The organism is Candidatus Methylomirabilota bacterium (assembly GCA_027293415.1).
Taxonomy (GTDB): Bacteria; Methylomirabilota; Methylomirabilia; order Methylomirabilales; family CSP1-5; genus CSP1-5.
Genome location: JAPUFX010000135.1, coordinates 1 through 49012, shown reverse-complemented (window position 1 = coordinate 49012; position 49012 = coordinate 1). Strand labels below are relative to the sequence as shown.

Genomic DNA, 49012 nt, shown 5'->3' with positions numbered 1-49012 from the left:
TGGACGGGGGTGAGTACCGAAGTCACTGGCACACTCACCACCCTGGTTTATAATGTTCAGTATTCCAAGTATGACGCCACGGAGCAGCTCGTCTTCTAGGGAACGAATCCAGCAAAACTCGTTGGGCATCATTTCAATTCCAAGGGGTTGCTGTTAGACTGATGTACTAGTGCCCCTCCAACTAACTCCTCCTAAGCAACCCAGGGTTCCGCCAGGGGCACTGAGGGGTTGTAGGGGAGAGGCTCCCTACGCCTGGGGGGTGCTCAGCGAGGCGAACGCCGAGCGCCGAAGGGGGGCCTGCCCCCCTAGCGGAAGTGCCGCACCAGCGCGGAATGCTAGTGAAAAATAGTTGGTGCGGCACTACACCTAAGCCCCACCATGGCTGCTCTACTACATCATCGTCAGACGGAACCACACCCCCAGATCTTTCCTACCCCCCTGCCGATGCACCGAGCAACGTTAGTCATCACGCTAATGGTCGTTGCAGCAATTAATACTGTCTCAGCCGAGGAGCAAACAGACGGAGGAAGATCGAGGGAATCACGCATCATTCACCTGCAGCCCAGTGCATTTGCTCAACTCCCGACTCAGATTCTTCGGGCGTTGCAAGATCAAGGCTGCACTATCCCACAAAGCTTCGCAGATCCACAACCTCACAATGTTGTGCGGGGAGAGCTTCGAAGAAAGGGTCAGATGGATTGGGCGGTTCTTTGCTCAAGAGATGGTCATTCCTCTATTCTCGTGTTTGGGAATACTTCCCCGACCAGCATTACTGAAATATCCAGACAATCAGATCGGATCTTTCTGCAAGGCATCGGCGGTAGGAAGCTTGGATATTCTCGGCGCATCGGGATTGTCGGGAAGCAGTTTATCATTGAACACTATAGGGCCTACGGGGTTCCTGAACCCCCCAGAATTGATCATCAGGGTATCGACGATGCCTTCCTAGAGAAGGCGTCGGTGGTCCACTACTGCCACGCGGGTCGGTGGCTTGAATTGACCGGTGCGGACTAATCGCACGCCATGACAGGCGGAGGTGAAAATGCCCCACCAGAGAATTCCAAAGAACACCACAACAAAAAAGAACCACGGCGCCCTGCGTCTGCCGACAACCTATGCCAATCGTAAGAATGACAACGAAATATTTGCGGCGTGGCACAGCTACGTCGGACGATGGATTTCCCGTGACGAATTCGGTCAGGAAATAATCTCAGTCGCTTTTACACCCCGCCTCCCGCGTCCGGGCAAGGATAAGCCCCATGGCACGCTCGCGGGATTTATCGCCGACGGGGAATACGAAGGTGTGCTTTTCTTCAAGAGCCCCGCTGATAAGACCCGTCGGGGGAAACCCGTTCTTCTCAATGGTAATCTTCATAGGGCAGACAGGAATCTGACGCGCCTGCAAGCAACGCTTCGCCTGGTGCCTCCTCACCACACACGCGGCAAGAAGCCTGGCAAAAAGCGCCTTGTCCTCCAACTCAAGAAAAAACGCAAAACCAAGAAATATGTGCTTCAGTGGGTAGGAGCCGTGTCCGACACCGAACTGTCGAGCGTGTGTATCATTGGCCACCGTGGCCTTGGTTTCGCCGGGCTAGACAATAGGCCAAAAGCGCTATCCCGCGCCTGGTACTTTGGCGCCAGTGGCATCGAGTTCGATATCACGGTTCCCTATCAATACTCCTGGACAACCAATGGTGAGCAATCTCGAATCCCGCTCCTGAATAGATTGATGGTCTACCATCCCCCGCTGCTGAACCAGACGTGCGACATAGACTCGATACCTGCAGAATTTTCACCACTCAAAGATATTTTTGAAGAACTCCAGACGTATTCGGTGCCGTTCGTCTATGTTGATCCGAAGCTCACATGGCTTTCTACGAACAACGTAAAGCAGGTGCTGAAAAACATCACCCGGTTTGCTCATTTGCTCTTACGCCGGGGCAGCAGCGTGATCGTCAGCATTGCCGCATCTGATGATAGGTCAGGCAAATTTCTTAGCAGGTCGGAAGCGTTTCAATCATCACCGTATTTTGCAACGTCTCAGCTTTCCTGGACATTAGAATGGACGGAGGTGGACAAGGCCAGGGACATTCTCGCTCGCGCCAAGAAACATCCAACTGCCCTGTCGTTCAACCTCACCAAAATTGATGGGAGCCTCAAATGGCCACTCATCGAATGGTTATTTAAAGATGTTTCCAAAAGGGACGAAAAAGCTATTCAGAAAAAATCCCAAATTCTGGTCTTTTGGACAGCAAACGGCGATGATCACTTCAGAGGTTCACTGGGTGTGGCAAAAGACCGAGAACGTATGGGGAGGTCTGGGGAGCCTGGTGAAATTGGAATCATGACGGATGCTCCCCACCGATTGGCTTATTGGTTGGCAACGCAGAGAAAACACAAGTAGGCACCGCACTGTCGCCCTCTCATCAGCTACCTCGACTCCAGTACTCTCCCCCTTCCGTTCAACCCGAGACTCCTTGCTTTGCATAGGTGCGTGTGGTATGAGAAATGGAAGACCTGTTAGCGCTTCCACAATTGTGGCCGGTGATCAGGAGCAAAACAACACGTAAGGGCCGGAAGGAGGAGATATAAAACATGGCACTCTTTGGTATATATGCAAGTCATACAACTGAGTCGTGTCCGTTGAATAACATCAATACGGCGAAAGGTTTTTTACAACTCACAGCATCCAACGTCGATTCACTGACAAAAAAGTACAAAATCAACACAATTCTTGGCCAATACCATTCAGCGCTCGAACACACATTTATCTGGATCGTTGATGCCGAAAACCCTCATTTAATCCAACAATTTTGTCTCGCCGCAAAGATCGCATCCTTCAACACAATTACAATCGTCCCCTTGATAACATTCAACGAGGCGCTTGAGGAAGTCAAAAGAATCCATTCACTCTAGAAATTCTTCCTCCTTTCTCAGCATCCTGCTGCCTCACATGTAATGGTATTCCCGGACGTCCTTCGTGCGAGGGTCACTTTCCCTCACGAGAACGGCAACCGGCCACCCCCTAATGCGGAGGAAACTTGTGATGCGAACATATCGGATGCACATTATGACAGGTGCGCTGACCGCTGTGCTGCTGGTGCTTGCGACGGGTGCCACACTTGCCCAGGCGTTCGAATTACAGTGGTTCGGACACGCTGCCTACAAGATCACTTCGCCAGGCGGCAAGGTGATCCTCGTGGACCCTTTCATTACCAAGAATCCGAAGACACCCCAAGCACTCAAGGACCTAAACAAGCTTGACAAGGTGGACCTTATCCTCGTCACCCACGGGCACGGTGACCATGTGGGCGATACGGCTGCGATCGCAAAGATGAAGGGAGCCAGGGTGGGCATGAATGCCGACATGGGACACACCTTTGCGTCCCTCGGCTGGGTACCGTATACACAACTGCTTCGATTCAACAAAGGCGGACCGGTCTCGCCGCTCGGCCCCGGGATCAAGATCACCATGGTGCGGGCCGAGCACAGCTCGGAAATCCGTCACGTGGACCCCGCCACCAAAAAAATAACGATGTACCCGGGGGGAGAGCCCTGCGGTTACATCATCGAGCTAGAGAATGGCTTCAAGATCTACCATGCAGGCGACACCGGCATCTTCGCCGACATGAAATTCATCGGCGAGTATTACAGGCCGGATCTGGCCCTACTTCCCATCGGGGGGCATTTCACCATGGATCCGGCCGACGCCGCATACGCAGTCCGAAATCTCCTGAAAACAAAAACAGTCATTCCCATGCATTACGGAACCACCAAACTCCTCAAGGGAACACCTACTGCATTCAAAGAAGCACTCGCGGGCTCCTCAACGCGGGTCATCGTCATGAGGCCGGGAGAAACACGGACGTTTTGACGTCGGTCCCTCGCGGGCGATGTAATCCTTACATTCCTACTATGTAAGCCTTACCTTTCAGCTGGTTAGAAAGACTGTGCATCTCTAAACCCGCCCGAGGATGTTGCAAGGAAAACATGTGAAATTAGGGCCATTGCCACCATGGGCTCTGGGCCTTCCCTGATTTGGCATGGAGTCTGCCTTGTCTTGTGCTCACCGATAGACTTCGCCGTGAATCAGAAACGAAATCCCTTATCGATACCAACGGGGCTGAGGAGGATCTCGCTATGGCACTTTGGAAGGAATACCCGCGGAAAGAACAACTTTCGGTGGAGACCGACCAGTCCGAGGAGACCCCGTCGCGTCCCGAGCTCCGCTACCGCGTGGAGGAACGCTCGCAGTCAACGGAATCCTTCATTGGTGCCGGGCTGACCTTCGAGGGGAAAATCCAGGGAGCAGGCCATTTACGGCTTGCCGGCCGCTTCGAGGGAACCGTTCAGGTGGATGGTGATTTGAACATCGAGCCTGGCGCTCACATCTCCGGAGAGCTGCAGGCCGACACCGTCCGCGTGGGAGGGGAGATCCACGGGAACATCCACGCGTCATCCCAGGTGCAGCTCATGCAGTCCGGGACGCTGATCGGAGATCTCCAAGCCGGGTCCTTGACGGTGGCAGCGGGGTCGCGCATGCGGGGAAAGGTCGAATTCGGGTGGGATGAGCGAGGACCGAGCCAGTATGGCATCAGCGAGGAAGGCGAGGCCGGGTGATGACCGCAACATGGCGCTCCCCGCCCGGGGAGACCCGGACCTGCCCCCACTGTGAGGCGAAGATCCTCAGCAGTGCACCGATATGTCCTGCCTGCCACCGCCACCTGCACTTCAACGCGGTCAGAACCGATCGTCCGGTCGCCCCCACCTTTTGCCCACTGCACGTTGAGGGCACCATCCAGCATCCGGGTACTGGTGAGCCGTGGGAATATGCCATCGTCGTCCAGATCCACGACGACCAAGGGGAGATGATCTCCCGCCACGTGATGGGCGCCGGGGCCCTCCCCCCCGCAGCAAGCCGAACCTTCACCGTGCGGGTGGAGGTCTTTGCCCCCCAGAAGTCCGCCGTCTGACAGGTGGGGTGACATTCGACCCTCGCGTTACTATATTCTTAGTGGAGGATTGGTGTTCCTCCTCGCCTCTCGTTTCCCCCTCCTGCGTCACAGAGCGAGGAGACGAACACGGACCTCGGAGGCCTTTCATGGTAGTTTCTGTCAAGGACGATCCCTTTGTCCAAACCCGCAAGGGAATGGTGGAGCAGCAGCTCAAGGCTGAGGGGATCACTGACCCGCTGGTGTTAACGGCGATGGAGCAGATCCCTCGCCATCTCTTCATCCCCGAGCCTTGGCGTTATGAGGCCTATGACAATTGTGCGGTCCCCATTGGAGAAGGCCAGACCATCTCACAACCATTCATGGTGGCCGTGATGACGCAGGCCCTCAATCTTCGGGTGGGCGAGAAGATCCTGGAGATCGGGACAGGTTCGGGCTACCAGGCGGCTATACTCGGGTGGCTCGCTAAGGAGGTCTATACCGTCGAGCGGATCGAACCCCTGGTCGAGAGAGCGAGGATTATCCTTCATACCCTGGGCTTCGACAATGTCCACGTGAGACTTGGAGACGGGACCCTGGGGCTGCCCGAGGAGGCCCCCTTTGATCGGATCCTCATTACCGCCGGCGCTCCCGCTATCCCCCCTGCATTGATGGAACAACTTGCCTGGGGAGGAATCTTAGTGGCCCCCATCGGCGACCATTGGATGCAGGAGCTCACGATCGTTGCCAAGGAAGAGGGGGGACCTAGAGTGAAACGGGGGGTGGCCTGTGTTTTTGTCCCCTTGATCGGCCAAGGCGGTTGGAGGCCGGAACCCCCGACCGGTCAAGAGGGTCCCTAGCCCGCATCCGGCACAATCCACGACGCACCAAGTAGTCGGCCGCCTTTCCGGGCGGAACGCCGTCCGGGAGGGCGTGCTGCTTTCTTTGACCTGCTCGCTAGCAGGCGGACCATCCGCCTTATCTCCGAGCCATCCGATTTCGGTTGCAGGGATCGAATTCTTCCTCATAATGAGGGAGCCGCTTGGATTCCCAGGAGGTTTTCCTTACCGCAAAGTCCGGGGGAGAATATATATTTCACGTCGAGCAGACCGACCGCCATATCCATAGAGCTAGACGAGGCCGTCATTTCCACAACGGAGATGAAACACCGTGGGTAACACAGCACAAGGTTTCAGGTTCCTGTTGATTGCAGCCTCCCTCGTCGTGGTCATAGCAGGTCTGCGGGCCGCAGCCCCAATAGCGCTTCCCTTCGCGCTCTCCTTATTATTAGCCATTCTGAGCCTGCCGCTGCTGCTTTGGCTGCAGGACAAGCGGATCCCCACGACCCTGGCTGTTTTGCTGACGGTACTGGCCAACATCGTATGCCTAGGGACCATCGTGCTCATCGTGGGTGGCTCGGTGGAGAGCTTCACCCGGGAAGCCCCGAAATATGCAGACCGCCTTCAGCAGATGAATGCCGCACTGCTTGCTTGGTTGCAAAGCAAGGGGATCGAAGTCTCTCCTGAGATAGCACGTGACGTCATTAACCCTGGTAGGGCGATGGCTTTCGTTGGTCAGATGTTCAACAGTCTGGCTTCGGTGCTGTCAAACTTCATCCTGGTTATCATTACCACGATCTTTATCCTCTTTGAGATTACGCAATTTCCGCAAAAACTCCGTCTCGTGTTCGGCAGCCAGGATAGTGATTCCGACACTTTTACCAAGATTGTCGTGGATGTGCAGCGTTATCTTGGGATCAAGACCCTTATCAGTTTGGCCACGGGCATCTTGATCGGTGTCTGGGTGGCCATCCTTGGTGTCGACTTTCCGATTCTGTGGGGATTCCTCGCCTTCCTCTTCAACTACATTCCAAACCTGGGCTCGATTTTAGCTGCTGTCCCGACGCTGTTGCTGGCCCTCGTCCAGCTCGGGCCCGGTGCGGCGGCCCTGGTAGGGCTCGGTTATCTGGCGGTGAACATGGTCTTGGGAACCTTCGTTGAACCCTATTTCATGGGACGCAAACTTGGCCTCTCAACGCTGGTGATCTTTCTCTCGTTGGTCTTTTGGGGCTGGGTTTGGGGGCCCGTAGGGATGCTGCTCTCGGTTCCCTTGACCATGGTCGTCAAAATTCTCTTGGAAAACAGCGAGAACTTTCGGTGGGTGGCCGTGCTGTTAGCTCCCACACCGGCACAGGACGGTTGACGACCTCGCTTCCGTCCCCTCGCCTCACCTCCACAAACCCAGGTGGGCGCCAGTGGAGAAATCGCACGCCATCGACCCAGGTGTCCAGTAAGAAGAAGATGATATCTCGGATGAGCATTGCCTGTTGACGAAATGCACGTCTATTAGGTACCCTCCGTCAAGGCCCAGACGGGCATCGGCCTGCTGCCAGGCTCTCGTAACTTAGTTCCGGAGATATCAAGAATATCCCAGCCCATTCTCGGTGGGCTGGAGCAACCCACCGTGAGGCGAATCTTTCCATGGCGTACAAGGACTTCGTAAACGCCAACTTGGTCTGGACCCCCGATCAGCTCCGCGAGCGGATCGGAGACCAGAAGGATGACGATCTCATCATCGTCGATACGCGCCCCGCGCCGGACTTTTGCGCCGGTCACATCGAAGGGGCGGCCCATTTCGACATCTACGGTTACTCCCTGAACGATACGCGGCCCGAGGCGCTCGCCGCCTTTATCTGGACACTGGCATACCTCATGGAGATACGAGGAGCCGACTTCGGCAAAACGGTGATCTTCTACGAGCACAACAGCGGTTTTCGGGCGGCACGCGGCTTCTGGTTCCTCGAGTATCTGGGCCACGAGGATGTCCATATCCTCGACGGGGGGGTTACCGCCTGGAAAGGGGCGGGGTTTCCTTTCACGCGCGAGGCCTGGCCCATGTTCGGAAGTGCGCAGGATCTCGGACCCAAGGGGGGGAGGCGTATCGTCCGCACCGGCTTTTCCAAGCATCTCAAAGACCCGTTGGAAGACCGCCTTGCCACCGCGCAACACATCGTCGATCATCTACAAGATCCCGACGTGAGGATCCATGACACGCGCACCGATCGCGAGTATTACGGCGAGCATGTACGGGCAGCTCGGGGCGGGACTGTCCCTGGCTCCGTCCACCTGGAATGGGTGAACTTCATTGGCCCGGACGGCGCGCTGAAGCCGGCTGCCGAGCTCAGGGAGATGCTCGAGGGGCGTGGCTTGACACCAGACAAAGAGGTCATCCCTCTCTGCCAAGGCGGCTACCGATCAGCCCACGCGTATATGGTTTACCGCCTGTTGAACTATCCCCGCGTGCGGAACTACCTCGGCTCTTGGAAAGAATGGGGAGACCGGGTGGACCTTCCGATCGAGGTTCCGAGGCGCCGAGACACCTGACCTCGGACCCTGATCGGGGAGGAAAGTCATACATTGACACCATCGTTACCGTCCTGCACCCGGCGGAGCACATCGGTAACCGACGCCATCCATCGCCAACCCTGCGGCTGTAGTAGCACCACGAGAAACGCCAATGCAAATAGTGGCACCACAAAAGAGATCACATCAAACAGAACGGCGGCAAGGGCTACCCAATACTCCCAGTATATGAAACGTCTGGTATAGGTGCCTGAGGCCCTGCTCATCCCCCCTCCTCCTTATATGTTCATTGGAAACCACAAGAAGATCGACGCTAAGATATAATGTATTGATTGGATTCACCTCCTGCGACCCCATACAAGCGCCACCCAGACTTCTGGACCAGAGATAAGTTCTTCCAGCTTGTGGAGACGGCTCCAGCACTCCACCATTCGCCACTCGACTTTCTCCAGGCCCCACGCCAGTTCCGCCCACAGCCTTCGCGAAACCCCGAGGAGTTTCTCGGCCACGGTCAAGCGGTCCGATTTCGGCTCCAGGGTGGGCAGCCCTATGGCGCCGCAGGGGCATCGGAGGAACGAACTCTCCTGGCCGGGCCCGGGGAACGGCTGTCGAGGCACGGGCACGGCGGTCCCGCACCACGGGCAGAGGGTGACTTCCCCTTCACCGGCATTCATAGTTCACTCCACCGGAAGTCCCCGCGGGCGAAGTGCGAGAGCCGTATCTCTCCTTGGATATCTTCCTTGGGCCTGAAGCGGACAAGAATCACAACCTCACAGAGCCCCTGCGGGCCGATGGATTCCCGACACACCTGCCTCCTCCCAGGCCTGGCTTGCCGATGTGTTGACACCCGTGCCGGCGGGCCGATAATATCGCCTGATGGCGAGGTCCTTGGCCCGCGACTTGCAACATAACTAGCAACATATACCATTTTCTGACCAGGTTTGATCCACTCGATAGTCTACAATATAGCGATTGGGGCGCAAATGCCCGCAATAGTTTTGCCGAATTTCACGACACCTGTACCTACCTCCTCCGCACGTAGCCAGGGTATATGCAAATGAATTCGCGCCAGGCATTGTTAATATTCACCCTGCTCGCCGCGATTGTCGGATGTCAACCCGCGACTGAGAAAACCATTCCGGACGATCTCTTGGGAGTGTGGAAGACCTCGGAACCGAAGTACGCCGATCGTTTTTTTGAATTCAAGAAAGACGCAATTATCTTTGCAACTAGAGAAAATAACACCGACACGTATTCTGTCGCGAGCATCGAACAAACCCATGATGAGGGAGGGGTCCTCTACAATATTCACTACCTCAATCTTGAGGGACAGCAATACACGTTTTCCATCTACTATGCCCCAACCAATCATGGCGTCATCCGATTCAAAAATCAAAAGCACTTCACCTGGACGAGAGAGAGACGTTAGATGGCCAAGCGCCCATACAAAAGAAGACACATCCTCATAGACCGTTTCCAGTACCAGCTTTTATTAATCAACCTCCTCTATTTCTTCGCCATTCTTTTGATCTTTTCCGCCACCCTCTTCGTCCCCCTGATTATCCAGCTCGAAAGCAAAACGCTTTCTTTCTCCGAACAGGAAGCCGTGGCAAGCCAATTTTTGTCCCTCCACGCCCGGGTCTGGCCAGCCCTGCTCATCGCTTTTCTGCTCTTTGCCATTCACTCGATTTTTGTTTCCCACAGAATTGCGGGACCACTCATGCGTTTCCGGAACACCTTCAAGTCGATCGCGGCAGGCGATCTCTCCGGGCGGGTGACGCTTCGCAAGCACGACTATCTGGGAAACGAAGCCGATCATCTCAACGAGATGATCGTAGGCCTGCGGACGAAGATCAAAGGTATTGAGACACAGCATCGGGAAGTGCGGGCGGTGTTGAGCGACCTCAAGGGAGGTATCGAGAACGGATCCGCCGAAGACATCAATCAGACAATCGCGGCTCTCGGGGTCCAGATGCAAAAGTTAAGGGAATGCATCGACCAATTCCGTATGCCCGCAGAGGAGACACGCGGGGAGGGTGAAGGCGGGACCGCTGTTGTCTCTGGAACGACTTCGGAGCAATCCTCACGGGTCACCCATCATTAGCAGATGACTATGCCCCCACCGGGCATCAGTCTTCGCGGATCACACATATGCCTACCCAGATATCCAGCACATATGATACAAAGATATTTGTCTACGCGGGAATAGTCCCATGGCACGATCCTATTCGCTTATCATGGGCGGAAAAGGAATCGTCGTGTTTTTACGCCCATCGAAGTGCTTGCCGTCCTGGCGATATTGGCGACGCTTGCCGCTCTTGCTGTTCCCATGTACTTTGAAGCCCTCGACAAGGCGAAAGTCGCGAAGGCCATCGCGGACATTCGTACATTGAGTAGCGAGATCGGTACGTATCAGTTGTTCAACGGGAGCGCGCCGCTCAGCCTTGCCGACGTAGGGCGGGCAAATTTCGAAGACCCCTATGGAAATCCCTATGAGTATCTGGATTTCGCCACTGTAAAGGGACTGGGACAGGTGCGGAAGGACCAGTTTCTGGTCCCACTCAATTCCGACTATGATCTGTACAGTAAAGGCGAAGATGGACAAAGTCAGCCCCCTCTGACGGCCATGGTGAGCCGGGACGACATCGTCCGTGCCAATGACGGGGGATTCGTGGGGCTAGCGTCAGAGTACTGATCCGAGCACAGATTGTGAAAATCGATACGACATTTCTCCGCAGTAAGGTAGCGCGCCGAATCTTCATCCTGTTCATTCTTTGCGCCCTCCTCCCCATTGCAGCACTGGCACTCATCTCATTCGGCCAAGTAACAAACCAGCTGAATACGCAGAGCCATAGACGACTCCACCAGGCGAGCAAGGCCGTGGGGCTTAGCATCTTCGAGCGGCTGCAGTTTTTGGACGCTGAGATGGAGATGGTGGCTTCCAAGCTCGCCCTAGGCACCGGGGGACCCATCATGACGGTGCCTGCAGGGTTTGGGAAAGATCTCCAACACCGGTTCAAGGGGGTGGCACGAATCACCGATGGCGGCAGGTACACGGCCATCCTCGGTCGTGTGCCGAATCTCCCCGAATTCAGCTTTGCGCAAAAACAAATCCTCAACGACGGCCATACCCTTGTGGCCACTCAACATCCTCCAGGCATGCCGCCCCGGATTTTTATGGGCAGGCTGCTTGATCCTCAACAGCCGACGAAGGGCCTCCTGGTGGGAGAAATCAATCCCATGTACCTCTGGGGTATAGGCGATTACCAGAATACATTGCCCCCCATGACCGAACTGTGCGTGCTGGATCACTCAAACACGCTGATCTTCTGTTCACTTCCCGGCACGGTGTCTTTTCCGAAGCGGGTGGCGGATGAAATGGCACGCGGCGCGTCGGGTCGATTCGAATGGAGACACGAAGGAACGGAATACCTGGCAGGCTACTGGTCCATTCCCTTAAAGTTCAGCTTTCGCGTTCCAAAGTGGACGGTGGTATTGAGCGAGTCGAAAACCGACGTGCTCGCCCCCATGGCCAATTTCAGAAGAATTTTCCCCCTCGTCGTCCTCATGTCCCTCTGGGTGGTCCTCCTCCTGAGCACCAGCCAGATTCGAAGGAATCTCGTCCCCCTCGAAAAGCTGCGGGAAGGGACCCGGCGCATCGCCATGAGGGACTTCGAGAGTCGGGTAACGGTCACGAGCGGCGACGAGTTTGAAGAACTCGCCGGATCCTTCAATGCTATGGCCAGCCGATTAGGCAGACAGTTCTACGCCTTGGCCACCATAGCTGAGATCGACCGAGCCATTCTCTCGGCGTTGGAAACCGAGACAATCGTGGATACGGTGCTCACCCGTATGCGCGACGTTTTTCCCTGTGACCGCATCGGCGTGACCCTTGTCGACCCCGATTCGAGCGATAGGGCGCGGACATATATTGCGAACGACAACCCCAAAAGCGAAGCATGGGTCGAGGCCACGCAGCTCACAGCAGCAGAAATCCAAGAACTGCGCGACAATCCGGAAAGCCTCATCGCCAACGCCGACGAAGGTGGCCCCCACTATCTTGCGCCCCTGGCCCGACGGGGCAGCAAATCATTTTGGGTCCTCCCGATCTTCCTCAAAGAAAAGTTATCGGGCATCATTACCCTGGGGTACGCTGATCCACCTGAACACAGCCACGAAGACCTGGCCCAGGCCCGTCAATTGGCCGATCAGGTGGCGGTGGCCCTGTCAAATGCCCGCCTGATCGAGGAGCTGGACCAACTGAACTGGGGCACGCTGATCGCCCTGGCCCGGGCCATCGATGCGAAATCTTCTTGGACGGCGGGCCATTCCGAGCGGGTGACGGAACTCGCGTTAAAGATCGGGCGTGTGATGGGACTCCCCTCGAAAGAACTGGACATCCTGCATCGAGGGGGGCTGCTTCACGACATCGGCAAGATTGGCATCCCCGCCGCGGTTCTCGATAAGCCCGGGAAATTGACGGACGAAGAATTTTTGCTCATGCGCGAGCACCCACGCAAGGGAGCCCGGATTTTGGAACCCATCGCCGCGTATGCCGAAGTCGTTCCCATCGTATTACAGCATCACGAGTGGCTCGATGGGAATGGCTATCCCGATGGTCTCGCCGGAGAAGATATAAGCTTGGGTGGGCGCATTTTTGCGGTGGCCGATGTCTTTGACGCGCTCAGCTCAAATCGGCCCTACCGAGTCGGACTGGACCGCGCGGAGGCCGTTGAGCGAATCAAGCAAGGGACCGGCCGCCAGTTCGATCCAAAGGTGGTGGAGGCCTTTTTGGAAGTTATGGCTCAGGAGGATAAAGAGTCACAAGACCAGGCAGCACAGTCACCTTCATTACATCGGCCTTAACCAACTGCTGTCGCACCGATCCACCACTCATCACCGGACGTCGCCGACCCGGTGCAACTTGATAGCATTGACGGTCCCAGGCTTCCACATCGGAGTCCCCGAAAGAACAACCAAGTTGTCGCCGGCCTTAACCCAGCCCTCCGTGAGAAGGAGGCCCTCCATTTCTTGGACCATCTCTTCGAGCGTCTCCCGCCGCTGAATGAGGAGCGGAACGATTCCCCAGTACAGAGCCATGCGTCGTCGCGACCCTTCTGAAGGGGTCAGGGCCAGAATTGGGACCTCGGGACGGTCCTGTGAGATCAGCCGGGCGGTCAAGCCAGACTCGGTGAAGACGACGACGGCCTTGGCATGGAGGCTCCGGGCGGCCCGACAGGCAGCATCGCTGGCGACCACCGGAAAACTCCCCTCCTCCCGATGTGGTAACGGGGGCTGCCGCACGTGCAGCTCTGCTTTGAGCGTAATTCGGGCCATAATCTCCACCGCCCCGACCGGGTAACCTCCGGTCGCGGTCTCCGCCGAGAGCATCACCGCATCGGTCCCGTCGAGGATGGCATTGGCGACATCAGAGGCCTCCGCCCTAGTCGGCCTCGGATGTTCCACCATGGATTCCAGCATCTGGGTCGCGATAATCACGGGGACCTTGTACCGGCGGGCCTGGCGGAGAATGATCTTTTGGAGGACCGGGACCTCCTCAATGGACATCTCCACCGCCAGATCTCCCCGGGCCACCATAACCCCCGACGCCGTCTTCAGGATATCGTCGAGGTTTCGAACGGCCTCAGGCTTCTCGAGCTTGGCGACAATCGGAATCTTAGCCCCCGAGGCCCCCAGAAAGTTTCTGACGTCCATGAGATCGGCTGCGTTCCGCACAAATGACGTGGCAACAAAGTCCACCCCATGGGCAATCCCGAACTGCAGATCCGCCATGTCTTTCTTGGTCAATGCAGTCCTGTGCAGCCGTCCGCTGGGCAGACTGATTCCCTTATGGTTTCGGAGAATCCCGCCCGTCACGACCCGACACCGCACGTCCGCGCCATCAGACGTCAATACTTCGAACTCAATCAAACCGTCATCAGCGAGGATCCGATCCCCGGTCCGAACTTCTCGGAAGAATTCGGGGGAAGGGGCATGAGCGCACTCACCGGTCCCCATGACGGCCCGGCTGGTAATGGTAAACTCTGCTCCCGTCCGGAGCAGAGCCGCCCCCCCTTCGAAATCCCCCAAGCGAATCTTTGGTCCGGGAAGGTCCTGAAGGATGGCTATCGGTTTTCCCAACTTCACCTCGAGGGTTCGGATCCGCTGGATGATCCGAGCATGTTCCTCATGGGTGCCATGGGCGAAGTTGAGACGGGCAACATCCATCCCGGCGAGGATGAGACGCTCGAGAACCTCTTCGGACTCGCTGGAGGGACCGATCGTACACACGATCTTTGTCCGCCGTATCTGCCGGCTTATCCCTGCGGTCATTATCCCCCTACCTTTTTCGTGGCTATCTTTACATGAATTACCATAGTTGAACCTCGCTCACAACCCATCCCTCCTCACTCGGCTTCTTGCTTTCGCCATATGGAAACCATCGTGGGAAGCGGATTCCCCGCCTCGTCGTACGCAGATGCAACCGCGGTCCGATACCCTTCACTCTGGAGCCGCGCCTTCACCGCTTCCGCCTCCTTTGCCCGTACCCCTTTCGGTGCGGCGCCGCGGCGGAAGGCATTGGTGACGAACTCATACCCTTGCGTCACTAATTTCTGAACGGCGGGATCCTTGGCAGCCATCACGTTCACGTACTCTCCTCGCCCATAATCCCTCGGCATAATCCAGTCACCCCCCCTATCTCTTTCGGCGCAGGTGGGGAAGCCACCGCGGGACACGTTCTTTGTAGACGACGTACGTATCAGTAAAGCGGATCTCCAGTCCTTTCTCTTCAATGGCGACGACGTACCAACACACCACGCTCACCACCAAACCTAGATAGAGCAAAATTGCCAGTGACTCTGCCAACACTGCTTCACCGAACACGGTTGCAAAGACGCCGAGCATCATGGGGTTCCGAACATACTGATATGGACCGGCCATGATGAACCTCTGGGGCGGATCCCAGGGGGCTGGCGTGCCCCCCCCCCGGGTGAACAAGAGAGCGGCTGACCACACCACCAGGATGACGCCAAGACTTATCGGGACAAGGCCGACCCATCGGAAAGGACCGAGAGAGACTTCGACCAGGTGCCGGTCCCACTTCGTCACCAGGAGGGGAAAAAGAATTGAGACGGTCACCGCGAGCACCAGCCCCACGACGATGGTCCACCGCCGGAGGGTAGCTTGCTCGTCGGCGTTCACGACTTCCTGCTCCCCTCACTCCTTTCTTGCTCGAAAGAGGTGTGGAGGATATTCACCGCTTGACCACAACGTTGGTCGTGGTCTTCACGACAGGAGGCAGAGCCTGAATCCTGTCGACCAGCTCCCAGAGGGCTCCGAGCTCCTCCACCTCGACCATAGCAATGACGTCGAACCGTCCCGTAACCACATCGGCCTGCTTCACGCCGGGTAACGTGACGATCTCTTCCTCTACTTTGAGATCTCTTGCCTTGGTTGCCTCGATAAATATATAGGCCCGGATCATGTTTATTCCTCACTTTCCAGACTTCGCCGGCTTGATCTTGCGGAGCTTCGGAACCTCTTTCAAGATCTTTCGCCGGTCTTTCACCCGAAGACTCCGTGGCTTGAGTTTGACTACCTTTCCTCGAGGCATCGCTATCCGCAATGAAAAAACCCCGCGGATTTTAGACCGCGGGGCCATTTCCCCTTTCCATTATCACCACGTCCCCCGTTCGGACGGACCGGCAACCCCGCTACAATTCAGCCTATCACCTGACGGACGAGGGGTCAACCCTCCTCATCTCGGAGATCCAGTCGGCGATGAAGACATTGAACTCTCGGGGCCCCTTAGCGAGGCGATCCGAACTAAAGACAAGCTTTTTCCCATCGGGAGAGAAAAAGGGAAAGCTATTGAAGCCGCCGAACGAGATTTGCTCCAGGCCGGTGCCGTCAATATTGATGAGATAGAGATCAAAACTCCGCGTCCCAGGGTCACGGAGATTTGACGAGAAGATGATTTGCCGCCCGTTCGGATGAAATGCGGGGGCCCAGTTAGCTGCCCCATTGTGGGTCAACCGCCGTTTATCTGCTCCGTTCGCACCCATGACGAAGATCTCAGCGCGCGTGGGCCGCAACAGGCTTTTGGAGAGAAGACGCTCGTAGTCGGCCATTTCTTGGGGCGTATCGGGATGGTAAGCTCGGTAGACGATCTTTGTCCCGTCCCAGGAGAAGAAAGCTCCCCCGTCAAAACCTTTCTCGAAGGTGAGTCGCCGGAGGTTCCGCCCCTTGGTATTCATGGTATAGATGTCCAGATCCCCCGCTCGCAACGAGGTGAAGATAATCTTCTTGCCGTCCGGAGAGAGTGCCCCCTCGGCATCGTATCCGGGATGATGGGTGAGGCGCGTCAGGCCGGTCCCATCGGCATTGGCGATGTAGATATCGTAGTCGTAGAGTGCCCAGACATACCCCTGAGAGCGGTCCGGTCTGGGCGGGCAGGCGGCGTCTCGCATATGGGTTGAGGCGTAGATCATCTGCTGGTTCCCGGGAAGGAAAAAGGAGCAGGTCGTCCGTCCGAGACCCGTGCTCACCAGGCGGACGTCGCTTCCGTCCGTGTTCATAATGAAGATCTGGTCACAGCCGTATCCGCCACGCGTTGATTGAAAGATCAACACCCTCCCGTCCCAGGAAAAGTAGGCCTCGGCGTTCGACCCTCCGAAGGTCAGCTGCCGGAGATCAGCCAGATGCTTTCCTTCCCCGGGGTTGAGCAGGGTGCTTTCAGCCGAGACAATGCCCGCCCCAAAGGCCAGGAGAATCAGAATCAAAACAATCAACCTCGCCCGGTGGACGGAAAGAAGCTTCCGACGGTCATCAAAGATGACTACCGAGACCGAGGGATACATCGACTGCACCTTGGAGAGATCTCGGTCAATGCACATGAGATCCTCCCAGAAAGACGAGCCAGCCTACGCCCAAACTTGCAGCCGTCACCAAGGTCGCGGCGATAAGGACACCGAGCGTGATCAGAAAAAAACCCCGTCCGAGAGAAAGCCCGAAAAGAAATGACGCCACGGACCCCGTCCAGGCCCCAGTAATGGGGAGAGGAATGGCAACGAACAGGACAAGTCCCATCTCTTTATAGACCTGAAAATAGCGCTCCCCCTTTCGGCGGGTCCGGGTGAAAAGCCAGTTGAAAAATCTATCCCAGATACGCCAGCGTTCACGCAGAAATTTCGAAACCGGCTCCAGGAGTTTCAGGATAAAGGGGATGGGTGCTAAATTGCCCAGGACTGCCCAGAGCACGGCAGACCAGACGGGAAGTTTGTAGACACCGAGGGCTACCGGGATTGCCCCCCTGAGTTCCGAGATCGGAAGGGTGGCCATAATAAAGGTGGCCATCTCCGGAGGAAGTCCCTGCATCCACTGCACCAGATTCAATGTCCTGCTCCTGAGCGGCAGATTTCACACGGGCAGAGGCTCCGCAGGAAATCGAAAGAGTATATTCCTGTACTGTGACCGTCGCTCCACGTGAAATTCAACGCATAGCGGCCCACCGGCGCCATCTGCACGATCCGAATCTCCCCCCGACCGATCACCGGGCCGGTCAGGACCTGAAGCCCCCCCTGTGGTCTCTCGGCCGGTCTCTCGGCCGTATGACAATCGGCGCAGGGGCACACCTTCCGTAAATCGTCCAGCGGATAACGGCTCTCATGGCCATCACGCCAGCGGACATAGACCTGGCGTCGATCCTCCTCGAGGCCATAGTCCACTGGATCCGAAACGAATCCCATCCGACTCCTCCTTCCAGAACAGGTCTCGGCAGTCCTCAGGCGATACCGGGGACGCCGGGGTGACGCGCAGGTTCTCCTCCTCGTGGCAGCGCTCGTCCAAGCCGACGAGGAGAGGTGTGATCCGGTGGCGAATACGGGTACATGACCCTAGCACCAATTTGCACGAAGGACAAGGTTCTGACCCTTCACATTGACACCGGAAGCCCGCTATGGTACTATACTTGTGCATCTTGGATGCTCAGGGAGGGTCGCACAGGGAGCACACCGTGTACGAGGATATCCCCCATTACAACAGAAAAACCAAAAAAAAGAGGCGACCGCGCCTCATGGCCGTCGTCAACGACTCTTGCACCGGGTGTGAGGCGTGTATTCCCTTTTGTCCGGTAGATTGTATCGACCACGAACCATCCGGGACGTACACCGGGGCGGTCATTCCCCCCGTCCGGATCCGTTGGCACGAGTGCATTGGGTGCCTGATCTGCGCCCGGGTCTGTGATGGCATGGCTTGGGAGGCCATTGATATGATCCCCATCGACGATTTTGAGGATCAGTTCCGGGTTCCGATCGGGGATCAGGCCCATCCCCCCGAGGAAGCCCCTCAAGAAGCAGTGACCGCCGGAACTGCTGACTAGTGCCGTTCCAACTTGATAAGTGGTTCGACAGGCTCACCACCCCGAGGAAGATCGAGGGGCCGATTTGAGCAGCCTGCCTTGTTGCAAGGGCCGTGATCGAGTGCAGCGAGAAAGTTGGCACAAATAGTTGGAACGGCGCTAGACCTCTCGGGCTTCCCTCACCTCAAAACGGGTAAAACCTACCGATTGCAGCATTTCCGCCATTACCGCACTGGCCTGTTCCGGCGAGGCGGTATCAATCCCGAAAAAATCGACTGTCACCGCATACGTCATCACGCTTCCTCGTTCCCTCTCCCAGATGCCAGCAGTTGGGTTTCGGATATTTGAACCCTGGTTTCGTAAATGCCTTGACGACAGGCAACCAGAGGGGTAACGTAGATCCGGATCCTGCCACGGTTAGCGCCGAGGAGTGAGTGTGTCTGAATCATCCTCCCCGGAACCCCACATCTCCGCGGTCGAGCCCTCGGTAAGTGTCGAGGGAGGAACTGTCGTCGTTGTGGGGACGGGCTTTCTCAGCGGCGGGACACCACCCCTCGTCTTTCTCGGCGAGGCCGAGGCCCGGCCATCGATCGCCTCCGATATCCGTCTGGTCCTCCCCATCCCCCCCAACGCGACCGCTGGCCCCCTCACCCTCATGATCGATACAGAGCCTATCAGCACTCCTTTCACCATCGGGACCAAGCTGGCCACCGGAGTTCACCCGGTGGCCAATCCCGTGGTGGATGCAGAGGGGGTCATTTACACCACCATCAGCGGCCGGCGTGGACAGAAGGTTCCAACCCCACTGGTGCGCATCACCCCCGCCGGGGCCGTGGAGCACATTGCTGCTCTCCCTATCAATCCCACTGGGCTGGCGCTCCAGCCCGATGGGGCCCTCTTGACCTCGAGCCGATTCGATGGGTCCGTATATCGTCTTCTTCTTCCTGAAGGGGACGCCCAGGTGATCGCGAAAAACTTGGGCATTGCCACGGGTCTCTGTCTCGACGAGGCCGGCGTCCTATACATCGGAGATCGAACCGGAACCGTCTACCGTCTGCCGCCAGAGGGCCAGGCCGAGCCCTTCGCCTCCCTGCCGCCCAGCGTGGCCGCCTTCCATCTGACCGCCGGGCCGGACGGAAATCTCTACGCCACGGCCCCGACACTCTCCAACCAAGATGTCATTTACCAGATCAACAGCTTCGGTGATGCCGAACCCTACTGGGGACCCCTGGAAAGACCTCAAGGCCTTGCGTTTGACCGGCAGGGTCGGCTCTGGGTGACTGCCGGGGTCAGGGGACACCGCGGGGTCTACATGTTCTCGAACCGACAAGCCCCCCGGCTTATGATATCCGGAGCCAACTTGGTCGGCCTCGCCTTCGCGCCCGACCAGTATTTGATCCTGGCCAGCACATCGGCGATCTTCCGTATTCCGCCTTTCGCCTAAGCATCCTGACCCGCCCAGCACCGCGGCTCATTCATGCAACGCTACGTCTTCGACGTTGGCGTGACCCCTTCTACCTGCAGGAGGCGACACTTCCACGTCAGACCCCAGGCAAAGCCACCCAGGGACCCGTCAGACGCCACAACCCGGTGGCAGGGGATGAGAAGGGGGATCGCATTCGCTCCTACAGCCTGCCCGACTGCCCGCGCCGCCCGAGGCATCCCGATCGTCCTCGCTACCTCTTGGTAGCCCTGCGTTGCCCCGTGCGGAATTCCCCGCAGGACCGCCCACACCTTCTGTTGAAAAGGAGTAGCTGCCGTAAGATCCAGCGGATAGTCGAATGAGACCGCCTCTCCTCGGAAGTAACAATCGAGGTCCCGAGCCAGCTTTTCGTATCCCTGTCCCCGAGCCAAGGGGAAAGCAAACTTTCCCTGCAAGGCCTCGAAGGCCCTCTCTAGGGTCTCGACCGGGAGCGTGAGGGCCAGGATCCCTCGCTCGGTATAGGCAACGGCCACCCAGCCACGGGTGGTTTTAAGCAACTGGTATAAGCTGGCCCTCTCACGCATCAGTCCTTCTCCACGAGGGCCACCAATTCGATCTCTACCAATGCCCCCAAAGGGAGCCGGGCGACACCGACGGTGGAACGGGCTGGGCTGGGTCCTGAAAAGTACGTGGCGTAGATCTGGTTCATGGCCTGAAAGTGGCCAAGATCGGTGAGAAAGACCGTCGTCTTCACCACCTGTGTGAAGGAACTCCCTGCAGCCTCGACAACGGCCTTGAGACTCTCCAACACCCGACGGGTCTCGGTCTCAATCCCTCCCTCCACGAGTTTGCCCGTGGCCGGGTCCAGCCCGATCTGTCCCGCGGTGAAGAGAAACCCATGTGCCTTTACCCCCTGCACATAGGGCCCCACCGCCTTCGGGGCCTTTTCCGTCGCCACGACCTCGAGCTCCATCGACTCCCCGCGCTCTACCACGCCATCTACCCTTCTCTCGTTCCCGCCCCTCAAAAAAAGTGGGCCGCGATCGTCTCGGTCAAAAACCACGGCCCAGGGAATCTCTCACGCACGGCGCTGGCAAGCCTATGTGCTCCCCCGCTTCCTGGGGCCCCGTTCGATCTCGGTCACCATCCGACCCCCCTCGAAAATCCGAACCGTTCCCGTGGACTCGGAGAGAGTCACGATAACCGCATCAGTGCTTGCACTCATTGAGGCTGCTACCGCGTGCCGGGCCCCGAGACCGGGGGGTAACTCGTCCCCCGGAACGGGAGGACGGAGGTAGGCCCCACCGGTGACGATCACGCCGTCCGATCGGATGACGAAGGCGCCATCGATGGCGCAAAACTCCTTTACCGACTCCATGATTTGTGGATCCAGGATGTTTCGTCGCTCCTCTGGATGGCCCTGGAAGGGATTCAAGACGAGTTGATCGACGTACTTCATGACTTCTTCGGTGTCCCCGAGTACGAAGATGGCTCCGAGTGACTTCCCCTCCCGGCCCTCGTGGGCCAATTCCACTGCCAGGTCCACCACCCGGGCAAACACTTCGGGATTCACAACCGTCATAAACGAGCCCCCCTCCTTTAGCGAGAAGAGCTCAAACTCCTCCCCCACCTCCATGATCATCATGGTATCCAGAGCTCCAAGATGCTGGATCCCGGACAGAAACAGGATGAGATCCCCTAGCTGGAGATATCCTTTGGAGAGGGCCAAGAGAGCAGCCAATTTGATCTGCGCGATCCGATTCAAGGCCACCGGCGGGAGGTGGATAATCCTATCGGCTACCCCCTGTAGCCGCGGTGCCCGGAGCCGCTTCCGGGTGAAGAAGACCACCTCCGTCTCGCCAAAAACCCCCTTGAGCTGGGCGGGGTCAGATACCAGGTCGGCGTTCAGAAACACAGCCCGGACACCCGCGTCTTTGGCGACGCTGCGCGCCGCCTCGATCATCGCCCTCGTAAGCTCTCCTGGCTTCATGGCGTCACTCTACCATATGTCGAGAGAACGGGCAACGAAGCGGCCGAGGTCCCACGCGGTGAAAAAAGACACGTTTATCTGCGAATCCACGGCATCATCTCGGGCCGGCACGTGAAGGGGGTAGCCAGAAAGGAGTGCAGCACTACTCGGCAAGGGCCTGCAGAAAATCGTGGACGGCAGCCGCAACATGGGAGGGCAGTCCCCCCACTCTTCGAATTTCCTCAATAGTGGCCTGCTGCATGGCCTTGAGAGAACCAAAGCCCCTGAGGAGGGCCTGCCTCCGTTTCTCTCCTACTCCAGGGATCTCCTCCAGGATCGAGGAGAGGCTCTGCTTCCCACGGAGCTTCTTGTGGTACGTGATGGCAAAACGATGGGCTTCATCCCGAATCTGCAGAAGCAGGTGCCTGGCCCGGGAGCCTTCGGGGAGTGCAATCGGCGTGTGCCGGAACGGATGGTGAACGACCTCTTCCTCTTTCGCCAACGAAATGATGGGCAGCTCCCGCTGCCCTAGTCCCCGAGCCACCTTGAGCGCCACGTTCAGTTGTCCACGTCCCCCGTCGATGAGGATCAGATCGGGCAGGGGCCACTGCGCCACTCTGGCGAACCGCCGCCGCAGGACCTCCTCCAGCATGGCATAATCATCCGCCCCACTCACCGTTTTAATCCGGTATCGTTTGTAGTCTGAGCGGCGGGGTAAGGCATCCTCATACACCACCTGGGACCCGACTGCTAGCATCCCCTGGATGTTGGAGATGTCATAGGCCTCTATTCGGTGGGGGACTTGGGAGATGCCCAGCACCCTCCGCAGATCTTCGAGTGCCGCGTCCCGGCCTGCTGTCGATTTCAAGCTCGCCATCAGGACAATCTCGGCGTTCTTTACCGCCAATTCGACCAGGCGGGCCTTGCGGCCGCGCTGGGGATGGCGAACCTCCACGCGGTGTTGGGCGCGCTCCGAAAGCCACCGCGCGATCATGTCCGCATCCTCCATTGGATGCGACGTGAGAACCTCGGGCGGGATGGTCCGCCGTCGGAGATAGAACTGCCGGATGAAAGCATCCAGGAGGTCTCCAGGCGTGCGGGCAAGCCCTTCGCCACAGGTGAAAGACTCCCGGCCGACAAGGCGTCCCCGGCGGATCAGGAGGATTTGAATATTGGCCTCCGCTCCTTGGATACTGATCCCAAAGGCATCCTGCTCTTCGCCACCCGCTGAGAGGACCTTCTGCCCGGCCAGGGCTTCCCGTAAAGTGAGGAGTTGGTCCCGGAACTTGGCCGCCCGCTCGAACTCCAGCCTTCCTGCCGCCTGATGCATGCTCTCCCCAAGCTGCTTGGCCAACTCGCGGTCCCGTCCCTCCAGGACGAGACGGACCCGCTCCACCACCTGATCGTATTCCGCCTTACCCACCGACTGCTCACAGGGACCGAGGCAACGGCCGAGATGATAGTCCAGGCAGTGCCGGCGCCCCCGAATATCGGGACATTTCCGGAGGGGGAAGGTTCTGTTGATCAGGTGGAGGAGCTTCCACATGGTGGTGGCGGGCACATACGGACCAAAGTATAGGGCTTTGTCCTCTTTCACTTGCCGGACCACCTGCAGACGCGGCCACGGATCGTGAAGGTCCAGCTTGAGGAAGGGGTAGTGCTTGTCATCTTTGAGCACAACGTTATATTTGGGCTGCTGCTCCTTGACGAGATTCGACTCCAAGATCAGGGCCTCGAGTTCATTGTCGGTGACGATCACCTCGACATCCAGGACCTGCGAAAGCAGGCTCGCCATCCGCTCGGACCGCTCCGACTGCGCTTCCCGCCCCTGAAAGTAAGACTGCACCCGCTTCCTCAGGGAAAGGGCCTTGCCGATGTAAAGCATCTCCCCCTTTTTCCCCTTGAAGAGATAGACCCCGGGTCGGTCCGGCAGCCCTTTGATCTTTTCCGATAGCATCATGCTTCAATCTTCGTTCAACGGGCGGCGGGTGTCAAGCCACCCGGCAGCTCAACGGTCAGGCCTCTGAGCAGATACGTCCTGCAACAGCCCGCGGATAGAGGCCTCGGTGCGATGAATCCCTTGACTCATGTTGCAATCTCAAGCTATAAATCAAATCAGTGAGGAAAATCGGGTGACGGCATTACAGGATAAGCGTATCGCGTTCATCGGCGCTGGGAACATGGGCGAGGCCCTGATCAAAGGCCTCCTCCAGGCAGGACAGGTTCGCCCGGAACAGGTGATCGCGACCGACATCCGAACAGAGCGCCTCGACGTAATACACAAGATGTATCGCATCGAGACCTTGACCAATAATGAGGAAGCCGCCACCAAGGCTCAGATCCTCCTCCTCGCCGTGAAGCCGCAGGTGATGGATGAAGTCCTCACCGGGCTCCGTGGAGCGGTGACAGAGGATCATCTCCTTCTCTCGGTCGCCGCTGGGATCCGGACGGCTTTTATTGAAGCCAGGTTTTCTCACCCAACCCGGGTTGTGCGGATCATGCCCAACACGCCTGCCCTCATCCTGGCCGGTGCGAGTGCCATCACGCCTGGACGGCACGCCACTGAAGAGGATCTGAAGTCCACCTGGGAGGTCTTCGAGGCGGTGGGCCGCGTCGTCCAAGTTGAGGAAAAGTTGATGGATGCCGTGACCGGTCTGAGCGGGAGTGGCCCCGCCTACATCTTTGTCTTGATCGAGGCCCTTGCGGACGCGGGGGTCCACATGGGACTTACTCGCGAGGTCGCCACCTTGCTTGCAGCCCAGACAGCCTTCGGAGCAGCCCGGATGGTCCTGGAATCGGGAGAACACCCCGCCAAACTCAAAGATATGGTCACCTCACCTGCGGGGACCACCGTCGCCGGCCTCCACATCTTGGAACAGGCGGGGTTTCGAGGGTTACTCATGGAGGCGGTCGAGGCGGCAACCCGTCGCTCCATGGAGCTGGGTGAGGAGTAGGCAATGTTCGTCTTTGCCAACTTGCTGACTGCTATCGCACAAATTTTACACATTGGTCTCTTCGTCTATATGTGGATGATCATCATCCGGGCGGTTATCTCCTGGGTTAACCCGGACCCGTACAATCCGATCGTCCAGTTTCTCTATCGCAGCACCGAACCGGTCCTGCAGCCGGTCCGCCGAGCCGTCCCTATCGGTTGGGGGATCGATTTTTCCCCGCTGGTGGTCATCCTCGCGATTATGTTCTTGGACCAATTTCTCGTGGCTTCCTTACGGGAGCTGGCGTGGAGGCTTCGATGAAGAATCTGGCCCCTCTCGAAATCGCACAACAAGAATTTCGACGGCGCTTCCGCGGTCTGGATCCGGTGGAGGTCAGGAACTTCCTGGAAGGGATCGCCGAGCAACTGCAGGGGCTCCTCAAGGAGAGTATCCTCAAGGAGGATCGGCTTGAGAAGCTGGAGACCCAGCTAGAGACGTATCGGGGGCGGGAGAACGAAGTCAAGGAGGTTCTCTTCGCCCTCCAGCGCATGACCGATGACATGAAAGACACAACCCGGAAGGAGGCCGAGCTCATCATCAAGGACGCCGAAATCAAGGCGGAGGCCCTCTTGGAGCGCGCCCATCTGACGTTGGGCCGATTGCAGGGAAAGATTGCGGATTCGAAGCGGGAGAAGGCCTTTTTCGAGGCCAGGGTCCGGGGGGCCATCAAGCTCTACCAGGATCTCCTAGACACCGAGGCTGCCGAGGACGCCAGTGAGCCTGTCCAACCTGAACCTCCAGGTGCGGGGTCCTGATCTTCTCCTCCCGGTTCTCGTCCGGCCAGGGGCTAGGCGGGATGAGATCATCGGAGTCCGGGAAGGGGTCTTGAAAGTAACCGTCACTGCCCCACCTGTGGACGGCAAAGCCAACACAGCCTGCCGCCGCCTGTTGGCCACCACCCTGAAGGTTCCCCTCACCCATGTAGAGATCATCGCCGGAGCGCAGACCCGTCACAAGCGAATCCGGATACGAAATGCCGACCTCGTCTCCTTCACGGCACGCCTCGCTCCCCTCCTCAAGTAGCACATCTCAGCCATCAGCCGTCAGCGGTCAGCAGTCGGCTTTTTCAACTTCCGCATGCTGATTGCTGATTGTTACCTGGTTCACTGGGCGACCGGGGGCCGTCGGGCGTGCCACGGTGTCGCCCGCTGGTAAGCATAGGCCCCCCGAAGAAGTGTTACTTCATCGAAGGGTCGCCCGATCATTTGAAGTCCCACGGGAATTCCTCCGACGTCCGTACCGCACGGGACCGTGATTGCGGGAAGTCCGGTCAGATTCGCGGGGCTCGTAAACCGGGTGATGGTTGGCTGAAGCCTTTTCCGGATCCCGCAAATGGCGACCGTCTGCTCGCCGATAGGTGGGGCCACAATAGGGAGGGTCGGAGTTACCAACAGGTCCACCTGATGGAAGACAGCGGCAAATTGCTTCATTAGGAGCCGACGAGCCTGTTGGGCCCGCACATACTGTGAGGCTCCAAGGAATTCTCCCAGCTCCAGACGGCGCCGGACATCTATCCCAAGCTCTCGCCCGCGGGTCCGGAGGAGCCGACTGTGGTTGGCGGTTGCCTCGCTCGAGAGGGTAAGAAACTGAATGGCAGGTGCGTGACGGAGGAGAGGGATTGATACCTCCTCCACGCTCGCCCCCAGACCCTCCAGAACTTCAAGGGCCCCTTCCACCGCCCCCATGACTAAGGGATCTACTTCGGCCGGGTCGTAAAAGAAATCCCTCGGTAGCCCAATCCTGACCCCCTTCATGTCACTCTCGAGCGCTCGACAATAATCTGGAACCGGCAATGGACTCGTAGTGACGTCTCGCGCATCGGACCCGGCCAAGACCTGAAGCAGCAGCGCTGCATCCTCCACCACGTTTGTGATGGGACCGACATGATCGAGGGACCAAGCCAGGGGGAAAACACCGCTGCGACTCACCCGACCGTAGGTTGGCTTTAGTCCGACCACCCCACAGCAGGCAGCCGGGATCCGTATCGAACCTCCGGTATCGGTTCCCAGAGATCCGAGACAGAGGGATGCAGCCACGGCCGCGGCAGAGCCCCCGCTGCTTCCTCCCGAGATCCGATTGAGGTTCCAGGGATTCCGCACGGCTCCGAAATGGGGATTATCGTTGGTAATTCCGTAGGCAAGCTCGTGAAGGTTTAGCTTTCCCAAGAGGATCGCGCCTGCCTCCTTGAGACGGCGAATGACGGTGGCATCCTCCTGAGAGACAAAATCCTTGAAAACCCGTGTCCCGGCGGTGGTGGGAAGGCCGGCGGTGAAGAAGAGATCCTTCACCGCGATCGGGATGCCATGGAGTGGGCCGAGCGGCCGGCCGCGCGCAATGGCATCTTCCGCCGTCCGGGCCGCCTGAATTGCCTCTTCGGCGTAACACGCAATATAGGCATTGATGGGCTTCCCATACGTGGAGATACGTTCCAACATCGCTTGTACAAGCTCAACGGGTGAAAGCTCTCTTCGGTGGATGAGGCGCGCCGTAGAGACGATGGAAATTTCGGAAATGTCGTTCGCCTGGGATCGAGGCCCTGCAGGCAACTCCGCCGGCTCTCCGGGTGACGACACCGGTTCTCCAAGGACGACAGAGAGTGCTGGCTCTTCCCCGCCCAACTCCTCCTCCTCGAGGGCCGCGAGGACCTCTTCCACTGTCTCGTAGGCCTGCCGCCAGGCCTCCCTATCTTCTTCCCCGTGCGGCAGACGTCTCGCATCTGCCAGCGCTCGAAATAGTTCCGGGCGGAGGGACATATGGCACCCCTGCTCGCGCTAAGGGTTTTACTTTTTCACTCTTTCGGGACTACCTCGAACTCGAAGATAAGAGGAAACGCTGTGGGCCCAACGTAGAGTGAGGTAAATTGGAGGAAAACGGCCTTGGCATCCTTAGGAATGGCCGGAAAGACTAAAATTCCTTCACGACTCCGGTCAGGGGCAATGACCAAATACCCTGTAATGACCTCTTTCTGGGCCGCCTGAAGTAGGGTTGGATTTTCAGCAAAGGTCTGGAACAGTTCGGCAGCATCGAATGCCGCGACACCCCGGTTCTTTTGATCCTTCAGGATAGTGAGACCCGAATCTAAGGTCAACTGGTCCCGGGACCGGTTCTCGATCCGAAGATAGAAGGGCGTAATGTCATCTCGCATCCTTCCAAACGGGTTCTTTTTGCGATGCTTTTGAAAATACGCGAGCACGTCCTCCGGGGCGAGAGGCCGCACCGTTACGTTTAAAGGCCCGGGAGTCGCGATGATGCTCCGCCCGCTCACCGTGTACGTCGGGGTGCGGGAAGGCGCCGGACGGAGGCCGACTTTCTCGGGGGGAGCGGAAGCAATCAACGCACAACCGCTCAACACAAGCCCCGAACATACGAGGAGGATTGACCAAAAGAGCAAGGGCAAGCAGCTGTTGCCCGCCCTTGCTCTCCAATTTGTCCGTTGCAGGGCCAGCGTCATCTAGACCTGCATGGCGCGGAGACGCTTGACACGCTCCTCGACCGGAGGATGAGTGGAGAAGAAGCGCAAGAGAGACCTCCCCGACAGCGGATTGACGATGAAGAGATGGGACGTGGCCGGGTTGGCTTCCAAGGGGATCCGCTCGGCAGCGGCATGGAGTCGCTCGAGGGCCGAGGCCAACCCGGAGGGCTTCTTGGTGAGCCGCGCCGCCGTTGCATCAGCCTGAAACTCCCGGGTGCGGGAGATCGCCATCTGGATGACGAGAGCGGCAATGGGGGCCAGGATGGACATGGCGAGGAGACCCAGAATACCACCCCCTCGATCCTCTGAACCCCTGCCACCCACCCCTCCGAAAATGGCGGCCCACCGGGCCATGTACGCCAACATCATGATCACCCCGGCCAACGTGGCAGCAACGGCGCTGATCAGGGTGTCTCGGTGCTTGACATGTCCTAACTCGTGGGCCAGCACCCCCTCCAGTTGCTCAGAGTTCATGATCCGCAGAATCCCAGAGGTTACCGCAACGGCCGCGTGCTGTGGATTCCGACCCGTGGCAAAGGCATTGGGGGACTCGTTGGGGACGATATACACCCTGGGCATGGGGAGCTGCGCCCGTTGGCTGAGGGATCGGACCATGCCTACCAGTTCCGGGGCCTCTGCCTCTGTAACCTCCCGGGCCCGGTACATCTTCAGGACAATCTTGTCGGAATACCAGTAAGAGCCAAAGTTCATCAGGAGGGCGAACAGGAAGGCAATCACCATCCCTTGGGTACCTCCGAAATAATCCCCGAAGATAACAAGGAGACCCGTCATCGTCCCCAACAGGAGTGTCGTTTTAATGGTGTTTCCCATAGCCCCTGTGTCTCCTTTAGTATCCTCCGTGCATTTTTCCAACGATCATCAACGTAGAAACGATTCTGAGGGTGTCAAGGGGATTCCCTCCGCTGAGGTGGAGAACGCCGACTTAAACCACGCCGCCCCACCGGGACCAGGCCTGGGCTCTGCCGGCGGTGGAGCACCTCCTCCCCTACAACCCGGAGCACCGCCTCGAAAGCTTCGGCCGTCTCCTGGCGCATCTGCTCCATCTGCTCCCGCATATTGAGGATCACTTCTACCCCGGCCAGATTCACCCCGAGCTCATTGGTCAGGCGTAAAATGAGCTCGATCCGCTCTAGGTCATCCTGGGAATAGAGGCGCGTGTTTCCTTCGGTCCTGGAAGGCCGGATCAGTCCCTCTCGCTCGTACGCTCTGAGAGTCTGGGGGTGGATATTGAACATCTCCGACACCACGCTAATCATGTACAGAGCTTTCTTCTTTCTTCTTGGCATTTCCGCCACCTCCCCGGGCAGCACCTACTCCGTCCCGATATCCAATGTCCAACCCCGACAGGAAAGGATTCGCTCTTCAACGTTGGACGCTGGACCGTGGACGTTACCCCTTCAGATCCCGCCTGGGGTCCATCGGATTCAACCGCGTAAACTCCCGGAGGAGCTGTTGGGACCGTTCATCCAGATTCTGGGGAACGACAATCTTAACCGTGACATATTGATCCCCCCGGCCACTCCCCTTGAGATGCGGCACCCCTTTCTGCCTCAAGCGGAAGATGCGGCCGCTCGAAGTCCCGGGAGGAATTGTCATGGTGGCCGTGCCGTCTACCGTGGGAACCTCGACCCGCGCCCCGAGCGCTGCTTCTGTGATGGTGATGGGGATCGCACAGTAGAGGTTGTCCCCTTTTCGCTCGAAGAAGGAATGCGGGTGAACCCGGGTGGTCACGTAAAGGTCCCCGGGAGGACCCCCATTCCTCCCCGGCTCTCCCTTGCCTGCGAGGCGAATTCGCGAGCCGGTGTCCACTCCGGGAGGGATATTGACCTTCAGCCGTTCGGTCCGGTAGATCGCCCCCTTGCCGCCACAGCTTCGGCAGGGCTGGAGAATCACCTTCCCGCTCCCCTGACACCGGGGGCAGGGGGATGCCATACTCAGGATACCGCGCGAGACCTGCCGTCGTCCGCTCCCTCCGCAGTCAGGACAGGACTGTGGGGCCGATCCGGACGCCGCTCCGGTCCCATGACAGGCCTTACAGCTTACGTGTTTTTGAAGTGTGATCTCCGTGGAGAGGCCCCGGATCGCGTTCTCAAAATCCAGATCGATGGAGTAATGAAGATCCTCCCCCTTCAGGGAAGCTGTTGTTGCCCCTGGGCCGCCGCCAAAGATATCCGATAAGATATCCGCAATGCCGCCAGAACCACGCTGGCGGAACCCGGTGAAGGGGCCGAAGTCAAAACCAAATCCCGGACCGGCTCCCTCGGTGGCTGAGGCAAACGGCTGATGGCCAAACTGATCATACTGTCGGCGCTTGCCTGGATCACTCAGGACCTCGTACGCCTCGGTAATCTCTTTAAAGTTCGCTTCTGCCTCTGGATTTCCCGGATTGACGTCGGGATGATACTTCCGGGCGAGCTTTCGATACGCTCGCTTGATCTCCCGCTCTGAGGCGTTCCGAGGAGCCCCCAGGACCTCGTAGTAGTCTCGCTTGGCCATCTCGATCTACCTATATACCCCCTGTCCCTCCCAGTGTCCCTGACGCCCAACGGCAAAGCCTAAGATCTCCTTCAAGGTGTCCGATGTCGGACGGAATTTCATTTCACCTCAACTTTGATGTGCTTTGGCTTTGCCGCCTCCGCCTTCGGGATGTTCACTTCCATGACCCCGTCTTTAAAGGTCGCACGAATCTTGTCGGGCTGGATATCCGTCGGCAAGACGAACGCGCGCTGGAACGTCCCGTAGGCGCACTCCACCCGAAGGTAGTTTTCCTGCTTGACCTCCTTCTCGTGCCGCCGCTCCCCTTTGAGGGTCAACCTATTATCTCGGACTTGAATATCGATATCTTCCTTGCTGAGGCCAGGGAGCTCTGCCCTCAGGACAAGGCTTTCGGCCGTCTCATAGATGTCTACCGGGGGTGACCAAGCCGATGCCACCACCCCTTCCCGATCCCCGCGAGACCGGGCCAACGTTTGCTCGAATATCTGATTCATCCGATCCTGAAGCGTGATCAAATCCTGAAATGGATCCCACCGCACTACTGCCATACCACGCCACCTCCTTCGAATCCCTTTGCGCTATCAGCCCTCACTCTTCTTTCCACCGCCAAGGTCCTCAAACTCCGCGTCTACAACCTCTCCCTCCGCCGGTCGCTCCCCTCCCGCGGCCTGCTCTCCAGCGGTCTCGGCACCGGGTGCCTGCTGCTCGGTCTGGGCTCGCTGATACATGGCCTCGGCCATCTTGTGAGAGGCCTTGGTAATCTGCTCGATGGCCTGACGGATTTGGTCGGCGTTGCCCGATTCAAGGGCTTTCTTTCCCTCCTGTAAGGCCTCTTCTATCCCCGAGATCTCACCCACCGGAATCTTGTCTCGATTCTCGTTGAGCATCTTTTCCGTCGTATAGATCAGAGAATCGAGTTGGTTTCGGGCCTCGATCTCCTTCCGGCGCTGCTTATCCTCCGCCGCATGTGAATCGGCTTCCTTCACCATCCGATCGATCTCTTCCTTTGCCAAGCCGCTCGAATGGGTAATGGTGATCTTCTGCTCCTTAGCAGTGGCCGTATCCTTCGCACCGACGTTCAGGATGCCATTGGCATCGATGTCAAAAGTCACCTCGATCTGGGGTATCCCCCGGGGAGCCGACGGAATCCCGACCAAGTGGAACCGACCCAACGTGCGGTTGTCCCGCGCCATCTCTCGCTCCCCTTGGAGCACGTGGATCTCTACCGACGTCTGATTATCTGCGGCCGTAGTGAAGATCTCCCCCTTTCGCGTGGGGATGGTGGTATTCCGCTCGATGAGTCTAGTCATCACGTTGCCCAGGGTTTCGATCCCAACGGAGAGGGGTGTTACATCCAAAAGGACCACATCCCGAACATCGCCAGCCAGCACCCCGGCCTGAATGGCGGCACCGATCGCCACTACCTCGTCAGGATTAACTCCCTTGTGGAGCTCCTTGCCAAAGACATCCTTCACCACTTGCTGGACCCGAGGCATCCGGGTCTGCCCGCCGACCAGGATAACCTCATCGATCTGTCCCGGCTTGAGTTTGGCATCCTCCAGGCATTGCCGCACGGGGCCGACCGTCCGTTCGATGAGACTCTCGACCAACTGCTCCAATTTGGACCGGGTGAGCTTCATGCTGAGGTGCTTGGGCCCCGAGGCATCGGCAGTGATGAACGGGAGATTGATCTCTGTCTCCATGATCGTGGACAGCTCACACTTGGCCTTCTCTGCTGCCTCCTTCAGACGCTGGAGCGCCATCCGATCCTTGCTGAGGTCGATCCCCTGATCCTTCTTGAACTCGGCGACGATCCATTCGATGATCCGCTGGTCGAAGTCGTCGCCGCCCAAATGAGTATCTCCGTTGGTCGCTTTGACCTCGAAGACCCCATCGCCGATCTCCAGGATCGAGACATCGAACGTCCCACCCCCTAAATCGAAGATGGCGATCTTTTCGTCCTTTTTCTTTTCCAGGCCATATGCCAGAGAGGCGGCCGTCGGCTCGTTGATGATCCGAAGGACTTCCAGTCCGGCGATGACCCCAGCGTCCTTCGTCGCTTGTCGCTGACTATCATTGAAATAAGCGGGCACCGTGATAACAGCCTTGGTTACCTTGTCTCCCAGATAGGCCTCGGCGTCGGTCTTGAGTTTTTGCAGGATCATGGCCGAGATCTCTGGAGGCGAATACTGTTTGTCCCGGGACTCGACCCGCGCATCCCCTCCGGGGCCCTTTTCCACCTTGTAGGGAACGAGCTTTATCTCGTGGAGTACTTCCTCGTAGCGGCGGCCCATGAATCGCTTGATGGAAAAGATCGTATTGTCAGGATTCGTGATCGCCTGCCGCTTTGCCACCTGGCCTACCAGCCGCTCCCCATCCTTTGAGAAGGCAACGACTGAAGGGGTAATTCTCGCGCCTTCCGCATTCGTGATGACAGAGGGCTCGCCTCCTTCCATGACCGCCACGGCCGAGTTCGTTGTACCCAGATCGATTCCAATGACTCTTGCCACTTCAGGACCTCCTTTGAACAGTAGAAGTTATCTTCCCACGTTCCAAATTCTTACCCGACGTATAATATGAAATCTTAGTGTCTATTTGTCAAGTTATTTCATTCTGCTTCTAACTATTTGGTTTCATTGCGTCTATTATATTGGCTTCCTCCGGTGGAGCGTTGGCAACTTTGCAATAGGGCGACCATCGAAGCCCCCGAGGCGAATCCAACCCTCGTGCAATTCCGGCTTCCCCACAGTCCTTGGCCACCGCAACAACAGCAGCACCCAAAGTTGACTACGAAGTAGCACCCTTCCCTATTCCTTGACATACCTCCCTCCTTTTCCCTAAAGTATAGGGCACGTTTCGTGACCCCGTCTCATCGAGGACCCTATTGACGTTTTGGATGAACTGAAGGGTGCGGCTCGGTCGACCTATTTAGAGATCAAGGGCTTCCGGGTGTCGCCAGAATCGAGTCACACCATAAGTGATACCCTGGGGAACGAACGGGATCACAACTCGATGTCCCAACCAGAAGGCCGGGCGAACCACATTGTCTTTTTCATCACTACCGCCTCAATCGAGGAGGGGGAGAGGATCGCTAGGTCCCTTTTGGAAGAGCGACTTGCCGCCTGCCTGAACCTTGTGCCGGCAGTCCGATCCTTTTTCTGGTGGGAAGGCAAGGTCCAAGAGGAGGGGGAGGTTTTGCTTATCGGGAAGGGACGGGCCGATCTTTTCCCTAAGGTACAGGCCCTAGTCAGGGCCCTGCACTCTTATACTGTCCCCGAGATCATCGCCATACCGATCACCTCTGGCCTTCCCGACTACCTCTCCTGGATCGACGACTCCACCTCTCACTCCGAGTCCCGGTGAATTCAAATCACTTTCCACCAATGCTCAAGTCCCCCAACCGATTCAGCGTAGTCCTCAGCGGGGGTCTAGCCCGGGGGGCTGCCCACCTTGGCGTCTGGCGGGCCCTTTCGGAGGGGCAACTCGTGCCGGAGCGAGTGGTCGGGGTCAGCATCGGGGCGATCGTTGGCGCCTACCTCTGCAAAGAAGGGAGCAGGGGAGAGGCTCTAGGAATCCTTAGGGAGCTGGTGGCACAGGCATTGCACAACGAGACGAAGGTGAAAGAAGGGAATTTCTGGGATACGTGGCGCCTGATTTCCCTTGAGCGACGGCGAGCCTTCATTGAAGAGGCACTCGGCTTGAGGGGATTGACCTTCAGCCAACTCCCTCTTCCCCTCTACATTACCGCAACTCGCCTCCTTCCACCGGGCCGGGTGGTCTTCGGGGACCAACCGACCGACTCGGTTGTAGAGGCGATCCTAGCCAGTACCGCCGTCCCCTCCCACCCGCCGGTCCGAGTGGGGAAACACTATTACTTGGACGGCGGTATGAGCGGCAATCTCCCCGTGAAGGAAGCCGTAGAAAGGGGAGCACGGGTAGTCTTGGCGGTGAATCTTGGCCCCCCAATGCGACGAGCATCAGGACCCCTGGGTGATGCTTTGTGGCGCTTTTACCGAGATGTCAGCAGACTTCCGAGCCTCTGGGAAGTACACCGCTGCAAGGCTCAAGGAGCAAAGGTCTTCCAGGTGTCCTCGGCGGCGATTGAGTCGCACGGAATATTTGCCTTCGATAGGCTTGACACCATTGAGGAAGCCGGGTATAAGGCCACCCAACGCGTCCTTCCCGCTCTTCGCAAAGCGCTAGGACGTCTGGGTGAAGATCACTCGTCCACCGCGGCACTATAGGGAGGAGAGGGTGGGTTCTAAGCGTAGGTTGACGAGGTTGCTGTCTGTAAGCAGCATCCTCCTTATGGGTTGTACTGGCCCATTCGCTCTTCGTAATAGCACCGTGCCACCCCCCAGCAGTCCCCGGCCGACGTGGGAATCAGATGGCCCACAGAAACCTCTCTACTCGCACATGCCGCCGCTGGCGCTTGCCATACCGCGTCCTCCGACCTCCTCAATCACAGCGACGGATGTCCTATCCGACGATCTTCTCCTGACGGAGGCCCGCGAACTCCTCCGCCAGGCCAAGCGGCAGGCGGAAATGGGCCAGGACCACGAGGCGATGACACTGCTCAGCCGCGCCCGTGACCTCCTGCTGAGCGATGGTGCAAGCGTGACACATGAGGTGGCGAGACGCCGGGCAGAAACGTTGAAGGAAGTCAAAGCGTTCTCGGACGAGTTAGCCGCGATCCAGTTAATGACCGAGATCCCCTTTGACGGGGAAGGCTCGCTGATCACTTCCGAGGATTTGCGTGCCTTGGAGCAAGCCATTCCCGAACTCTCGCCCCCAGTGAAACCGGAGATCAGTTACGATGTGCCTATAGAATTGAACCGGCGGGTACAGAGATTCGTTGATCTCTTCAGCACCAAGAAGCGGGATGAAATCGCCAAGGCTCTGGAGCGCTCGGGTCGATATCTTCCCCTGATGCGGGAGATCTTCGCGGAAAAGGGTCTGCCCCTGGACCTAGTAAACCTGGCCTATATTGAAAGTTCATTTAAGCTTTACGCTTACTCCCGAGCGAGGGCAGTGGGCCTGTGGCAGTTCATAAGAGGGACCGGCCGTAAATATGGCTTAACGACTAATTGGTGGGTGGACGAACGCCGAGACCCGGTGAAGGCTAGTGCCGCGGCGGCGGATTACCTCTCGGAATTGTATGCAATATTTCACTCGTGGCCTTTAGCCATTGCCGCCTACAATTCGGGTGAGGGAAAGGTCAAACGAGCCATCCGACGCCAAAGAACCACAAACTTTTGGAATCTCAAAGTCCCCCGGGAAACCAGGTATTTCGTCCCTGCATTTATGGCAATGACCATCATCGCCAAGGATCCTGAGGCGTACGGCTTCGAACCACCCGTGGAGCAACCGTGGCAGGTGGACCAAGTCGCCTTGCCTCAGCCCACGGATCTCCGGCTGTTGGCCAAGGCCGCCGGCGTGAGCATAAAAGAACTCAAGGATCTGAACCCCGAGCTGAGGCGCCTTGTGACCCCGCCTCAGGAGGGATATCTTCTTAACCTTCCCCCTGGAAGTAGAGCCAACTTCCTCGAGGCTCTCGAGCAGCTTCCCCAGGTGCGCCGTGTTGTGTGGCGGCAGCACCGGATTCGGCGAGGGGAGGCTCTTTCTACCATCGCCCGGCGGTTTCGGACTACGGTAACGGTCCTGATGGAGATGAACCATCTGAAGAATCCACACCGAATCCGCGCGGGCACCAGGATTACTGTTCCAGTCCCCGCTTTTACCGTCGCCCAGGCCCCAAGCACCACGAGGCCAGGCAAGAACGAGAAAATCTTTTCATCTTCAAATTCTTCACATTATGTCGTCAGGCGCGGCGACACCCTCTGGGATATCGGTCGCGCCCATCGGGTGAGCACCCAGGATTTGAAGCGTTGGAACAACCTGAACGGCTCCCGTATTTACCCCGGCCACACGTTGCGGATTCACCCTGAAGCTCCCCAAGCACGTCACGTGACATGGCGCCAGCACCGGGTCCGTCGAGGCGAGACACTGTCTACCATCGCCCAGCGGCACGGAACCACCGTGCCAGTCCTGATGGAGATGAATCAGCTGAAGAATCCACACCGGATCCGCGCGGGCACCAGGATTACTGTCCCGGTCCCCACCCAGGCTCCGGGACCTCAAGCGTTGTAATAACCTGCAACATTCTCTCATTCACCCCGTCCAGACCCCCCAATTCATCTGGATTCATCACCTCAAAAAAATTCCCCCTGCCCACTTCCTGAGACCCTCCAGCTGGAAGCATTGATCTATTTCCGCTTCACTGACCTGTTACAAGTTATTGATTCGGACGTGCAAACCTTGCACGATCGTGCAAACATTGCACACTGTATCAGGCGCACTCTCCCCTCTTCCGAAACCCGTACTTGCTCCCCGTCGGTTCTAGATGGTTGGTGTTCCACCATCCATCTAGTCCTCATTCCTGGATACACTTCTAGAACCTCACCCCTCGTAAGACCCTTCTCCACGACGAGTGCACCCCCCCTTGAGCAATCTATTTTCTCACCGGGGCTTGGGCCGTGGCCTGCGCCTCGGACAATCGCTTAAGACGTTGACTGCCCCACGTCCCTATGGTATGGGGACGGCGGAGAGAGATGAGCGGACGACTTTCACGATCAAGGAGGTCGTCGAGAAGATCCACGACGGGCAGTACCTGTTAGCGTTGAACTGAGGGGATCGGAAAAGGAGGGGGTGGGTGCTGCTTCCATCTTCCGAGTCGGCTCGTAAGATTATTCACCTCGTCGGCGGCCTTATTCCTCTTCTTTATCTGGTTCTCAATCTGACAAAGCTCGAGGCCCTCCTCATCCTGGGGACCCTCGGTCTCCCCTTCATCGGGGCAGACCTTCTTCGCCTCTGGTGGCCTGCCGTGAACCGTTGGTTTCGTTTGTTGTTCCAGGTAGCCATGCGCCCCGGGGAAGAGAACCGCCTCACGGGGGCGACGTATTATTTTTTAGCCTGCTGGTTCACCATCCTCATGTTCGAGCGGACCATCGCCATTGCCGCCCTTTTGATCCTGGCCTGCGCCGACACTGCCGCATCGGTTGTTGGGCAAGCGGTTGGAGGTTATCGGATTGGTCAGAGGAAAACCCTGGCGGGAACAGTCGCCTTTCTGATCACTGCCTGCCTGGTGATGCTCCCTTTCTTCTCCCCCGCCACCTCCTTTTTGGTGGCTTCGATCGCTACGGTGACGGAGGTCCTTCCCCTACCTGTGGATGACAATGTCACCATCCCACTAGTGGCGGGCATCTCACTCACGCTCTTACGGCCTCTCTCAATCTAAAGTGATTTTTCCCCTCAGCCTTTTTCGCCGGCAAGGCGGACAAATTCCAAAATCTCCCCTGTTTGAAGAACGAAACTCTCCTTGACTTCCTGGCCATCAACGACCGCAACGGCCTGGGGGCCGATGTTCAACGCCTGCCTCAACGCGGCGCGGATCTCTCCGACGGTTCGACCGGCGACGTTCGCGTCAAGGGAATGGACCCCATAGATAACCCTCACGGTCTCCTGCGTCCCTGTCGGGGATGCCGGACGCACCCGTTGCGCCTGTTTCAGTGGCTCGGTCATGGCTCTCGCTCTCCCTCGCGCTTGAGCGGATTGCTCTTCCCCTCGATGATATCAAGGTATACCTCGCCGTACTGCAGTTTTTCTTCGCAGGTGCTATAGAACGCGTTGAGCATCGCCGAAGCAATGGTGAGATTCGTAAAGAGGAGCTGGGGTGCACCACGCTCCATCAGCTCCTCACACGACATTTCTGCAGGTGAACGATCTTGGGGATCCCGAATCTCCGGATGAAATCGAGTGATAGGTGCCGTTCGGTCGCGACCTCCTTGACGGATATGAATCTGAACATTGCCATCCGTAAAATCATTCCCCCCAGAAATCAAGGCCATGGCCGTGAGCTTCTCGCAATAGTCACTCACCAACTTTCGCGTCTTATGGTTGTCTACCGCGAGAAAAATCGTGTCCCCTTCTTGGAGGTGCTGGGCGATGTTCGTCTCAGTGATATATTCGGGGACGGCCCGGAAGGAAAGGCCCTCAAACTCTCGAGCCAACTCACCGGCCTTCACCTTTGCTTTGTTTCCCAACGTCCCAAAGGCTTGTCTGTCCGCATTTGACCGCTGAAACTCATCCCCGTCAATGAGGGCGATGCGCACCCGCTCCCCTCGGTAATTGAGATACCTGGCGAGGAAAGGGAGAAGGGCGCAGCCAATCCCCCCAATACCGATGACCTTGATCTCCATCATTGTCTATTCGTCCGACGTCCAAAGTCCAGCGTCAAAAACCGAAGACCCCAGGAGACTGGTCGACTTCGGACCTCGGACTTTGGACCCTTCCTTAAATGGCAGAGGGCCGGCCGGTGGGATCCGAATCTCCGGGCGGGGGCTCTGCTGTCACCTCCTGCGAGTCCTCGAGCCGGATTGTCGGGTCCAGTTGCCACGGCATCACTTCTAGGATCGCCTCCGGCCGGAGATCGAAGCGCCGACCGTCCACGACGAGCGAGCAAGAGACGGTGGGTTTCGCGTGGAGGGATCCAATGGTCACATGGACCCCATCGTCATACTGCTCGTCCACATCATCCAGCTCCGAATGAAAGGCCTCGACCGCGGCGTGGCTGTGAATCGTCCCTACCCGGCGAAGGCCGGCAGGGTTCGGACCGACCTCATACCGGCAATGCCCTCCCGCCACCGTCTGGGGGGGAATCCGGATCTCGTACTCCCCATCCCCCTCGCGGATATAGACAAGGACAGCAGCCTCGGCACGATACTTCCGAAAGACCTCCCGGAAGAAGGCCATGGTTTCCCCCAAGATCTTCGCTGGAATGACCGGAAGGAGGAAATCTGCGCCTTCCTGCTCTTCCTCGAGCCATGAGAGCCCCGGGACCCGAATCCGAGAGCGAAAGAGGGGGGTCCGCTTGACCTGGAAGAGGCCGTCCCTCGTCACCAGATAGTAAATCGACTCTTCGGGCTCGTGAAACCCCGGCTCCTTTAGATAGATCGGGAACAATCCCTCACCCCTCCTGGACCCGATAGATGAGATCTACCAAGTCCGCTGTATCGTCAATAGGTGGGGGAGCCCCCCGCCAGGCCATGAGCCCATCCGCAATCTCGCTGAGACCCATCCCCACTGGCTCCCAATCCACCCCGAGGGGGAAAAGAGAATTCTGTCGGCTCGCCACTTCCCACGCCTCCAGGGTGGCAATGCGGCTATCGCGCTTTGCCGCCCGCTGAAAGCAACTCTCTTCGATGGCGGTATTGAAACCGGTCCCCCAGAAGAACTCGATGACAGCTTGCACTTGCGCGGCGAGGGTCAGATCGTCGAACGGAGGGCGACCCTGAAGGCAGGCCCGACACTTGGCCATGGGCATCTCCGTTGCGGAAACATTCCAAAGGTTTGACAGATACAGGGGGTCAGTATCCGAGGTCAGCGGAGCAGGGCGGCAGTAAATTCGCATCTCGTCGAAGGACTCCTCGTGGAAGAGCAACAGGTACAGAATGTAGGGAAAGGCCACTGCATAATCTCGGGCCGCTCCCTGCGGCCCGGCCGGCCGCCAGGTGAAGTGGCGAACCTGGGGGGGCTGCTCCACGGCAATCAGCAGATCCGACCCCCGGCCCAGGACGAACCGTGTGCCGATGGGAAGGACAGGAAGGCGGCAGAAACCGCCCGTGGTAGCAAGGAGGGTTTGGAGAAAGGTATGGAGCGAGACTTCTCTATCGAGGACGGCCTCGCCCTGCCCACTATGACGGAGGAGACGAACCACCCCTCCCTCAATCTCGATATACTCCCCCATCAACGCCTCCCGATGCACTACCCGAGGGATCGGACCTCGTCGACTCCGAGATCCCGGTACCGCTCAGGGAGGAAGCGGCGGGAGGAACAGTGGGCGACCGCCATGAGCTCCTGCCGGCGGATCAGCTCCTCCGATTGAGAGGGGATGAAGTCCTCAATAGCCCAGCGGTAATCTTTTTCCGCAACCTCATCCGCCCCCCGAACCCTGGCATGGCGGTAGGCCCTGAGCGAAATCTCCTCGATATCCGCACCCGTAATTTGTCCCGGAAAGCGCTCCTCACAGAGGTCCGCCAGGGCAGGAAAGTTCACGTTCACCGTGACAAAGCCGTGTTTCTTTGGCATGAGCGCAAAGATAGAGAGCCGCTCATCCGCGTCCGGCATCAACAGGGGAATCCGCTCGCTGAACCGGCCTGAGCGACGCTCCGCGGGATCTAGCTTGTCCGGACGATTTGTGATCCGGATCCACAAAACCTTTCCCTGGATGGTAGGGTCTCCGGTGAACTCAAAGCGCATCTGACGAATCCGGTTGGTCACTCCGGAATCGCCACTAATTTCGTCCCGGGATTGCTCGGTCTGATCTGCCTCATCTTCTAAAACTACCAGAGGGGTCAACGATCGGAGGGATTGAAGAATCTTCCAGAAGTTCCGTTCCGAGGCCCCCACCCATTTCTCCCGCGGGTTAGTGATCTTGACGAAATTGAAGCCGCACTCCTTGGCCAGCGCCTCGGCCACCGCTGTCTTCCCCACCCCGGGCGGACCGACGAGCGTGATCCCACGAGGGACCATCTTCACGTCCCCATCCCGGATGGCCTGGATCACTTCACGGAAGAATTCCCTGACCGCTGCAAGCCCCCCGATGGCCTCGAGTCCAAAACTCGGGTCGACCAGTTCGACGATCCCGTAGAGATCGTGCCGCAGGATCTCTCGTTTGCGCCTCTTGACCTCCTCAAAGGTCAAAGGAGACCCCTTAGCCTTCGCCTGGCGCCAGAGCTGCTCGAGGTGCAACCGGGTCAGACCGGCGGTCGCTCGGGCAAAGGCCTCTGCACTCATGCTGAGGGTCGCGCCATCCTGGTCCAACAGGTGCTCGATATACTCAAGCCGGTCCCCCTCATCGGGGAGAGGAACCTCGATGAGCTCGACCCGATCGCCCGGTTGTCGCAGCGCCGGGTGCAAGTCGGCCAGATTGCTGACGGTGAGGAGAACCATCCCGCCCTGCTCCCGGACGGTGCGATCGGTTGCGAGGCTGAGCAGAGCCACCAAATTGTTTCGATCGTCCTCATTCATACAGGAAAAATCGGCGGCTGGCGCGATACTCTCGGCGTACTCCAGGACCACGATCGCGCGCCGGCTGCCATTCCGGAGACGTCCCGACCGGAGGCATTGACCAATGAGTGGAACAACCTTGCTGGCATGAGTAGGAAGGGGAGGCTCGGCACCGGTCGCCTCGCCTAACGCCCTTAAGGCCCGCTGCCGCTGCTCTTCCAGGTATGCCTCTCGCTCGTCCTGAACGGGCTTGGCCTTGAGACCAGCCGCCTCTCGAAATCGGCGCTCGCTCTCGTCATTGGGAAAGCGAAGGCCCATGGAGCGATTGTAGAAAATGACGGGATCTGTTATCCCCAGCCACTGCGTGAGAAAGGTCGAAAAGGGGAGAAAGCTCTGATTGAGGGGGGCGTAATCGGCGATATTATGGTGGAGGACGAAGAGGCTCGAGGTGTCTGCCTCCATCCGCTCATAGAGATCTTCAGCCCATTGCGGGATTGGCCTCACCGCCACCATATCCTTGCGGGAACGGGTCTCCTTCGAACGCATGCATTTTATGGGATTACAAGCACCCTGTCAACGTAAGGGCCCTCAAAGCTAAGAAAAACACGAAGGTGCCGCGGATGAATCGCGGTAGGAACGTCGGCCTCGGGCTGAGGGCAAGAGAGTGCGCCGCTCGTGACGGCACTAGAGCCCCACAGCCGAGACGGAAGCAACCTTTAGTGAAGTGCGTATTGCTAGTGGTGGGAGGGGGGGATCACCAGCGCAGAACCCTCGATGACCGGCTCTCCACGCTGATTGTGAAGGGTCGTCTTGAGGCGAACCCGGTGCTTTTCTCTGATGAGTTCGGTCACTTCGACACGGGCGATAACTGTATCGCCAATCTTCACGGGCCTGAGAAATCGGAGTTCTTGGGAAAGATAGATCGTCCCGGGGCCGGGCAGCCGACTGCCGATACACGCCGAGATCACGCTGGCCGCCAGCATGCCTTGCGCGATAGGTTCCCCAAATCGCGTCCGTTTGGCAAAGGCATGATCGGTGTGCAGGGGGTTCCGATCTCCTGTCAGGGTGGAGTATTGCTCAATATCTGCGGCCGTGATCGTCTTCACGATGACGGCCTTCTGCCCGAGCTCCAGCCCGTCCATCGTCTTCCCGCGCATTGAGTCTCTCCTCAACAGTCGCTCGGCAACCACGCCGATCCGCTAGCGATCGCCTATGCTTTCCCTTCCTCCTTTTCCGAGGTGTCGTTGGGAAAATTACCTTATCCTTTCGCTCCTTCTATGACTATTACAAGGTAATGGGTGTCCGGCTGTCAAGTTTTTTTAGCATATGCGTTATAGCGGCTGCGTCATAACGCCCAAAACGCGGTCTCCCCAATCTGACCTATGTTGTGCCAGAAATAGCCTTTGATTTAACAAGTTACGATGTTCAGATTAGACATTGCCTCGAAACCAAGGCGATGGTAGACTTTGTTATGAGTAGCTGAATCACGGCGTTCCAGAGCGGAGGGAGGATGCGATGAGGCTAAAAGGGCGAGTCGCCGTGGTGACCGGGGGCTCCCGGGGGATCGGCCGGGCGATTGCGTTAGCCCTTGCCGAGGAGGGGGCCGCCGTCGCCATTAACTACCAGCGAAATGAGGCATCAGCCAAGGAGGTCGTTCAGGAAATCGAAAGGATGGGGGGAAGATCGGGCGATATCTATCAGGCCGATGTGAGCGACCCCGCGCAGGTCCTTCGCATGCGGGGTGCGATCCTCCAACGGTTTGAACGCGTGGACATCTTGGTCAACAACGCCGGCATTAATCGCGACAAAAGCTTCATCAATATGGATTATGAGACCTGGAAGGCCGTGGTCTCGGTGGATCTAGACGGCGCCTTCCACTGCACGAAGGCTTTCGTCGTGGCGATGAAGGCCAGAGGCTATGGCAGGATCATTAACATCTCGTCCGTCGTTGGTCAGACGGGGAACTTCGGTCAGGCGAACTATGCGGCGGCCAAGGCAGCGCTCCTCGGCTTGACGAAAACCTTGGCCAAGGAGTTCGCCGCGAAAGGGGTCACCGTCAACGCTGTTGCGCCCGGGTTCATCGAGACCGAGATGGTGGCCGGTACCCCCGACGAAGTCAAGGAGAAGGTCCTCGCCCAGATTCCCATGCACCGGTTCGGCAAGCCGGAGGACGTAGCAAAAGCAGTGGTCTTTCTGGCCTCCGATGAAACGAGCTACATTACCGGTCACGTGCTCAACGTCAATGGAGGGATGTACATGTGAGGGACCCCTGCTGCCACAAATGGGATGTCCCCGCGGCATTCATGGAAAGGTTGTCCAATGGCGGATGATCCTGTCCTCATCAAAAAGTATAGCAACCGGAAGCTCTACGACCCCAGCCGAAGCCGCTATATCAGGCTCGAGGAGATTGCTGGTCTCATCCGGCAGGGGAAGCAGGTCAAGGTGGTGGATACCACCTCACACGAAGACCTGACCGCGGTCACCCTGGCGCAGATCATCCTGGAGGAGGAGAAGAAGCACAAAAACCTCGTGCCGGTCAGCTTCCTGCACCAACTGATCCAGTACGGGGAATCGCTCCAACATCTCTTTCAGCGGGGGCTCTTTTCGAGCCTGGAGACTTTCACGACCACACAGCGAGAAGCGGGAAAACTCTGGAAGGAAGTGGCAATGAGGGGCTGGGGACCTCCGGGGAGGAAGCCCGATCGGTCCCCAAAAACCTCGGCGGAGCAGACCGAGCAGACCGCCGAAGCCCTTTTGAAAGCCGAACTCGAGTTGCTCAAGGAGAGCCTTGAGCGCTTGGAGAAGCGGATCACAGACCCGGAGAAAAGCCCCGTCGAAACTACCTAGCCATTCCTCACCACTCTCCCCAAAACTTTCGTCTCCTCCCTCATATGCCCCTTTGAAATCAGACACTTGAATCCAAGTATTCACGTTCTTTAATGCAGCGCAAAATCATCTTGACATCTATGACGCATAGTGTTATATTAGTTAGCGATTGTGTCATCTGGATCGACCAACCGCAAGGAAAGTCTGATGGATCTGTTTCGAAATGGTCAACCGCTTCCTGGAGCAAGAACTGCAGCTGACGAGCCAGGAGGAAAGCAGACATCCACCCTCGAAATCGAAGGGAGCTTTTGCTGGGACCACGGTTACCATCTCGGCCCTTGCTGCCCGCGCTGCCGGTATAAGATCGAGCAACACGTTCCGGAACATAAAGACTGTCGACCCGGCATAGCACTGGCCGAATGGATCCCGAAGAGCGCAGCATAGAGGAAGGAGGCTCGTGATGGATGATGTCGTCATCGGGAGCGCTGTCCGGACGCCTATCGGAAGCTTCAGCGGAGCTTTAGCGTCGGTTGCGGCACCCAAGCTGGGGGGCCTGGTCGTTGCCGAAGCGGTGCGTCGTGCACACCTCGAGCCTGCCCAGGTTGACGAGGTTTATCTTGGAAACGTCGTGAGCGCCGGGATGGGTATGGCTCCTGCGCGACAAGCGGCTACCGCGGCTGGCCTTCCTGAGTCGGTCGGGGCAACTTTGATCAACAAGGTCTGCGGCTCTGCCCTGAAGGCGGTCACGATGGCGGCCCAGGCCATCCGAAGTGGTGAAGCCGAGATCCTGGTGGCTGGCGGCATGGAGAACATGAGCCGGGCCCCGTATCTGCTGGACAAGGCCCGGAACGGGTACCGGATGGGGCATGGCCAGCTCATCGACAGCATGATTCACGATGGTCTCTGGGATGTCCTCAACGATATGCACGTCGGTCTGTGCGGGGAATTGTGTGCTGCAAGATACGAGCTCTCTCGGGAGGAACAGGACCGATTTGCTCTGCAGAGCTACATGCGCGCTTTGAGCGCGCAGCGCGAGGGACAATTCAGGGCCGAAATCATTCAGGTTCCCGTGACCGGACGCAAGGGCGAGACAAGCCTCGTGGAGGAGGATGAGGAACCGAACCGCCTGGCGCTTGAGAAGATCCCAACGCTGAAACCCGTGTTCAAGGAAGGTGGAACGATTACAGCGGCGAACGCGCCATCCGTGAACGATGGGGCCGCGGCGTTGACCGTGCTATCGGGAAGGCGGGCCGCGCAATTGGGAATCAAGCCGTTGGCCCGGATCGTGGGATTTGCCGAGGCGGCCTTGGCACCGGAATGGTTCACGCTTGCGCCGGCAGAGTCGGTCAAGCAGGTTTTAAAGCGGACCGGTTTGACAATCGACGATATTGACCTCTTTGAGATCAATGAGGCCTTTGCGGCGGTGGCCTTGGCCAACATGCGCATTCTCGGCCTGACCGACGACCGCGTAAACCTCAAGGGAGGCGTGGTGGCGCTGGGTCATCCTATTGGTGCCACCGGCGCTCGTGTCCTCACCACCCTGCTGTACCTCATGCAAGAACGCCAGGCCCGACGGGGACTGTGCACCGTCTGCCTCGGCGGAGGAGAGGCGATCGCTCTGATCGTGGAGAGGGTCTGAGCGTCGGTCGCTCACCTCGGCCTGATAGATATCGCCCGATCTTCCCCCCATCCTTTCGATTTCCTGAACGACCTCCTTGGCTGATGCCTCATTTCGCTGGTAGTTAATGGCGACGGTGGCGCACTTTTCCATGGAGGGGTCGAACCGGCGCTTCAACCGCCATCAACGCTCCCACCGCTCTCCTTATCGTGGATCTCTGGATCCCGCTCAAAGGGTAGCCTTTCACCGTTACTTACCAGCCTTCTAGCCATGGATCCCTTTAAACGTTAGCAGTTGAATCTAGGCATTAATTATTCTGATGCCGCGCAAAAATCCATTGACTATTAACGCGCCGTGTTTTATTGGTTTAACCTCTTGGGTGGGCTAGGCGAAGGGAGCGGAAGAGAGGGTCCCGGGCTTCCGTTCTTGAATGTACGACAGTTCGAAATCAATGAGACTTTTGCAGCGGCCGCCTCAGCCAACATGCACATCCTGGGAGTGACGGAGGACCGCGTGAACGTCAAAGGGGGGGTTGGGTCATCGCGTTGGTGCCACGGGAGCCCGCATCCTGACCACTCTCTTGAACCTCATGTAAGAACGTTAGGCCCGACGGGGACTCTTACCCTCTGCCTCGGTGGCGGAGAGGGGATTGTTCTCATCGTAGAGAGAATCTGAAGGGCAAAGGATCCCCGTCCTAAGTCGGGACTCCGAACGCGACTTTACCCTGAAAGGAGGGACTGGAGGATGGACATCAAGGTTATTGCCGTGGTGGGTGCGGGGACCATGGGACATGGAATCACTCAGGTGGCCCTCCAGGCAGGGCTTCAGGTCCTCCTCGAGGATGTGGCAAAAGACATCCTTGAAAGTGCCAAGAGCCGGATTACTTTCGGTCTCGCCAAAGGGGTGGAAAAAGGAAAGCTCACTGAGGCCCAGAAAGGGGAAATGCTCAAAAACCTCACCTTGACTACCGCCCTCTCCGATTGCGCCGATGCCGACTTTGTCATCGAAGCAGTGGCTGAAAACTTCTCGGTCAAAAAGGGTGTGTTCGAAGAACTCGACCGGGCGTGCAGACCCGAGGTGATCCTGGCCACGAACACGTCTTCCATTTCAATCACCAAGATCGCCTCAACCACTTCCGCCCCTTCTCGGGTCATCGGGATGCACTTCTTCAACCCTGTCCCCATCATGCGGTTGGTAGAGATCATCCCGGGCTTCGCCACCGAAGAAAAAACAGTTGCCGTCACCCACCAACTGGCTCAGCGGATAGGCAAGACCCCTGTGAGGGCCACCGATTTTCCCGGTTTCCTTGCGAATCGAATCATCTTGCCCATGATCAACGAGGCGATCTACGCCCTGATGGAGGGGGTAGGAACCGCCGAGGCCATCGACAATGTGATGAAACTCGGTGCGAACCACCCTATGGGCCCTCTAGCCTTGGCTGATCTGATCGGCCTCGACGTCTGCCTCGCCATCTTGCAGACCCTTCACGAGGGTTTTGGGGAACCCAAATACGGTCCCTGTCCTCTCCTTGTTCGCATGGTCGAAGCTGGCTTCCTCGGCCAAAAGAAGGGCCGCGGTTTTTACACATATGAACACAAGAGAAAGGAATAAGTTGTGGACCATCAGACGCTGAGCTACCAGGTCACCGATGGGGTCGCCCTCATCACCTTGAATCGTCCCAAGGCGCTTAATGCGATTAATCGGATGATGATCCAGGAGCTTACCCGGGTGTCGGACCAGGCCGAGGCGGACCAAGAAGTTCGGGTCTTGATCCTGACGGGGGCTGGGGAGAAGGCCTTCGCCGCTGGTGCCGACATCACCGAATTCCAGCAGTTGAGCCCCCTGGAGGCCCTTCAATCCTCTCAGGCCTTCCAGGCAGCCTTCAACCGGATCGAGCGCCTGAAGAAGCCAATCATCGCAGCCGTCAATGGCTTTTGTCTGGGAGCCGGGTGCGAGCTGGCCCTCGCCTGCGACTTCATCTTCGCGTCGGATCGGGCCCGGTTCGGCCAGCCGGAGGTGAATCTGGGATTCATTCCTGGGGGGGGCGGCACACAACGCCTCGCCCGCCTGATTGGCAAGCCGCGGGCGAAAGAACTGATCTACACCGGAGAGATGATCGATGCGCAGGAGGCTTACAGGATCGGCCTCGTGAACAAGGTCTTCCCGGCCGCCGACCTGATGACGGAGGTGAGGAAATTCGCTCAGCAGGTCATAAGCAAGGGTGCGGTGGTACTCGAGCTCGCGAAGAGGGTCATCGACGGGGGATATCAGATTGATCTTATGGCCGCATTGACCCTGGAGGCCAACACCTTCGCCGTCTGCTTTGCCACCGAGGACAAGACGGAAGGGGTCAACGCCTTCCTTGAGAAGCGGCAGCCCCACTTCAAAGGGAGGTAGCCCCGCTATCGATGGCCCTGTGTGCCGCCTTTCTCGAGGGCCGACTGCAAGGAGGCGACGCCGGCCAGAACCTGTTC

The 49012-nt window shown here is 58.1% G+C and carries 54 protein-coding genes; 27 read left to right on the top strand and 27 right to left on the bottom strand.

What is annotated here, in order from left to right:
* The first annotated feature begins 693 nt into the window (after positions 1-693).
* The 8 genes from O6929_10070 to O6929_10035 all read left to right on the top strand — a co-directional run bounded on the left by O6929_10070 (position 694) and on the right by O6929_10035 (position 8314).
* Complete coding sequence (locus O6929_10070) at positions 694-1014, top strand: hypothetical protein (protein ID MCZ6480732.1); 321 nt, start codon at positions 694-696, stop codon at positions 1012-1014.
* A gap of 28 nt (positions 1015-1042) precedes the next feature.
* Positions 1043-2404 carry a hypothetical protein gene (locus O6929_10065; GenBank protein ID MCZ6480731.1) on the top strand — a complete coding sequence of 454 codons (1362 nt, stop codon included), beginning with the start codon at positions 1043-1045 and terminating at the stop codon, positions 2402-2404.
* A gap of 642 nt (positions 2405-3046) precedes the next feature.
* Positions 3047-3874 (top strand): metal-dependent hydrolase, encoded by an 828-nt coding sequence (locus O6929_10060; GenBank protein ID MCZ6480730.1) that lies wholly within the window; start codon positions 3047-3049, stop codon positions 3872-3874.
* A gap of 266 nt (positions 3875-4140) precedes the next feature.
* Positions 4141-4620 carry a polymer-forming cytoskeletal protein gene (locus O6929_10055; GenBank protein MCZ6480729.1) on the top strand — a complete coding sequence of 160 codons (480 nt, stop codon included), beginning with the start codon at positions 4141-4143 and terminating at the stop codon, positions 4618-4620.
* Positions 4620-4973: a hypothetical protein gene (locus O6929_10050; GenBank protein ID MCZ6480728.1), complete on the top strand. Its 354-nt coding sequence runs from the start codon at positions 4620-4622 to the stop codon at positions 4971-4973. Before O6929_10055 ends, O6929_10050 begins: the two co-directional genes overlap by 1 nt.
* 128 nt (positions 4974-5101) lie before the next feature.
* Positions 5102-5791, top strand: coding sequence for a protein-L-isoaspartate(D-aspartate) O-methyltransferase (locus O6929_10045; protein MCZ6480727.1), 690 nt, complete (start codon positions 5102-5104; stop codon positions 5789-5791).
* A gap of 310 nt (positions 5792-6101) precedes the next feature.
* Positions 6102-7133, top strand: coding sequence for an AI-2E family transporter (locus O6929_10040; protein ID MCZ6480726.1), 1032 nt, complete (start codon positions 6102-6104; stop codon positions 7131-7133).
* 278 nt (positions 7134-7411) lie between these two features.
* A complete protein-coding gene (locus O6929_10035; GenBank protein ID MCZ6480725.1) occupies positions 7412-8314 on the top strand; it encodes a rhodanese-like domain-containing protein in 903 nt (300 codons plus the stop codon).
* A gap of 317 nt (positions 8315-8631) precedes the next feature.
* On the opposite strand, the gene O6929_10030 is transcribed toward O6929_10035, so the two are convergent.
* Positions 8632-8967, bottom strand: coding sequence for a hypothetical protein (locus tag O6929_10030; GenBank protein ID MCZ6480724.1), 336 nt, complete (start codon positions 8965-8967; stop codon positions 8632-8634).
* A gap of 383 nt (positions 8968-9350) precedes the next feature.
* On the opposite strand from O6929_10030, the gene O6929_10025 reads away from it, so the two are divergent.
* From O6929_10025 to O6929_10010, 4 genes are all read left to right on the top strand, one after another.
* The gene (locus tag O6929_10025; GenBank protein ID MCZ6480723.1) at positions 9351-9722 is read left to right on the top strand and encodes a hypothetical protein; all 372 of its coding nucleotides are present in this window, start codon (positions 9351-9353) and stop codon (positions 9720-9722) included.
* Positions 9723-10397, top strand: coding sequence for a methyl-accepting chemotaxis protein (locus O6929_10020; GenBank protein MCZ6480722.1), 675 nt, complete (start codon positions 9723-9725; stop codon positions 10395-10397).
* 174 nt (positions 10398-10571) lie between these two features.
* The gene (locus O6929_10015; protein ID MCZ6480721.1) at positions 10572-10988 is read left to right on the top strand and encodes a prepilin-type cleavage/methylation domain-containing protein; all 417 of its coding nucleotides are present in this window, start codon (positions 10572-10574) and stop codon (positions 10986-10988) included.
* 14 nt (positions 10989-11002) lie between these two features.
* Positions 11003-13159: an HD domain-containing protein gene (locus O6929_10010; GenBank protein ID MCZ6480720.1), complete on the top strand. Its 2157-nt coding sequence runs from the start codon at positions 11003-11005 to the stop codon at positions 13157-13159.
* A 30-nt stretch (positions 13160-13189) separates the two neighbouring features.
* Here the strand turns inward: O6929_10010 and pyk are convergent, their stop codons facing one another.
* The 8 genes from pyk to O6929_09970 form a co-directional block, all read right to left on the bottom strand.
* Positions 13190-14626 carry a pyruvate kinase gene (pyk, locus tag O6929_10005; protein MCZ6480719.1) on the bottom strand — a complete coding sequence of 479 codons (1437 nt, stop codon included), beginning with the start codon at positions 14624-14626 and terminating at the stop codon, positions 13190-13192.
* 74 nt (positions 14627-14700) lie between these two features.
* Positions 14701-14943 carry a hypothetical protein gene (locus tag O6929_10000; protein ID MCZ6480718.1) on the bottom strand — a complete coding sequence of 81 codons (243 nt, stop codon included), beginning with the start codon at positions 14941-14943 and terminating at the stop codon, positions 14701-14703.
* Between the two features lie 46 nt (positions 14944-14989).
* Entirely contained in the window at positions 14990-15496 is a 507-nt protein-coding gene (locus tag O6929_09995; protein MCZ6480717.1) for an isoprenylcysteine carboxylmethyltransferase family protein, read from the bottom strand.
* A gap of 52 nt (positions 15497-15548) precedes the next feature.
* Positions 15549-15779, bottom strand: coding sequence for an Lrp/AsnC ligand binding domain-containing protein (locus tag O6929_09990; protein ID MCZ6480716.1), 231 nt, complete (start codon positions 15777-15779; stop codon positions 15549-15551).
* Between the two features lie 9 nt (positions 15780-15788).
* Positions 15789-15956: a hypothetical protein gene (locus O6929_09985; GenBank protein MCZ6480715.1), complete on the bottom strand. Its 168-nt coding sequence runs from the start codon at positions 15954-15956 to the stop codon at positions 15789-15791.
* A 67-nt stretch (positions 15957-16023) separates the two neighbouring features.
* Positions 16024-17190: a hypothetical protein gene (locus O6929_09980; protein ID MCZ6480714.1), complete on the bottom strand. Its 1167-nt coding sequence runs from the start codon at positions 17188-17190 to the stop codon at positions 16024-16026.
* On the bottom strand, positions 17180-17680 hold the full coding sequence (locus O6929_09975; protein MCZ6480713.1) for a small multi-drug export protein: 501 nt from the start codon (positions 17678-17680) through the stop codon (positions 17180-17182). Before O6929_09975 ends, O6929_09980 begins: the two co-directional genes overlap by 11 nt.
* A gap of 5 nt (positions 17681-17685) precedes the next feature.
* Positions 17686-18042, bottom strand: a complete 357-nt coding sequence (locus O6929_09970; GenBank protein MCZ6480712.1) for a DUF971 domain-containing protein — start codon at positions 18040-18042, stop codon at positions 17686-17688.
* Between the two features lie 209 nt (positions 18043-18251).
* On the opposite strand from O6929_09970, the gene O6929_09965 reads away from it, so the two are divergent.
* Entirely contained in the window at positions 18252-18674 is a 423-nt protein-coding gene (locus O6929_09965; protein ID MCZ6480711.1) for a 4Fe-4S binding protein, read from the top strand.
* 138 nt (positions 18675-18812) lie between these two features.
* Here O6929_09965 and O6929_09960 read toward each other — a convergent pair whose 3' ends face one another.
* Positions 18813-18947, bottom strand: a complete 135-nt coding sequence (locus O6929_09960; GenBank protein MCZ6480710.1) for a hypothetical protein — start codon at positions 18945-18947, stop codon at positions 18813-18815.
* 142 nt (positions 18948-19089) lie between these two features.
* Between O6929_09960 and O6929_09955 the strand changes: the two genes are divergently transcribed.
* Positions 19090-20097, top strand: a complete 1008-nt coding sequence (locus tag O6929_09955) for a gluconolaconase (GenBank protein ID MCZ6480709.1) — start codon at positions 19090-19092, stop codon at positions 20095-20097.
* Positions 20098-20138: 41 nt separating this feature from the next.
* Here O6929_09955 and O6929_09950 read toward each other — a convergent pair whose 3' ends face one another.
* The 4 genes from O6929_09950 to uvrC form a co-directional block, all read right to left on the bottom strand.
* A complete protein-coding gene (locus O6929_09950) occupies positions 20139-20660 on the bottom strand; it encodes a methylated-DNA--[protein]-cysteine S-methyltransferase (GenBank protein ID MCZ6480708.1) in 522 nt (173 codons plus the stop codon).
* Positions 20660-21049 carry a RidA family protein gene (locus tag O6929_09945; protein ID MCZ6480707.1) on the bottom strand — a complete coding sequence of 130 codons (390 nt, stop codon included), beginning with the start codon at positions 21047-21049 and terminating at the stop codon, positions 20660-20662. Before O6929_09945 ends, O6929_09950 begins: the two co-directional genes overlap by 1 nt.
* Positions 21050-21175: 126 nt before the next feature.
* Positions 21176-22066: a diadenylate cyclase gene (locus O6929_09940; protein MCZ6480706.1), complete on the bottom strand. Its 891-nt coding sequence runs from the start codon at positions 22064-22066 to the stop codon at positions 21176-21178.
* Positions 22067-22208: 142 nt separating this feature from the next.
* Positions 22209-24005, bottom strand: coding sequence for an excinuclease ABC subunit UvrC (gene uvrC / locus O6929_09935; GenBank protein ID MCZ6480705.1), 1797 nt, complete (start codon positions 24003-24005; stop codon positions 22209-22211).
* 172 nt (positions 24006-24177) lie between these two features.
* On the opposite strand from uvrC, the gene proC reads away from it, so the two are divergent.
* The 4 genes from proC to O6929_09915 are packed head-to-tail and all read left to right on the top strand — an operon-like array spanning position 24178 to position 26061.
* Positions 24178-24999, top strand: coding sequence for a pyrroline-5-carboxylate reductase (gene proC / locus O6929_09930; protein MCZ6480704.1), 822 nt, complete (start codon positions 24178-24180; stop codon positions 24997-24999).
* A 3-nt stretch (positions 25000-25002) separates the two neighbouring features.
* Entirely contained in the window at positions 25003-25299 is a 297-nt protein-coding gene (locus tag O6929_09925; GenBank protein MCZ6480703.1) for a YggT family protein, read from the top strand.
* Entirely contained in the window at positions 25296-25793 is a 498-nt protein-coding gene (locus O6929_09920; protein ID MCZ6480702.1) for a DivIVA domain-containing protein, read from the top strand. The genes O6929_09925 and O6929_09920 overlap by 4 nt, the downstream gene beginning before the upstream one ends.
* Positions 25753-26061 (top strand): DUF167 domain-containing protein, encoded by a 309-nt coding sequence (locus tag O6929_09915; protein ID MCZ6480701.1) that lies wholly within the window; start codon positions 25753-25755, stop codon positions 26059-26061. The genes O6929_09920 and O6929_09915 overlap by 41 nt, the downstream gene beginning before the upstream one ends.
* Positions 26062-26141: 80 nt before the next feature.
* Here O6929_09915 and O6929_09910 read toward each other — a convergent pair whose 3' ends face one another.
* From O6929_09910 to dnaK, 7 genes are all read right to left on the bottom strand, one after another.
* A complete protein-coding gene (locus O6929_09910; protein ID MCZ6480700.1) occupies positions 26142-27791 on the bottom strand; it encodes an amidase in 1650 nt (549 codons plus the stop codon).
* Between the two features lie 35 nt (positions 27792-27826).
* On the bottom strand, positions 27827-28303 hold the full coding sequence (locus tag O6929_09905) for a hypothetical protein (GenBank protein ID MCZ6480699.1): 477 nt from the start codon (positions 28301-28303) through the stop codon (positions 27827-27829).
* Positions 28304-28489: 186 nt separating this feature from the next.
* A complete protein-coding gene (htpX, locus tag O6929_09900) occupies positions 28490-29341 on the bottom strand; it encodes a zinc metalloprotease HtpX (GenBank protein MCZ6480698.1) in 852 nt (283 codons plus the stop codon).
* Positions 29342-29415: 74 nt separating this feature from the next.
* Positions 29416-29817: a helix-turn-helix transcriptional regulator gene (locus tag O6929_09895; GenBank protein MCZ6480697.1), complete on the bottom strand. Its 402-nt coding sequence runs from the start codon at positions 29815-29817 to the stop codon at positions 29416-29418.
* Positions 29818-29920: 103 nt separating this feature from the next.
* A complete protein-coding gene (gene dnaJ / locus O6929_09890; protein MCZ6480696.1) occupies positions 29921-31027 on the bottom strand; it encodes a molecular chaperone DnaJ in 1107 nt (368 codons plus the stop codon).
* 98 nt (positions 31028-31125) lie between these two features.
* The gene (locus tag O6929_09885; protein ID MCZ6480695.1) at positions 31126-31575 is read right to left on the bottom strand and encodes an Hsp20/alpha crystallin family protein; all 450 of its coding nucleotides are present in this window, start codon (positions 31573-31575) and stop codon (positions 31126-31128) included.
* Between the two features lie 33 nt (positions 31576-31608).
* Positions 31609-33537, bottom strand: coding sequence for a molecular chaperone DnaK (dnaK, locus tag O6929_09880; GenBank protein ID MCZ6480694.1), 1929 nt, complete (start codon positions 33535-33537; stop codon positions 31609-31611).
* A 502-nt stretch (positions 33538-34039) separates the two neighbouring features.
* On the opposite strand from dnaK, the gene O6929_09875 reads away from it, so the two are divergent.
* From O6929_09875 to O6929_09860, 4 genes are all read left to right on the top strand, one after another.
* The gene (locus O6929_09875; protein ID MCZ6480693.1) at positions 34040-34390 is read left to right on the top strand and encodes a divalent-cation tolerance protein CutA; all 351 of its coding nucleotides are present in this window, start codon (positions 34040-34042) and stop codon (positions 34388-34390) included.
* 20 nt (positions 34391-34410) lie between these two features.
* The gene (locus O6929_09870) at positions 34411-35271 is read left to right on the top strand and encodes a patatin-like phospholipase family protein (GenBank protein ID MCZ6480692.1); all 861 of its coding nucleotides are present in this window, start codon (positions 34411-34413) and stop codon (positions 35269-35271) included.
* A gap of 172 nt (positions 35272-35443) precedes the next feature.
* Positions 35444-37177, top strand: coding sequence for a LysM peptidoglycan-binding domain-containing protein (locus tag O6929_09865; GenBank protein ID MCZ6480691.1), 1734 nt, complete (start codon positions 35444-35446; stop codon positions 37175-37177).
* Between the two features lie 562 nt (positions 37178-37739).
* Positions 37740-38324, top strand: coding sequence for a hypothetical protein (locus O6929_09860; protein ID MCZ6480690.1), 585 nt, complete (start codon positions 37740-37742; stop codon positions 38322-38324).
* Between the two features lie 14 nt (positions 38325-38338).
* Here O6929_09860 and O6929_09855 read toward each other — a convergent pair whose 3' ends face one another.
* The 6 genes from O6929_09855 to O6929_09830 form a co-directional block, all read right to left on the bottom strand.
* Positions 38339-38608, bottom strand: coding sequence for a hypothetical protein (locus tag O6929_09855; GenBank protein ID MCZ6480689.1), 270 nt, complete (start codon positions 38606-38608; stop codon positions 38339-38341).
* Positions 38605-39288 (bottom strand): ThiF family adenylyltransferase, encoded by a 684-nt coding sequence (locus O6929_09850; protein ID MCZ6480688.1) that lies wholly within the window; start codon positions 39286-39288, stop codon positions 38605-38607. The genes O6929_09855 and O6929_09850 overlap by 4 nt, the downstream gene beginning before the upstream one ends.
* 91 nt (positions 39289-39379) lie before the next feature.
* A complete protein-coding gene (locus O6929_09845) occupies positions 39380-40048 on the bottom strand; it encodes a hypothetical protein (protein ID MCZ6480687.1) in 669 nt (222 codons plus the stop codon).
* A 4-nt stretch (positions 40049-40052) separates the two neighbouring features.
* A complete protein-coding gene (locus tag O6929_09840; GenBank protein ID MCZ6480686.1) occupies positions 40053-40832 on the bottom strand; it encodes a hypothetical protein in 780 nt (259 codons plus the stop codon).
* Between the two features lie 17 nt (positions 40833-40849).
* Entirely contained in the window at positions 40850-42640 is a 1791-nt protein-coding gene (locus O6929_09835) for an ATP-binding protein (protein MCZ6480685.1), read from the bottom strand.
* Between the two features lie 188 nt (positions 42641-42828).
* Positions 42829-43251 (bottom strand): MaoC family dehydratase, encoded by a 423-nt coding sequence (locus tag O6929_09830; GenBank protein MCZ6480684.1) that lies wholly within the window; start codon positions 43249-43251, stop codon positions 42829-42831.
* Between the two features lie 358 nt (positions 43252-43609).
* On the opposite strand from O6929_09830, the gene fabG reads away from it, so the two are divergent.
* The 5 genes from fabG to O6929_09805 all read left to right on the top strand — a co-directional run bounded on the left by fabG (position 43610) and on the right by O6929_09805 (position 48935).
* A complete protein-coding gene (gene fabG, locus O6929_09825; protein ID MCZ6480683.1) occupies positions 43610-44356 on the top strand; it encodes a 3-oxoacyl-[acyl-carrier-protein] reductase in 747 nt (248 codons plus the stop codon).
* 57 nt (positions 44357-44413) lie between these two features.
* A complete protein-coding gene (locus O6929_09820) occupies positions 44414-44941 on the top strand; it encodes a transcriptional regulator (protein MCZ6480682.1) in 528 nt (175 codons plus the stop codon).
* A 439-nt stretch (positions 44942-45380) separates the two neighbouring features.
* A complete protein-coding gene (locus O6929_09815) occupies positions 45381-46559 on the top strand; it encodes an acetyl-CoA C-acyltransferase (protein MCZ6480681.1) in 1179 nt (392 codons plus the stop codon).
* A gap of 723 nt (positions 46560-47282) precedes the next feature.
* Positions 47283-48149, top strand: a complete 867-nt coding sequence (locus O6929_09810; protein ID MCZ6480680.1) for a 3-hydroxybutyryl-CoA dehydrogenase — start codon at positions 47283-47285, stop codon at positions 48147-48149.
* A gap of 3 nt (positions 48150-48152) precedes the next feature.
* Positions 48153-48935, top strand: coding sequence for an enoyl-CoA hydratase-related protein (locus tag O6929_09805; protein MCZ6480679.1), 783 nt, complete (start codon positions 48153-48155; stop codon positions 48933-48935).
* The last annotated feature ends 77 nt before the right edge of the window (positions 48936-49012 follow it).

What these genes read in the sequence shown, in the direction of transcription:
- O6929_10070 (MCZ6480732.1), top strand. Translation starts at nt 694, where the DNA reads ATGGATTGGGCGGTTCTTTGCTCAAGAGATGGTCATTCCTCTATTCTC.
- O6929_10065 (MCZ6480731.1), top strand. Translation starts at nt 1,043, where the DNA reads ATGCCCCACCAGAGAATTCCAAAGAACACCACAACAAAAAAGAACCAC.
- O6929_10060 (MCZ6480730.1), top strand. Translation starts at nt 3,047, where the DNA reads ATGCGAACATATCGGATGCACATTATGACAGGTGCGCTGACCGCTGTG.
- O6929_10055 (MCZ6480729.1), top strand. Translation starts at nt 4,141, where the DNA reads ATGGCACTTTGGAAGGAATACCCGCGGAAAGAACAACTTTCGGTGGAG.
- O6929_10050 (MCZ6480728.1), top strand. Translation starts at nt 4,620, where the DNA reads ATGACCGCAACATGGCGCTCCCCGCCCGGGGAGACCCGGACCTGCCCC.
- O6929_10045 (MCZ6480727.1), top strand. Translation starts at nt 5,102, where the DNA reads ATGGTAGTTTCTGTCAAGGACGATCCCTTTGTCCAAACCCGCAAGGGA.
- O6929_10035 (MCZ6480725.1), top strand. Translation starts at nt 7,412, where the DNA reads ATGGCGTACAAGGACTTCGTAAACGCCAACTTGGTCTGGACCCCCGAT.
- O6929_10030 (MCZ6480724.1), bottom strand. Translation starts at nt 8,967, where the DNA reads ATGAATGCCGGTGAAGGGGAAGTCACCCTCTGCCCGTGGTGCGGGACC.
- O6929_10025 (MCZ6480723.1), top strand. Translation starts at nt 9,351, where the DNA reads ATGAATTCGCGCCAGGCATTGTTAATATTCACCCTGCTCGCCGCGATT.
- O6929_10020 (MCZ6480722.1), top strand. Translation starts at nt 9,723, where the DNA reads ATGGCCAAGCGCCCATACAAAAGAAGACACATCCTCATAGACCGTTTC.
- pyk (MCZ6480719.1), bottom strand. Translation starts at nt 14,626, where the DNA reads ATGACCGCAGGGATAAGCCGGCAGATACGGCGGACAAAGATCGTGTGT.
- O6929_09990 (MCZ6480716.1), bottom strand. Translation starts at nt 15,779, where the DNA reads ATGATCCGGGCCTATATATTTATCGAGGCAACCAAGGCAAGAGATCTC.
- O6929_09985 (MCZ6480715.1), bottom strand. Translation starts at nt 15,956, where the DNA reads ATGGCCCCGCGGTCTAAAATCCGCGGGGTTTTTTCATTGCGGATAGCG.
- O6929_09980 (MCZ6480714.1), bottom strand. Translation starts at nt 17,190, where the DNA reads ATGTGCATTGACCGAGATCTCTCCAAGGTGCAGTCGATGTATCCCTCG.
- O6929_09970 (MCZ6480712.1), bottom strand. Translation starts at nt 18,042, where the DNA reads ATGGGATTCGTTTCGGATCCAGTGGACTATGGCCTCGAGGAGGATCGA.
- O6929_09965 (MCZ6480711.1), top strand. Translation starts at nt 18,252, where the DNA reads ATGGTACTATACTTGTGCATCTTGGATGCTCAGGGAGGGTCGCACAGG.
- O6929_09960 (MCZ6480710.1), bottom strand. Translation starts at nt 18,947, where the DNA reads ATGACGTATGCGGTGACAGTCGATTTTTTCGGGATTGATACCGCCTCG.
- O6929_09950 (MCZ6480708.1), bottom strand. Translation starts at nt 20,660, where the DNA reads ATGCGTGAGAGGGCCAGCTTATACCAGTTGCTTAAAACCACCCGTGGC.
- O6929_09945 (MCZ6480707.1), bottom strand. Translation starts at nt 21,049, where the DNA reads ATGGAGCTCGAGGTCGTGGCGACGGAAAAGGCCCCGAAGGCGGTGGGG.
- O6929_09940 (MCZ6480706.1), bottom strand. Translation starts at nt 22,066, where the DNA reads ATGAAGCCAGGAGAGCTTACGAGGGCGATGATCGAGGCGGCGCGCAGC.
- uvrC (MCZ6480705.1), bottom strand. Translation starts at nt 24,005, where the DNA reads ATGATGCTATCGGAAAAGATCAAAGGGCTGCCGGACCGACCCGGGGTC.
- O6929_09925 (MCZ6480703.1), top strand. Translation starts at nt 25,003, where the DNA reads ATGTTCGTCTTTGCCAACTTGCTGACTGCTATCGCACAAATTTTACAC.
- O6929_09920 (MCZ6480702.1), top strand. Translation starts at nt 25,296, where the DNA reads ATGAAGAATCTGGCCCCTCTCGAAATCGCACAACAAGAATTTCGACGG.
- O6929_09910 (MCZ6480700.1), bottom strand. Translation starts at nt 27,791, where the DNA reads ATGTCCCTCCGCCCGGAACTATTTCGAGCGCTGGCAGATGCGAGACGT.
- htpX (MCZ6480698.1), bottom strand. Translation starts at nt 29,341, where the DNA reads ATGGGAAACACCATTAAAACGACACTCCTGTTGGGGACGATGACGGGT.
- O6929_09895 (MCZ6480697.1), bottom strand. Translation starts at nt 29,817, where the DNA reads ATGCCAAGAAGAAAGAAGAAAGCTCTGTACATGATTAGCGTGGTGTCG.
- dnaJ (MCZ6480696.1), bottom strand. Translation starts at nt 31,027, where the DNA reads ATGGCCAAGCGAGACTACTACGAGGTCCTGGGGGCTCCTCGGAACGCC.
- O6929_09885 (MCZ6480695.1), bottom strand. Translation starts at nt 31,575, where the DNA reads ATGGCAGTAGTGCGGTGGGATCCATTTCAGGATTTGATCACGCTTCAG.
- O6929_09875 (MCZ6480693.1), top strand. Translation starts at nt 34,040, where the DNA reads ATGTCCCAACCAGAAGGCCGGGCGAACCACATTGTCTTTTTCATCACT.
- O6929_09870 (MCZ6480692.1), top strand. Translation starts at nt 34,411, where the DNA reads ATGCTCAAGTCCCCCAACCGATTCAGCGTAGTCCTCAGCGGGGGTCTA.
- O6929_09865 (MCZ6480691.1), top strand. Translation starts at nt 35,444, where the DNA reads ATGCCGCCGCTGGCGCTTGCCATACCGCGTCCTCCGACCTCCTCAATC.
- O6929_09855 (MCZ6480689.1), bottom strand. Translation starts at nt 38,608, where the DNA reads ATGACCGAGCCACTGAAACAGGCGCAACGGGTGCGTCCGGCATCCCCG.
- O6929_09850 (MCZ6480688.1), bottom strand. Translation starts at nt 39,288, where the DNA reads ATGATGGAGATCAAGGTCATCGGTATTGGGGGGATTGGCTGCGCCCTT.
- O6929_09840 (MCZ6480686.1), bottom strand. Translation starts at nt 40,832, where the DNA reads ATGGGGGAGTATATCGAGATTGAGGGAGGGGTGGTTCGTCTCCTCCGT.
- O6929_09835 (MCZ6480685.1), bottom strand. Translation starts at nt 42,640, where the DNA reads ATGCGTTCGAAGGAGACCCGTTCCCGCAAGGATATGGTGGCGGTGAGG.
- O6929_09830 (MCZ6480684.1), bottom strand. Translation starts at nt 43,251, where the DNA reads ATGCGCGGGAAGACGATGGACGGGCTGGAGCTCGGGCAGAAGGCCGTC.
- fabG (MCZ6480683.1), top strand. Translation starts at nt 43,610, where the DNA reads ATGAGGCTAAAAGGGCGAGTCGCCGTGGTGACCGGGGGCTCCCGGGGG.
- O6929_09820 (MCZ6480682.1), top strand. Translation starts at nt 44,414, where the DNA reads ATGGCGGATGATCCTGTCCTCATCAAAAAGTATAGCAACCGGAAGCTC.
- O6929_09815 (MCZ6480681.1), top strand. Translation starts at nt 45,381, where the DNA reads ATGGATGATGTCGTCATCGGGAGCGCTGTCCGGACGCCTATCGGAAGC.
- O6929_09810 (MCZ6480680.1), top strand. Translation starts at nt 47,283, where the DNA reads ATGGACATCAAGGTTATTGCCGTGGTGGGTGCGGGGACCATGGGACAT.